The 54,011-nt window shown below is 69.8% G+C and carries 70 protein-coding genes and 1 pseudogene (1 of these 71 running past the window's edge); 68 read left to right on the plus strand and 3 right to left on the minus strand.

Annotation, left to right across the window (positions count from 1 at the left end; genetic code table 11):
• From HZF19_RS00005 to HZF19_RS00270, 54 genes are all read left to right on the plus strand, one after another.
• The coding region (locus HZF19_RS00005) for an EF-Tu C-terminal domain-related protein (protein WP_208026961.1) at positions 1–109 on the plus strand (109 nt) is incomplete at its 5' end.
• 28 nt (positions 110–137) lie between these two features.
• Positions 138–458, plus strand: coding sequence for a 30S ribosomal protein S10 (rpsJ, locus tag HZF19_RS00010; protein WP_208026670.1), 321 nt, complete (start codon positions 138–140; stop codon positions 456–458).
• A gap of 254 nt (positions 459–712) precedes the next feature.
• The gene (rplC, locus tag HZF19_RS00015) at positions 713–1,366 is read left to right on the plus strand and encodes a 50S ribosomal protein L3 (protein WP_208026671.1); all 654 of its coding nucleotides are present in this window, start codon (positions 713–715) and stop codon (positions 1,364–1,366) included.
• Entirely contained in the window at positions 1,366–1,986 is a 621-nt protein-coding gene (gene rplD, locus HZF19_RS00020; RefSeq protein ID WP_208026672.1) for a 50S ribosomal protein L4, read from the plus strand. The genes rplC and rplD overlap by 1 nt, the downstream gene beginning before the upstream one ends.
• Positions 1,987–1,988: 2 nt before the next feature.
• Complete coding sequence (locus HZF19_RS00025) at positions 1,989–2,297, plus strand: hypothetical protein (RefSeq protein WP_208026673.1); 309 nt, start codon at positions 1,989–1,991, stop codon at positions 2,295–2,297.
• Positions 2,294–2,584, plus strand: a complete 291-nt coding sequence (gene rplW / locus HZF19_RS00030; protein ID WP_208026674.1) for a 50S ribosomal protein L23 — start codon at positions 2,294–2,296, stop codon at positions 2,582–2,584. The genes HZF19_RS00025 and rplW overlap by 4 nt, the downstream gene beginning before the upstream one ends.
• Before the next feature lie 5 nt (positions 2,585–2,589).
• Complete coding sequence (gene rplB, locus HZF19_RS00035; RefSeq protein WP_208026675.1) at positions 2,590–3,426, plus strand: 50S ribosomal protein L2; 837 nt, start codon at positions 2,590–2,592, stop codon at positions 3,424–3,426.
• Between the two features lie 12 nt (positions 3,427–3,438).
• Positions 3,439–3,717 (plus strand): 30S ribosomal protein S19, encoded by a 279-nt coding sequence (rpsS, locus tag HZF19_RS00040; protein WP_208026676.1) that lies wholly within the window; start codon positions 3,439–3,441, stop codon positions 3,715–3,717.
• Positions 3,717–4,385, plus strand: a complete 669-nt coding sequence (gene rplV, locus HZF19_RS17330) for a 50S ribosomal protein L22 (RefSeq protein ID WP_208026677.1) — start codon at positions 3,717–3,719, stop codon at positions 4,383–4,385. Before rpsS ends, rplV begins: the two co-directional genes overlap by 1 nt.
• Positions 4,385–5,302 carry a 30S ribosomal protein S3 gene (gene rpsC / locus HZF19_RS00050; protein WP_208026678.1) on the plus strand — a complete coding sequence of 306 codons (918 nt, stop codon included), beginning with the start codon at positions 4,385–4,387 and terminating at the stop codon, positions 5,300–5,302. Before rplV ends, rpsC begins: the two co-directional genes overlap by 1 nt.
• 2 nt (positions 5,303–5,304) lie before the next feature.
• A complete protein-coding gene (gene rplP / locus HZF19_RS00055; RefSeq protein WP_208026679.1) occupies positions 5,305–5,721 on the plus strand; it encodes a 50S ribosomal protein L16 in 417 nt (138 codons plus the stop codon).
• A complete protein-coding gene (gene rpmC, locus HZF19_RS00060) occupies positions 5,721–5,957 on the plus strand; it encodes a 50S ribosomal protein L29 (RefSeq protein ID WP_208026680.1) in 237 nt (78 codons plus the stop codon). The genes rplP and rpmC overlap by 1 nt, the downstream gene beginning before the upstream one ends.
• A complete protein-coding gene (rpsQ, locus tag HZF19_RS00065; protein ID WP_208026681.1) occupies positions 5,957–6,238 on the plus strand; it encodes a 30S ribosomal protein S17 in 282 nt (93 codons plus the stop codon). Before rpmC ends, rpsQ begins: the two co-directional genes overlap by 1 nt.
• Positions 6,235–6,603 (plus strand): 50S ribosomal protein L14, encoded by a 369-nt coding sequence (rplN, locus tag HZF19_RS00070; RefSeq protein ID WP_208026682.1) that lies wholly within the window; start codon positions 6,235–6,237, stop codon positions 6,601–6,603. The genes rpsQ and rplN overlap by 4 nt, the downstream gene beginning before the upstream one ends.
• On the plus strand, positions 6,603–6,911 hold the full coding sequence (gene rplX, locus HZF19_RS00075) for a 50S ribosomal protein L24 (RefSeq protein ID WP_208026683.1): 309 nt from the start codon (positions 6,603–6,605) through the stop codon (positions 6,909–6,911). Before rplN ends, rplX begins: the two co-directional genes overlap by 1 nt.
• Positions 6,911–7,483 carry a 50S ribosomal protein L5 gene (gene rplE / locus HZF19_RS00080; RefSeq protein ID WP_372443420.1) on the plus strand — a complete coding sequence of 191 codons (573 nt, stop codon included), beginning with the start codon at positions 6,911–6,913 and terminating at the stop codon, positions 7,481–7,483. The genes rplX and rplE overlap by 1 nt, the downstream gene beginning before the upstream one ends.
• Positions 7,484–7,486: 3 nt before the next feature.
• Entirely contained in the window at positions 7,487–7,672 is a 186-nt protein-coding gene (locus HZF19_RS00085) for a type Z 30S ribosomal protein S14 (protein WP_208026684.1), read from the plus strand.
• 16 nt (positions 7,673–7,688) lie between these two features.
• Positions 7,689–8,093, plus strand: coding sequence for a 30S ribosomal protein S8 (rpsH, locus tag HZF19_RS00090; protein WP_208026685.1), 405 nt, complete (start codon positions 7,689–7,691; stop codon positions 8,091–8,093).
• Positions 8,094–8,100: 7 nt separating this feature from the next.
• Positions 8,101–8,640 (plus strand): 50S ribosomal protein L6, encoded by a 540-nt coding sequence (rplF, locus tag HZF19_RS00095; RefSeq protein WP_208026686.1) that lies wholly within the window; start codon positions 8,101–8,103, stop codon positions 8,638–8,640.
• Entirely contained in the window at positions 8,640–9,005 is a 366-nt protein-coding gene (gene rplR, locus HZF19_RS00100; protein ID WP_208026687.1) for a 50S ribosomal protein L18, read from the plus strand. The genes rplF and rplR overlap by 1 nt, the downstream gene beginning before the upstream one ends.
• Entirely contained in the window at positions 9,005–9,586 is a 582-nt protein-coding gene (gene rpsE, locus HZF19_RS00105; RefSeq protein ID WP_208026688.1) for a 30S ribosomal protein S5, read from the plus strand. The genes rplR and rpsE overlap by 1 nt, the downstream gene beginning before the upstream one ends.
• Positions 9,586–9,786 carry a 50S ribosomal protein L30 gene (gene rpmD, locus HZF19_RS00110; protein ID WP_208026689.1) on the plus strand — a complete coding sequence of 67 codons (201 nt, stop codon included), beginning with the start codon at positions 9,586–9,588 and terminating at the stop codon, positions 9,784–9,786. The genes rpsE and rpmD overlap by 1 nt, the downstream gene beginning before the upstream one ends.
• Positions 9,783–10,271, plus strand: a complete 489-nt coding sequence (gene rplO / locus HZF19_RS00115; protein ID WP_208026690.1) for a 50S ribosomal protein L15 — start codon at positions 9,783–9,785, stop codon at positions 10,269–10,271. Before rpmD ends, rplO begins: the two co-directional genes overlap by 4 nt.
• 36 nt (positions 10,272–10,307) lie before the next feature.
• Positions 10,308–11,630 carry a preprotein translocase subunit SecY gene (gene secY / locus HZF19_RS00120; protein ID WP_208026691.1) on the plus strand — a complete coding sequence of 441 codons (1,323 nt, stop codon included), beginning with the start codon at positions 10,308–10,310 and terminating at the stop codon, positions 11,628–11,630.
• A gap of 2 nt (positions 11,631–11,632) precedes the next feature.
• Positions 11,633–12,280 carry an adenylate kinase gene (locus HZF19_RS00125; protein ID WP_208026692.1) on the plus strand — a complete coding sequence of 216 codons (648 nt, stop codon included), beginning with the start codon at positions 11,633–11,635 and terminating at the stop codon, positions 12,278–12,280.
• Positions 12,281–12,295: 15 nt separating this feature from the next.
• Complete coding sequence (gene map, locus HZF19_RS00130) at positions 12,296–13,042, plus strand: type I methionyl aminopeptidase (protein ID WP_208026693.1); 747 nt, start codon at positions 12,296–12,298, stop codon at positions 13,040–13,042.
• Positions 13,043–13,176: 134 nt separating this feature from the next.
• Positions 13,177–13,401 carry a translation initiation factor IF-1 gene (infA, locus tag HZF19_RS00135; RefSeq protein ID WP_208026963.1) on the plus strand — a complete coding sequence of 75 codons (225 nt, stop codon included), beginning with the start codon at positions 13,177–13,179 and terminating at the stop codon, positions 13,399–13,401.
• A gap of 112 nt (positions 13,402–13,513) precedes the next feature.
• Positions 13,514–13,627, plus strand: coding sequence for a 50S ribosomal protein L36 (rpmJ, locus tag HZF19_RS00140; RefSeq protein WP_208026694.1), 114 nt, complete (start codon positions 13,514–13,516; stop codon positions 13,625–13,627).
• Between the two features lie 3 nt (positions 13,628–13,630).
• On the plus strand, positions 13,631–14,008 hold the full coding sequence (rpsM, locus tag HZF19_RS00145; protein ID WP_208026695.1) for a 30S ribosomal protein S13: 378 nt from the start codon (positions 13,631–13,633) through the stop codon (positions 14,006–14,008).
• Positions 14,009–14,022: 14 nt separating this feature from the next.
• Entirely contained in the window at positions 14,023–14,421 is a 399-nt protein-coding gene (gene rpsK, locus HZF19_RS00150) for a 30S ribosomal protein S11 (RefSeq protein WP_208026696.1), read from the plus strand.
• Between the two features lies 1 nt (position 14,422).
• Positions 14,423–15,040, plus strand: a complete 618-nt coding sequence (rpsD, locus tag HZF19_RS00155; RefSeq protein WP_208026697.1) for a 30S ribosomal protein S4 — start codon at positions 14,423–14,425, stop codon at positions 15,038–15,040.
• A 57-nt stretch (positions 15,041–15,097) separates the two neighbouring features.
• On the plus strand, positions 15,098–16,027 hold the full coding sequence (locus HZF19_RS00160) for a DNA-directed RNA polymerase subunit alpha (protein ID WP_235979047.1): 930 nt from the start codon (positions 15,098–15,100) through the stop codon (positions 16,025–16,027).
• A 16-nt stretch (positions 16,028–16,043) separates the two neighbouring features.
• A complete protein-coding gene (gene rplQ / locus HZF19_RS00165) occupies positions 16,044–16,397 on the plus strand; it encodes a 50S ribosomal protein L17 (protein WP_208026699.1) in 354 nt (117 codons plus the stop codon).
• 56 nt (positions 16,398–16,453) lie between these two features.
• Entirely contained in the window at positions 16,454–17,293 is an 840-nt protein-coding gene (gene truA / locus HZF19_RS00170) for a tRNA pseudouridine(38-40) synthase TruA (RefSeq protein ID WP_208026700.1), read from the plus strand.
• Between the two features lie 64 nt (positions 17,294–17,357).
• A complete protein-coding gene (locus HZF19_RS00175) occupies positions 17,358–17,798 on the plus strand; it encodes an encapsulin-associated ferritin-like protein (protein ID WP_235979048.1) in 441 nt (146 codons plus the stop codon).
• A gap of 7 nt (positions 17,799–17,805) precedes the next feature.
• A complete protein-coding gene (locus HZF19_RS00180; RefSeq protein ID WP_208026701.1) occupies positions 17,806–18,615 on the plus strand; it encodes a family 1 encapsulin nanocompartment shell protein in 810 nt (269 codons plus the stop codon).
• Between the two features lie 143 nt (positions 18,616–18,758).
• On the plus strand, positions 18,759–19,205 hold the full coding sequence (rplM, locus tag HZF19_RS00185) for a 50S ribosomal protein L13 (protein WP_208026702.1): 447 nt from the start codon (positions 18,759–18,761) through the stop codon (positions 19,203–19,205).
• A 26-nt stretch (positions 19,206–19,231) separates the two neighbouring features.
• The gene (gene rpsI, locus HZF19_RS00190) at positions 19,232–19,624 is read left to right on the plus strand and encodes a 30S ribosomal protein S9 (RefSeq protein ID WP_208026703.1); all 393 of its coding nucleotides are present in this window, start codon (positions 19,232–19,234) and stop codon (positions 19,622–19,624) included.
• A 9-nt stretch (positions 19,625–19,633) separates the two neighbouring features.
• Complete coding sequence (gene glmM, locus HZF19_RS00195; RefSeq protein ID WP_208026704.1) at positions 19,634–20,983, plus strand: phosphoglucosamine mutase; 1,350 nt, start codon at positions 19,634–19,636, stop codon at positions 20,981–20,983.
• Positions 20,984–20,995: 12 nt separating this feature from the next.
• The gene (locus HZF19_RS00200; protein WP_235979049.1) at positions 20,996–24,451 is read left to right on the plus strand and encodes an SIS domain-containing protein; all 3,456 of its coding nucleotides are present in this window, start codon (positions 20,996–20,998) and stop codon (positions 24,449–24,451) included.
• 19 nt (positions 24,452–24,470) lie between these two features.
• A complete protein-coding gene (locus HZF19_RS00205; protein WP_307781103.1) occupies positions 24,471–24,857 on the plus strand; it encodes a holo-ACP synthase in 387 nt (128 codons plus the stop codon).
• On the plus strand, positions 24,854–26,203 hold the full coding sequence (locus tag HZF19_RS00210; protein ID WP_208026705.1) for an NAD(P)H-hydrate dehydratase: 1,350 nt from the start codon (positions 24,854–24,856) through the stop codon (positions 26,201–26,203). Before HZF19_RS00205 ends, HZF19_RS00210 begins: the two co-directional genes overlap by 4 nt.
• 28 nt (positions 26,204–26,231) lie before the next feature.
• Complete coding sequence (locus HZF19_RS00215; protein WP_208026706.1) at positions 26,232–26,723, plus strand: CBS domain-containing protein; 492 nt, start codon at positions 26,232–26,234, stop codon at positions 26,721–26,723.
• Between the two features lie 4 nt (positions 26,724–26,727).
• Positions 26,728–27,864, plus strand: coding sequence for an alanine racemase (alr, locus tag HZF19_RS00220; RefSeq protein ID WP_208026707.1), 1,137 nt, complete (start codon positions 26,728–26,730; stop codon positions 27,862–27,864).
• Between the two features lie 34 nt (positions 27,865–27,898).
• A complete protein-coding gene (locus tag HZF19_RS00225; RefSeq protein WP_208026708.1) occupies positions 27,899–28,747 on the plus strand; it encodes a P1 family peptidase in 849 nt (282 codons plus the stop codon).
• Positions 28,748–28,783: 36 nt separating this feature from the next.
• The gene (locus tag HZF19_RS00230) at positions 28,784–29,362 is read left to right on the plus strand and encodes a uracil-DNA glycosylase (RefSeq protein ID WP_208026709.1); all 579 of its coding nucleotides are present in this window, start codon (positions 28,784–28,786) and stop codon (positions 29,360–29,362) included.
• The gene (gene tsaE, locus HZF19_RS00235; RefSeq protein ID WP_208026710.1) at positions 29,359–29,874 is read left to right on the plus strand and encodes a tRNA (adenosine(37)-N6)-threonylcarbamoyltransferase complex ATPase subunit type 1 TsaE; all 516 of its coding nucleotides are present in this window, start codon (positions 29,359–29,361) and stop codon (positions 29,872–29,874) included. Before HZF19_RS00230 ends, tsaE begins: the two co-directional genes overlap by 4 nt.
• Entirely contained in the window at positions 29,868–30,563 is a 696-nt protein-coding gene (tsaB, locus tag HZF19_RS00240; RefSeq protein WP_208026711.1) for a tRNA (adenosine(37)-N6)-threonylcarbamoyltransferase complex dimerization subunit type 1 TsaB, read from the plus strand. Before tsaE ends, tsaB begins: the two co-directional genes overlap by 7 nt.
• A 4-nt stretch (positions 30,564–30,567) precedes the next feature.
• Complete coding sequence (gene rimI, locus HZF19_RS00245) at positions 30,568–31,134, plus strand: ribosomal protein S18-alanine N-acetyltransferase (protein WP_208026712.1); 567 nt, start codon at positions 30,568–30,570, stop codon at positions 31,132–31,134.
• Positions 31,128–32,156 carry a tRNA (adenosine(37)-N6)-threonylcarbamoyltransferase complex transferase subunit TsaD gene (tsaD, locus tag HZF19_RS00250; RefSeq protein ID WP_208026713.1) on the plus strand — a complete coding sequence of 343 codons (1,029 nt, stop codon included), beginning with the start codon at positions 31,128–31,130 and terminating at the stop codon, positions 32,154–32,156. The genes rimI and tsaD overlap by 7 nt, the downstream gene beginning before the upstream one ends.
• 378 nt (positions 32,157–32,534) lie before the next feature.
• Positions 32,535–34,625: a zinc-dependent metalloprotease family protein gene (locus tag HZF19_RS16135; protein WP_208026714.1), complete on the plus strand. Its 2,091-nt coding sequence runs from the start codon at positions 32,535–32,537 to the stop codon at positions 34,623–34,625.
• Complete coding sequence (locus HZF19_RS00260) at positions 34,622–35,368, plus strand: hypothetical protein (RefSeq protein ID WP_208026715.1); 747 nt, start codon at positions 34,622–34,624, stop codon at positions 35,366–35,368. Before HZF19_RS16135 ends, HZF19_RS00260 begins: the two co-directional genes overlap by 4 nt.
• A gap of 218 nt (positions 35,369–35,586) precedes the next feature.
• Entirely contained in the window at positions 35,587–37,188 is a 1,602-nt protein-coding gene (locus HZF19_RS00265; protein WP_208026716.1) for a succinic semialdehyde dehydrogenase, read from the plus strand.
• A 33-nt stretch (positions 37,189–37,221) separates the two neighbouring features.
• Positions 37,222–37,749, plus strand: coding sequence for a VOC family protein (locus HZF19_RS00270; protein WP_208026717.1), 528 nt, complete (start codon positions 37,222–37,224; stop codon positions 37,747–37,749).
• Between the two features lie 20 nt (positions 37,750–37,769).
• Here the strand turns inward: HZF19_RS00270 and HZF19_RS17335 are convergent.
• Positions 37,770–38,069, minus strand: a pseudogene (locus HZF19_RS17335) (hypothetical protein); the annotation flags it as partial.
• A gap of 47 nt (positions 38,070–38,116) precedes the next feature.
• Between HZF19_RS17335 and groES the strand changes: the two are divergent.
• Together groES and groL are read left to right on the plus strand one after the other, a co-directional pair.
• Positions 38,117–38,410 (plus strand): co-chaperone GroES, encoded by a 294-nt coding sequence (gene groES / locus HZF19_RS00275; protein WP_208026718.1) that lies wholly within the window; start codon positions 38,117–38,119, stop codon positions 38,408–38,410.
• Between the two features lie 10 nt (positions 38,411–38,420).
• Positions 38,421–40,058 (plus strand): chaperonin GroEL, encoded by a 1,638-nt coding sequence (gene groL / locus HZF19_RS00280; protein WP_208026719.1) that lies wholly within the window; start codon positions 38,421–38,423, stop codon positions 40,056–40,058.
• A gap of 99 nt (positions 40,059–40,157) precedes the next feature.
• Here groL and HZF19_RS17000 read toward each other — a convergent pair whose 3' ends face one another.
• On the minus strand, positions 40,158–40,934 hold the full coding sequence (locus HZF19_RS17000) for a potassium channel family protein (RefSeq protein WP_208026720.1): 777 nt from the start codon (positions 40,932–40,934) through the stop codon (positions 40,158–40,160).
• Between the two features lie 35 nt (positions 40,935–40,969).
• On the opposite strand from HZF19_RS17000, the gene HZF19_RS00290 reads away from it, so the two are divergent.
• The 9 genes from HZF19_RS00290 (at position 40,970) to HZF19_RS00330 (ending at position 50,965) form a co-directional block, all read left to right on the plus strand.
• Positions 40,970–41,128, plus strand: a complete 159-nt coding sequence (locus HZF19_RS00290) for a hypothetical protein (RefSeq protein ID WP_208026721.1) — start codon at positions 40,970–40,972, stop codon at positions 41,126–41,128.
• A gap of 100 nt (positions 41,129–41,228) precedes the next feature.
• Positions 41,229–41,822 carry an NUDIX hydrolase gene (locus tag HZF19_RS00295; RefSeq protein WP_208026722.1) on the plus strand — a complete coding sequence of 198 codons (594 nt, stop codon included), beginning with the start codon at positions 41,229–41,231 and terminating at the stop codon, positions 41,820–41,822.
• A gap of 160 nt (positions 41,823–41,982) precedes the next feature.
• Positions 41,983–42,948: an alpha/beta fold hydrolase gene (locus HZF19_RS00300; RefSeq protein ID WP_208026723.1), complete on the plus strand. Its 966-nt coding sequence runs from the start codon at positions 41,983–41,985 to the stop codon at positions 42,946–42,948.
• A 9-nt stretch (positions 42,949–42,957) separates the two neighbouring features.
• On the plus strand, positions 42,958–43,353 hold the full coding sequence (locus tag HZF19_RS00305; protein WP_208026724.1) for a hypothetical protein: 396 nt from the start codon (positions 42,958–42,960) through the stop codon (positions 43,351–43,353).
• 87 nt (positions 43,354–43,440) lie between these two features.
• Complete coding sequence (locus HZF19_RS00310; RefSeq protein ID WP_208026725.1) at positions 43,441–44,604, plus strand: GuaB3 family IMP dehydrogenase-related protein; 1,164 nt, start codon at positions 43,441–43,443, stop codon at positions 44,602–44,604.
• Positions 44,605–44,614: 10 nt separating this feature from the next.
• Positions 44,615–46,156, plus strand: a complete 1,542-nt coding sequence (guaA, locus tag HZF19_RS00315) for a glutamine-hydrolyzing GMP synthase (protein WP_208026726.1) — start codon at positions 44,615–44,617, stop codon at positions 46,154–46,156.
• Between the two features lie 53 nt (positions 46,157–46,209).
• Entirely contained in the window at positions 46,210–47,004 is a 795-nt protein-coding gene (locus tag HZF19_RS00320; RefSeq protein WP_208026727.1) for a dienelactone hydrolase family protein, read from the plus strand.
• Between the two features lie 79 nt (positions 47,005–47,083).
• Positions 47,084–49,378 carry a DNA helicase PcrA gene (gene pcrA / locus HZF19_RS00325; RefSeq protein WP_208026728.1) on the plus strand — a complete coding sequence of 765 codons (2,295 nt, stop codon included), beginning with the start codon at positions 47,084–47,086 and terminating at the stop codon, positions 49,376–49,378.
• A 60-nt stretch (positions 49,379–49,438) separates the two neighbouring features.
• Positions 49,439–50,965, plus strand: a complete 1,527-nt coding sequence (locus HZF19_RS00330) for a class I adenylate-forming enzyme family protein (protein ID WP_208026729.1) — start codon at positions 49,439–49,441, stop codon at positions 50,963–50,965.
• A 12-nt stretch (positions 50,966–50,977) separates the two neighbouring features.
• Here HZF19_RS00330 and HZF19_RS00335 read toward each other — a convergent pair whose 3' ends face one another.
• Entirely contained in the window at positions 50,978–51,472 is a 495-nt protein-coding gene (locus HZF19_RS00335) for a hypothetical protein (RefSeq protein ID WP_208026730.1), read from the minus strand.
• A gap of 27 nt (positions 51,473–51,499) precedes the next feature.
• Here HZF19_RS00335 and HZF19_RS00340 point away from each other — a divergent pair, with 27 nt between their 5' ends.
• The 3 genes from HZF19_RS00340 to sucD all read left to right on the plus strand — a co-directional run.
• Positions 51,500–51,907 carry a cobalamin B12-binding domain-containing protein gene (locus tag HZF19_RS00340; RefSeq protein WP_208026731.1) on the plus strand — a complete coding sequence of 136 codons (408 nt, stop codon included), beginning with the start codon at positions 51,500–51,502 and terminating at the stop codon, positions 51,905–51,907.
• Between the two features lie 148 nt (positions 51,908–52,055).
• Complete coding sequence (gene sucC, locus HZF19_RS00345) at positions 52,056–53,204, plus strand: ADP-forming succinate--CoA ligase subunit beta (protein WP_208026732.1); 1,149 nt, start codon at positions 52,056–52,058, stop codon at positions 53,202–53,204.
• Positions 53,201–54,011: the 5' portion of a succinate--CoA ligase subunit alpha gene (gene sucD, locus HZF19_RS00350; protein ID WP_208026733.1), read on the plus strand. It continues 83 nt past the right edge of the window; only the first 811 of its 894 coding nucleotides appear in the window; it begins with the start codon at positions 53,201–53,203; its stop codon lies off the right edge, out of view. Before sucC ends, sucD begins: the two co-directional genes overlap by 4 nt.

Raw genomic sequence — 54,011 nt, forward strand, 5'->3', positions numbered from 1 at the left:
GCGGGTGGAGTTGATTCATCCGATCGCGATGGAGGAGGGCTTGCGTTTCGCGATCCGTGAGGGTGGTCGCACGGTGGGCGCGGGTCGGGTCACGAAGATCATCAAGTAGCGAACACGGAAGCGAGCCGGTAGCCGCGATGGCCGACAAGCAGAAGATCCGAATCAGGCTGAAGGCCTACGACCACGAGATCATCGACCAGTCGACGAAGAAGATCGTCGAGACGGTCGTGCGCACCAACGCGACCGTGCGGGGGCCGGTTCCGCTTCCCACCGAGAAGCACCGCTACACGGTGATCCGCAGCCCGCACAAGGACAAGGACAGCCGCGAGCACTTCGAGATGCGGATCCACAAGCGCCTCCTCGACATCCTCGACCCCTCACCCAAGACGGTCGATTCGCTCCAACGGCTCGACCTGCCGGCGGGCGTCGACATCGAGATCAAGATCCAGCAGGCCTAGGACTCGTCGGCCCGTTCTCCGATCCGGGCCTGCCCCCGCAGGCCGGCTTGGACCGGCCGAGCGGCCGGCGCTATCCTGGCAGCTCCGTGTGCCGGGCCCGTTCCCGTGCACGTTCCGGTCCGTCGTTCGAACTGACGTCTGTGACGGCCCGTCCCGGCCCGGGGCGGGTACCCCACAGCACAACCGAACCAGGCGCTCCGCCGGGGTCTCCCCGAGCGGAGCGTTCGCGTGAGCAGAGAAAGATCGTTGCCGCCATGGCGAACAAGGCAGTTGTCGGCGAGAAGGTCGGCATGACACAGGTGTGGGACGACGACAACCGCGTCGTGCCCGTCACCGTGCTGCGGGTCACGCCGCTGCGGGTGGTGCAGGTCAAGACTCCCGAGCGGGACGGGTACAGCGCGCTCCAGGTGACCTTCGGCGAGCGGGACCCGCGCAAGCTCAACCGGCCCGAGCGCGGTCACTTCGACAAGGCGGGGGTCAGCCCCGGCCGGGCACTCGTCGAGCTGCGGCTCGATGACGTGAGCGGCTACGAGGTCGGCCAGGAGATCGCCGTCGACGTCCTCGAGGCCGGCGAGCTGGTGGACGTCACCGCCGTGAGCAGGGGCAAGGGCTTCGCGGGGGTGATGAAGCGGCACGGCTTCGCCGGCCAGAAGGCCTCGCACGGTGCCCACCGGATCCATCGCGCCCCCGGCTCGATCGGGGCCTGTGCCACCCCGGCGCGCGTCTTCCGGGGGACCCGCATGGCCGGTCGGATGGGTGGCCGCAAGACCACCACCTTGAACCTCCGGGTGGTCGAGGCCGATGCGGAGCGTGGGCTGCTGCTGGTTCGGGGGGCGGTGCCCGGGCCGAAGGGTGGGACGGTGATCGTGCGGGACGCCGTCAAGTCGACCGCGAAGGGCGGTGCGTGATGCCCACGCTGAAGGTCAGGACACAGATCGGTGCCGAGGCCGGATCGGTCGAGCTGGCCGAGGAGGTGTTCGGCATCGAGCCCAACGTGCCGGTGATGCACCAGGTGGTCACGGCGCAGCTCGCCGCCCGTCGAGCCGGCACCCAGAGCACCAAGACCCGGGCCGAGGTCCGGGGTGGTGGAGCGAAGCCCTGGAAGCAGAAGGGCACCGGGCGGGCACGGCAGGGTTCGATCCGCGCTCCCCAGTGGAAGGGCGGCGGGGTGGCCCTCGGCCCGAAGCCCCGCACGTACGCACAGCGCACACCGAAGAAGATGATCCGCCTCGCGCTCCGCTCCGCCCTGTCCGATCGCGCCGCCGACGGCAAGGTGATCGTGGTCGACGAGTGGGCCTTCGAGGTGCCCCGCACCCGCGAGGCTGCCGATGCGCTGCGAGCCCTGGGCCTCGACGGCCGGGTGCTGGTCGTTCTCGGTGACACCGACCGCGACGTCCTGGCGGCGAAGAGCTTCCGGAACCTGCCCCACGTGCAGGTCATCGAGGCCCGTGAGCTGAACGCGTACGACGTGCTTGCGAACGACTACGTCGTGTTCACCCGTGCCACCCTCCCGGGAGGGGATGGATGAACATGGCGACCGACTTGCCGAGCCGCCCCACGCCTGATCCCGAGGACCGCTCGGAGCTGCTCGACCCGACGGAGCGGGTGAAGAGCGTGAGCGACAAGACCGATCCGCGCTTCAAGGCAGCGCTCGATCGAGCCGAGCGGGAGGAGCGGTTGCGGGCGAAGGCGGCCAGGACCGAGAGCGGCGCGGCCGGTGGGAGCGAACCGCAGGGTGCAGTCGGCGGGACATCGCCGGCTCCGGAGGAGTCCGGGATGCCAGGCAAGGGCACGTTCTCGTTCAACCAGACCGCGGGTGAGACGGAGGATCAGAAGTGAAAGACCCGCGCGACGTGATCATCGAGCCGATCGTCAGCGAGAAGTCCTACGCGCTGCTGGAGCGGAACGTCTACACGTTCCGGGTGCACCCGGAGGCGAGCAAGCCGGAGATCTCCGACGCCGTGGAGGCGATCTTCGATGTACGAGTGGTCAAGGTGAACACGCTGAACCGTCGTGGCAAGCGCAAGCGCAACCGGCGCAGCTGGACCTTCGGCAAGCGATCCGACACGAAGCGGGCTTTCGTCACTCTCGCCGAGGGTGACCGCATCGACCTGTTCGAGGGTTAGGGGACATGGCACTTCGCAAGCGCAAGCCGACCAGCCCGGGCCGCCGGTTCCAGACGGTCTCCGACTTCTCCGACATCACGAAGAAGAAGCCGGAGCGCACCTTGCTCGCGCCCAAGACCAAGACTGGCGGGCGGAACAGCTACGGGCGCAAGACCGCCCGCCATCGCGGCGGCGGTCACAAGCAGCGGTACCGCATCGTCGACTTCCGGCGCACCAAGGACGGGGTGCCGGCGAAGGTGGCGGCGATCGAGTACGACCCCAACCGGAACTGCCGCATCCTGCTTCTCCACTACTACGACGGTGAGAAGGCCTACATCCTCGCCCCGAAGGACGTGACCGTGGGCGACGTGCTCCAGAGCGGGCAGGGGTCGGAGATCCGTCCGGGCAATGCGCTGCCGTTGCGCTACATCCCGGTGGGTACCACCGTGCACAACGTCGAGCTCAAGCCCGGTGGTGGTGGGCGGATGGCCCGCAGCGCCGGCACCAGCGTGCAGCTCGTGGCCAAGGAGGGCGAGCACGCCACCCTGCGCCTGCCGAGCACCGAGATGCGCCGCGTGCCGATCGATTGCCGGGCGACGGTCGGGGAGGTCGGCAATGCCGAGGCGGAGCTCGTCAAGGTGGGCAAGGCCGGCCGGAATCGGTGGAAGGGGGTCCGCCCCCAGACCCGAGGCGTAGCCATGAACCCGGTTGACCACCCGCACGGCGGTGGCGAGGGCAAGACCTCCGGCGGCCGGCACCCGGTCTCGCCATGGGGCAAGCCAGAGGGTCGCACCCGAAACAAGAACAAGCCGTCGCAGAAGCTCATCGTCCGTCGCCGCCGTACCCGCGGGTCGCGGCGGTAAGGGGAGTCCGTCATGCCTCGCAGCCTCAAGAAGGGCCCGTTCGTCGACGACCACCTGCTGAAGAAGGTCGATGATCTCAACGAGAAGGGCGAGAAGCGCGTCATCAAGACGTGGTCGCGCCGCTCGACGATCATCCCCGAGATGGTGGGCCACACCATCGCGGTGCACGACGGGCGTAAGCACGTTCCCGTGTACATCACCGAGTCGATGGTCGGTCACAAGCTCGGCGAGTTCGCCCCGACCCGGACGTTCAAGTACCACGCCGGCCAAGAGAAGAAGGGGCGCCGCTGATGGCCTTCGGCGTCAAGACGAACGAACGACCGGGTGTGCGCGCCCAGGCTCGCTACATCCGGGTCTCGCCGTACAAGGCTCGCCAGGTGCTCGACCTCATCCGCGGCCAGCACGTCGGCCGGGCCCTCGAGATCCTCGAGTTCTCCGAGCGCGACGCGGCGAGGCTGATCCTCAAGACCCTGGAGTCGGCGATCGCCAACGCGGAGCACAACAATGGCATCCCGGCCGACGAGCTGTACGTGTCCGCGTGCTTCGCCGACGAGGGGCCGACCCTCAAGCGCTTCCGCCCCCGGGCCCGCGGACGGGCCGGTCGCATCCGCAAGCGCACATCCCACATCACGGTCATCGTGAGCCGCCTCTCCGCGGAGGAGCTCCAGGCGTTGCGCGAGCGCGAGGCGACGAGCGGGCGGGCGCGTGGCAACCGGGCTGCAGCCGAGGCGCGCCGCGAGCGGGTGGCGCGCAGCCGCCAGGCCAAGGCCGACAAGCGCGCCGCGGAGGAAGAGCACGACCATGATCACGACGAGCACGAGCACGCCCAGGAGGTCGCTCCGCCCCCCGAAGTGGAGGGGGCCGAGGTCGGCGCCGAGGTGACGGCCGCGCACGAGGCGGAGCCGACCGGCGAGGAGGCCGTTGAGGTAGCCGAGGGGAACGGGAAGGAAGAGGACTGATGGGCCAGAAGGTCAACCCATACGGGTTCCGCCTCGGCATCACCACCGACTGGAAGTCGCGCTGGTTCGCCGACCGCGGTGACTACGCGGGGTTCGTCATCGAGGACTGGAAGATCCGCGACTACCTCATGACGCAGCTCCCGCACGCCGCGATCAGCCGCATCGAGGTGGAGCGCACCCGTGACCGGCTCCGGGTCGACGTCCACACTGCTCGACCGGGCATCGTGATCGGGCGCCGTGGAGCGGAGGCCGATCGACTCCGGGCCGGTTTGGCGAAGATCACCGGCAACAACAAGATCCAGCTCAACATCCAGGAGATCAAGCAGCCCGAGCTCGACGCCGCGCTGATCGCCCAGGGTGTCGCCGATCAGCTGGCCGGGCGCGTCGCGTTCCGCCGGGCGATGAAGCGCGCGGTGCAGAACGCGCAGAAGGCCGGAGCGCTCGGCATCAGGGTCCAGTGCTCGGGACGGCTCGGCGGATCGGAGATGGCCCGCACGGAGTGGTACCGGGAGGGCCGTGTGCCGCTCCACACGCTGCGGGCCGACATCGACTACGGGTTCCGCGAGGCCAAGACCACCTACGGCCGCATCGGGGTCAAGGTCTGGATCTACAAGGGCGACATCCTCCCCTACCGCAGCGTCCTGGAGGACAAGATCACCCGCGAGGCGGCGATGGCCGTCGGCGAGACGTCCGGGCAGGCCCGCCCGCGCAAGGTCGTGTCCTCGTCGGCCGCCGCCCGGCGCAAGCCGGCCGGCGAGGCTCCCTTCCCGGAGGAGGTCGAGGCCGAGGAAGCTGCGCCGCTCATCAAGGAGGCCGACCCCGAGCTGGAGCGGCTCCTCGCCGAGGAGGAGGAGATCGAGCGCTCGGTGCGCGAGCACCACGAGACCCCACACTTCCGCCCCGGGGACGGTGATTGATCATGTTGATGCCGAGGAAGGTCAAGCACCGCAAGCACCAGCGGGGCCGGCTCAAGGGCCAGGCCAAGGGTGGCACCACCATCACCTTCGGCGACTACGGCATCCAGGCCCTGGAGCCGGGCTGGATCACCGCTCGCCAGATCGAGGCTGCTCGTATCGCGATGACGCGTCACGTCCGCCGAGGCGGCAAGGTCTGGATCAACGTCTTCCCTGACAAGCCCATCACGCAGAAGCCTGCGGAGACCCGTATGGGGTCGGGCAAGGGGAACCCCGAGAAGTGGGTGGCTGTGGTCAAGCCCGGCCGGGTGCTCTTCGAGCTTTCCTACAGCGATCCGCAGATCGCCCGGGCCGCGATCGAACGGGCGATCCAGAAGCTGCCCATCAAGGCTCGATTCATCGCACGGGAGGAGGCGCTCTGATGGCCGATGCCCGAGCCACTGCCCTACGGGACCTCAACGACGGCGAGCTGCTCGAACGCCTGGCCGAGACGAAGCAGGAGCTGTTCAACCTCCGCTTCCAGCACGTCACGGGCCAGCTCGAGAACCACGCCCGCCTGGGACAGGTGAAGAAGGACGTGGCCAGGATCATGACCGAACTGCGGGCACGGGAGATCGCCGCCGCAGAGGCGCTGGCGCGACACGAGGAGAAGGCCTGATGGTCGACACCGGGACGCAATCGACGACGCGGCCCAATCCGCGCAAGGTCCGCGAGGGACTGGTCGTCTCGAACAAGATGGACAAGACGGTGGTCGTCGAGGTCGTCGATCGCAAGCGTCATCCCCGCTATCCCAAGACGGTGCAACGCACCTCCCGCCTGTACGTCCACGACGAGGCGAACGACCTCAACGTCGGCGACCGGGTCCGGGTGGCGGAGACCCGTCCGCTCTCCAAGCTCAAGCGCTGGCGCCTGGTCGAGGTACTGGAGCGGGCCCGATGATCCAGCAGGAATCCCGACTGCGCGTCGCCGACAACAGCGGGGCCAAGGAAGTGCTCTGCATCAAGGTGCTCGGCGGCTCCAAGCGCCGCTACGCGTCCATCGGCGACGTCTTCGTGGCCACGGTCAAGGACGCCATCCCCGGCGCGGCGGTGAAGAAGGGCGACGTCGTCAAGTGCGTCGTCGTCCGGGTCAAGAAGGAGAAGCGGCGCCCCGACGGCTCGTACATCCGCTTCGACGAGAACGCCGCCGTGCTCATCAACGACCAGATGCAGCCTCGGGGCACCCGCATCTTCGGGCCGGTGGGTCGGGAGCTGCGGGACAAGAAGTTCATGCGCATCGTCTCGCTCGCGCCGGAGGTCCTGTGATGAAGATCCGCAAGGGCGATCGGGTGGTCGTGCTGCAGGGCAAGGACCGCGGCAAGGAGGGCACGGTGACGTTCGCCTTCCCCGCCGAGGACCGGGTGATCGTCGACGGGGTCAACGTCGCGAAGAAGCACCAGAAGCCCACGCGTGCCATCCAGCAGGGCGGGATCATCGACAAGGAGATGCCCATTCACGTGTCGAGCGTGGCGATCCTCTGCGCGGCCTGTGGCAAGCCGACCCGCGTGGGCTACCGCTTCGAAGGCGACGGTACGAAGGTCCGGATCTGCCGCAAGTGCGGAGGTGATCTCTGATGAGCACGGTGGTCACGGAGATGCCGCGCTACAAGCGTCGTTACAACGAGGAGCTGCGGCCGAGACTCAAGGAGCAGCTCGGTCTCCGGAACATCATGGAGGTCCCGCGCCTCGAGAAGATCGTCCTCAACATGGGCGTCGGCAAGGCGTTGCAGCAACAGTCGCTTATCGAGGGCGCCGTACGCGACCTCGAGGTCATCACCGGTCAGAAGCCGGTGGTCACGAAGGCCAAGAAGTCGATCGCCGGCTTCAAGCTGCGTGAGGGCAATGCCATCGGGGTCAAGGTCACCTTGCGCGGCGACCGGATGTGGGAGTTCTTCGACCGCCTGGTCAGCATCGCGGTGCCCCGCATCCGCGACTTCCGGGGCTTGCCGCGCACCTCCTTCGACGGTCACGGCAACTACACCTTCGGCGTGACCGAGCAGTTGATCTTCCCCGAGATCGATTACGACACCGTCGATACGACCAGGGGCATGGACATCACGATCGTCACCACCGCCCGTACCGATGCCGAGGGTCGCGCTCTGCTCGAGGCGCTCGGCTTCCCGTTCAAGCGTGAAGGGCAGCAGTAAGCCATGGCGAAGAAGGCACTGATCGAGAAGGCGAAGCGCACCCCCAAGTTCAAGGTGCGCGCCTACACACGTTGCCAGCGGTGCGGACGGCCGCATTCGGTGTACCGGAAGTTCAAGCTGTGTCGTGTGTGCCTTCGTGAGCTCGCCCACCAAGGCGAGATCCCGGGCCTCAAGAAGGCGAGCTGGTGAGGGGAGGTATGGCGCGATGACGATGACCGACCCGATCGCCGACATGCTCACCCGCATCCGCAATGCGAACGTGGCGATGCACGACGAGGTTCGCATGCCGTCCTCGAAGCTGAAGGAGGCGCTGGCCGCGGTCCTCGAGAAGGAGGGCTACATCAGCGGCTACCGGATCGACAGCAACCCGGACCGGCCGGGCAGCACGCTGACGGTGTTCATGAAGTACTCACCCGAGCGCGAGCGGGTGATCTCCGGGGTGCGCCGGGTGTCCAAGCCGGGGCTGCGGGTCTACACCAAAGCCGACAAGATCCCCCGGGTGCTCGGGGGGCTCGGTGTGGCCGTCCTGTCCACGAGTCAGGGCCTGATGACCGACCGTGAGGCGCGCAAGCGCCGCATGGGCGGCGAGGTCCTCTGCTACGTCTGGTAGGCGAGAGATGTCACGAGTCGGACGTTCCCCCATCCCACTGCCGAACGGTGTCGATGTCGTCATCGAGGGTGGGCACATCACCGTGAAGGGGCCGAAGGGCACACTCGAGCGCGACCTGCCACCCACGATCACGGTTCGCCAGGACGACGGCCAGCTCATCGTGGAGCGGCCCGACGACGAGCGGCAGAACCGTGCGCTGCACGGTCTCACCCGTTCGCTGGTGAACAACATGGTCGTGGGCGTGACCGATGGGTTCCGCAAGGACCTCGACATCGTCGGGGTCGGCTACCGGGCCACGGCGAAGGGGCCGACGACGCTCGAGCTCGCGCTCGGCTTCAGTCATCCCGTCAGCGTCGAGGCCCCCGACGGAGTCACCTTCGAGGTGCCGACGCCGACCCATGTGGTGGTACACGGCATCGACAAGGAGACGGTCGGCCAGGTGGCTGCGAACATCCGCGCCATCCGCAAGCCCGAGCCCTACAAGGGCAAGGGCGTCAAGTACCGCGACGAGCGCATCTTGCGCAAGGCCGGAAAGGCTGCGAAGTGATGAGCACGAGCGCCAAGCAGAAGCGCGAAGCGCGCATCCGTCGTCACCGCCGGGTGCGCAAGCAGGTGCGGGGAACCGCGGCCCGGCCGCGCCTCGCCGTGTTCCGCTCGAACCGCCACATCAGCGCCCAGGTGATCGACGATGTCGCCGGGCGCACGCTCGCGGCTGCGTCGACGCTCGAGCCCGAGCTGCGCGGCGCCGGCACCGGGAACAAGGTGGCTGCGGCGGCCGTCGGCCGGCTGGTGGCCGAGCGAGCCAAGGCCGCCGGGGTCGACAAGGTGGTCTTCGATCGAGGCGGGTTCCTCTACCACGGGCGCGTCGCCGCCGTCGCGGATGCCGCTCGAGAAGCCGGACTGGAGTTCTGATGGCCCTCAACACCCCCGCGTACAACGATGCCGAGGCGCCGCCGCTGCGCGAGTCCCGAGTCATCAACATCAACCGGGTCGCCAAGGTGGTCAAGGGCGGCCGCCGGTTCTCGTTCACCGCGCTGGTCGTGGTGGGCGACGGCGCCGGTCGCGTCGGCCTGGGTTACGGCAAGGCCAAGGAGGTGCCTCTGGCGATCCAGAAGGGCACCGAGGAGGCCCGCAAGAACCTCTTCGCCGTCCCGCTGGCGGGCACGACGATCACCCATCCCGTGATCGGCGAGATGGGCGCCGGGCGGGTGCTCATCCAGCCGGCTGCTCCCGGTACCGGGGTGATCGCCGGTGGGGCCGCCCGCGCCATCCTGGAGGAAGCCGGCATCCACGACGTGCTCTGCAAGTCCCTCGGCTCGTCGAACCACATCAACGTGGCTCGGGCGACGATCGCCGGTCTCCGGGCACTCAAGCGCCCCGACGAGATCGCTCGCCTCCGGGGGCTGAGCCCCGAGGAGTTCGTCCCCGCGGGCCTGCTGAACGCGTACAAGGAGACCCAGCGGGGTCCCCACGTGCCTGACGAGGTGTCGTGATGGCGCTCAAGGTCACCCAGGTCAAGTCGTCGATCGGCACCAAGCCCAAGCACCGCGGCACCCTGCGCGCGCTGGGCCTCGGTCGCATCGGCAAGAGCCACGTCCTCCCGGACCGGCCCGAGATCCGGGGGATGATCGCCCGGGTCCCCCATCTGGTGCAGGTCGAGGAGGTCGCCGAGACCGCAGGAGATGCAACGTGAAGATCCACGACCTCAAGCCCGCACCGGGCTCCAACCGGCGCCGCAAGCGGGTCGGCCGGGGCATCGCCGGCAAGGGCGGCAAGACCGCGGGCCGCGGGACGAAGGGCCAGGGGGCCCGCGACACGATCCCCGTCGGCTTCGAAGGCGGTCAGCTGCCGCTGCACATGCGGGTGCCCAAGCTGAAGGGCTTCAAGAACCCGTTCCGGGTCGAGTACCAGGCCGTCAACCTCGACACCATCGAGGAGTCGGGCCTGGACCAGGTCGATCCTGACGTGCTGCACGAGCGGGGCCTGATCCACAAGGGCGCGCTGGTGAAGGTCCTCGGCCGGGGCCAGCTCAACCGGGCTGTCCAGGTGAAGGCGCACGCCTTCTCCAGATCGGCGGAAGCGGCCATCACCGGGGCAGGAGGTAGCGTTGAGCGCATCCCGCTGCCGTGGGGCGACCGCCGCCCGCCGGCGAAGGGCAACCACCTCACGAACCGCTAGGGGCTGGCCGGTCGCCGGTTCCGGGAGAACGACATCGTGCTCGCCAACCTGAAGAACCTGTTCAAGGTCGAGGATCTGCGCAACAAGATCCTCTTCACCTTGCTCATGATCCTCCTCTACCGCATCGGCGCCTACCTGCCGGTGCCGGGGATCGACGTCAGCGCCATGCGGACCTTGCGGCAGCAAGCCGAGGAGGGTGGCGTGCTGTCGTTCCTGCAGCTCTTCTCGGGCGGCGCGCTGACCCAGATGTCGCTGTTCGCGCTCGGCATCATGCCTTACATCACCGCCTCGATCATCATGCAGATCCTGGCGGTGGTGATCCCGAAGCTCGAGCAGTGGCAGAACCAGGGCGCGGTCGGGCAACGGAAGATCACGCAATGGACCCGCTACGTGACCATGGGCATCGCCGCCATGCAGGCCACCGGGTTCAGCTACCTTTTCCACAACGGCGGTGGGGGTTTCGGTCGGGTACAGAACACCACCGGTCTCGACCTCATCCCCGACTTCGGTCCGCCGCGGGTGATGCTCATCGTGCTCACCCTGACCGCGGGCACTGCGCTGTTGATGTGGATGGGTGAGCTCATCACCCAGCGGGGGATCGGCAACGGCATGTCGTTGCTCATCTTCGCCTCGGTGGTCTCGACGCTGCCCTCCCAGGGTGGGCAGATCAAGGCCAACGGCGGCTGGGGTGCACTGGTGGTCACGATCGCCGCCTTCATGGTGCTCCTGGTAGCCATCGTGTTCGTCGAGCAGGGACAGCGCCGCATCCCGGTGCAGTTCGCCAAGCGGGTCGTCGGTCGCCGCATGTACGGCGGTCAGAGCACCTACATCCCGCTGAAGGTCAACCAGTCAGGCGTCATCCCCATCATCTTCGCCAGCTCCGTGCTCTACCTCCCGCAGCTCATCGCGGGGCTGCTGCCCTCCGAACAGGGGAGCTGGGGTCAGACCGTGCAGCAGTTCATCAGCGACCACCTGGTGAAGCCCAACGCCCCGCTGCACGTGCTGATCTTCGGCCTGCTGATCATCGGCTTCGCGTACTTCTACACCGCCATCACCTTCGACCCTGTGAAGCAGGCCGACACGTTGCGCAAGCAGGGTGGGTTCATCCCCGGCATCCGGCCCGGCCCCCAGACCGAGCGGTACTTGGCCAAGATCCTGTCGCGCATCACCCTGCCGGGTGCCCTGTTCATCGCAGCGGTGGCGCTCGTGCCGTCGTTGCTGCTCACCTCCTTCCTGCCCGGCAGCACGGTGTCGTTCTCGGGCATCTCGATCCTCATAGCGGTGGGCGTGGCGCTGGAGACCATGAAGCAGATCGACAGCCAGCTCATGATGCGCAACTACGAAGGCTTCCTGAAATAGTGGTGCGCCTCGTCGTCTTCGGCCGACAGGGGGCCGGGAAGGGCACGCAGTCGGCTCGCCTCGCAGCGCACTTCGACGCGCCGCACATCTCCACCGGTGACATGCTGCGCGAAGCCGCAGCCGCCGGCACGCCCATCGGGCTCGAGGCCAAGGGCTACATGGATGCCGGCCGGCTGCTCCCCGACGAGGTGATGCTCGGGGTGGTCGAGGAGCGCCTGGCGCAGCCGGACGTTCTCGAGCACGGCTTCCTCCTCGACGGCTTCCCCCGCACGCTCGGCCAGGCCGAGGCGCTCCTCGGCATCACCGAGGTGGACGTGGCGGTCAACCTCGAGGTGCCGGAAGAGGTCGTGATCGAACGCATCTCGAGCCGCCGGGTGTGCAAGGGATGTGGCCGCATCTACTCCGTCGCCGAGCCGCCGTCGACGAACTGGACCTGCGACACCTGCGGTGGGGAGGTGGTGCAGCGACCCGATGACACCTCCGACGCGGTCGCCGCCCGGCTCGCCACCTATCAGGCGGAGACCATCCCGGCCGTGCACTGGTTCGACACCAAGGGGCTCCTGGTCACCGTCGACGGGGTCGGCACCCCTGATGAAGTGGCCGAGCGGCTGATCGCGGCGGTCGAGGCCCGGCTCGCCGAGCGCCGCTGAGCCGGAGCGGAAGGGGTGCGGCGCTCAGCGAGCGAGATCGCGATCATGCGCAAGGCGGGCCGGGTGGTGGCGGAGATGCATGCCTGCATCCGGGAGGCCATCAAGCCGGGGGTGACCACTCGCCGGCTCGACGAGATCGCCCGGGAGGTGATCGAGCGGCGTGGGGCCAGGTCGAACTTCCTCGGCTACGGATATCCCCCGTTCCCGGGGGTCATCTGCGCGTCGGTGAACGACACCGTGGTCCACGGCATCCCGGGCGACCAGCGGCTCCGGGAGGGCGACATCGTCTCGATCGACTGCGGGGCGGTCGTGCAGGGCTGGCACGGCGACGCGGCGTTCACCACCGGGGTGGGGGCGATCAGTCAGGAGGCCCAGCGACTGATCGACGTCACGGAGGAGTCGCTGCGCGCCGGCATCGAGCAGATGATGGACGGCAACCGTATCGGCGACATCGGCCACGCAGTGCAAACCGTGGTGGAGCGGGCCGGCTTCTCGGTGGTGCGCGACTACGTCGGCCATGCCATCGGCACGGCCATGCACGAAAAGCCCGAGGTGCCCAACTACGGCAGGAGGGGCACCGGGCCGAAGCTCCGGGTGGGCAACGTCTTCGCCGTGGAGCCCATGGTCACCGCCGGCAGGCCCGAGACGAAGCTGGCCCGGGACGGGTGGACGGTGACCACCGCCGACGGATCGCTCGCCGCCCACGCCGAGCACACCATCGCCATCACCGATCATGGCCCGGAGATCCTCACCCTGCCTTGAAGGCTCCCGCGCCCGCGGCCGGGCCCACGGCGAGCGGAGTTGGAGGTGCTGGGGCCCTGACGCTAGGGTTTTCGTTCGGCTCTGAGGCGCCTTCGCGCGCTCCGACCATCCACCGCCCTGCAGGAGGACCCACACTGGCCAAGCCCAAGGAAGACGCGATCGTCCTCGAAGGGACGGTTGTCGAGCCGCTCCCCAACGCCATGTTCCGGGTGGAGCTCGACAATGGCCACACGGTGCTGGCCCACATCTCCGGGAAGATGCGCATGCACTACATCCGGATCCTTCCCGGCGATCGCGTCCAGGTGGAGCTGACCCCCTACGACCTCACCCGCGGGCGCATCACCTACCGCTACAAGTGACCGCCGACCCACCGACCAGCCGACAAGTGAGAGTCCGGACAGAGGCCCGGACCCGCCGGGGGATGTCCGACCCGGTGAACCTGAGCCACCGAAACGAGGAATCAGGCGAGAGATGAAAGTGCGACCGAGCGTCAAGAAGATCTGCGAGAAGTGCAAGGTGATCCGCCGTCACGGGCGGGTGCAGGTCATCTGCGAGAACCCGCGCCACAAGCAGCGGCAGGGCTGAGCGATGGCCCGGATCGCAGGCGTCGACATCCCCCGCGAAAAACGGCTCGAGGTCTCGCTGACCTACATCTACGGCATCGGCCGGCGTACCTCGCAGCAGATCTGCGAGGCCACTGGCATCAGCCCCGACACCCGGGTCCACAACCTCACCGACGAGGAGGTGGCCCGCATCCGTACCTTCATCGACCAGAACGTCAAGGTGGAGGGCGACCTGCGCCGCGAGGTCGATCAGGACATCAAGCGCAAGATGGAGATCGGCTGCTACCAGGGCCTCCGGCATCGCCGAGGCCTGCCGGTGCGAGGCCAGCGCACCCAGACCAACGCCCGTACTCGGAAGGGGCCGAAGAAGACCGTCGCCGGCAAGAAGAAGGCCAAGAAGTAGGCAGGGGAGGAACCATGGCCAAGCCAAGCTCGGGCGGGCGCCGCCCCCGCCGCAAGGAACGCAAGAACGTCGCCTACGGGGTGGCGCACATCAAGAGCTCGTTCAACAACACGATCGTCAGCATCACCGATCAGGAAGGCAACGTCCTGGCGTGGGCCAGCGCTGGCAACGTGGGCTTCAAGGGCTCCCGCAAGAGCACCCCGTACGCCGCGCAGATGGCGGCCGAGGCCTGTGCCCGCCGGGCGATGGAGCACGGCGTGCGCAAGGTCGACGTGCTGGTGAAGGGTCCGGGGTCGGGCCGCGAAACCGCCATCCGGTCCATCCAGAACGCGGGCATCGAGGTCACCGGCATCAAGGATGTGACGCCGGTGCCGCACAACGGTTGCCGTCCCCCGAAGCGGCGGAGGGTCTGACGTGGCGCGCTACACCGGTCCGAAGGCACGGGTCTCCCGCCGCCTGGGCACCAACATCTGGGGCACCAAGGGTGAGACGGTCGCGCTCGAGAAGCGCCCGTACCCTCCGGGCGAGCACGGGAGGACCCGCCGCCGGGGCAACGTGTCGGAGTACCTCCTCCAGCTCCAGGAGAAGCAGAAGGCCCGCTTCACCTACGGCCTCTCGGAGAAGCAGTTCCGCAACCTCTACGAGGAAGCCAACCGCAAGGAAGGCGTCACCGGCGAGAACATGCTCCGCTTCCTCGAGCTGCGCCTCGACAACGTCGTCTACCGCGCCGGCTGGGCGGCGACCCGCCCCCAGGCCCGCCAGTTCGTCGGTCACGGGCACGTCTCGGTCAACGGCAAGCGGGTGACGATCCCGAGCTACCGGGTCCGCAAGGGCGACCTCATCACGCTGCGCGACAAGGCCCGTCAGATGGTGGTCGTGCAGTGGAACCGCGACGTGCTCGATCGCACCCCTCCGGCCTGGTTGGAGTCGAGCGACGACGGGTTCGCGGTCACGGTGCTCGACCTGCCCCGCCGGGAGCAGATCGACGTCCCGGTGCGCGAGCAGCTCATCGTCGAGCTCTATTCGAAGTAGGCCCCGGCCGAGTCCACATCGCCACCACAGAGGTAGAGGTAGAAGCACATGCTGGTCATGCAGCGTCCCAAGGTCGAAGCGCTCGGTGAGCCGGAAGGCAACCGTCAGCTCTTCGCCATCGGCCCCCTCGAGCCGGGCTTCGGCCACACCATCGGCAACTCGCTCCGTCGTACGCTGCTGTCGTCGATCCCCGGCGCGGCGGTGACCCAGGTCCGCTTCGACGACGCGCTCCACGAGTTCGACACCATCAAGGGCGTCACGGAAGATGTCACGGACATCATCCTCAACCTGAAGGACCTGGTCCTGCGGGTGTTCTCCGACGAACCGGTCACGCTGCGCCTCGACGTGCGCGGCCCGGCCGACGTCACCGCCGCGGACATCACGCCGAACGCAGACGTGGAGATCCTCAACCCCGAGCTGCCCATCGCCACGATCAACGAGAACGGGCGGCTGGCCATCGACATCACCGTCGAGAAGGGCGTGGGGTACGTGTCGGCCGAGCGGAACAAGACCTCGAACACCATCGGTGTGATCCCGGTCGATTCCATCTTCTCGCCGGTGCGGCGGGTGACGTTCGCGGTCGAGCCCACCCGGGTGGAGCAATCCACCGAGTACGACCGGCTGGTGCTCGACATCGAGACTGACGGGTCCATCACTCCCCGCGACGCGCTGGCCTCTGCGGGTGCCACCCTGCAGTCCCTGGTCCAGCTCGTGGCGGAGATGAGCGAGGAGCCCCAAGGTCTCGAGCTCGGTGAGGTCGGCGTGACCGCCGCCGGTTCGCCCGACCTCGAGCTGCCCATCGAGGACCTCGACCTCTCCGAGCGGCCCCGCAACTGCCTCAAGCGAGCGCAGGTCAACACCATCGGCGAGCTGCTGGAGAAGACCGAGGACGACCTGCTCGCCATCACGAACTTCGGCCAGAAGTCGCTCGACGAGGTGATCCAGAAGCTCGACGAGCGGGGCCTGTCGCTCAAGCACCGGGACTGACGGGAACGGAACTGCGATGCCAGCCACGCCACGCAAGTCACGCCGCTTCGGCGGTGACGCCGCGCACCAGAAGGCCATGATGGCCAACCTGGCCGCGTCGCTGTTCGCCGCGGAGGCGATCGTCACCACCGAGGCCAAGGCCAAGGCCCTCCGCCCGATCGCGGAGAAGCTCATCACCAAGGCCAAGAAGGGTGGTCTGCACAATCACCGCCAGGTGGTGGCGTTCCTGCGCGACAAGGAGATGGCGTCGAAGCTGTTCGATGACATCGCCCCGCGCTACACGGAGCGCCCCGGCGGCTACACCCGGATCCTCAAGCTCGGTCCACGCCACGGTGACAACGCGCCGATGGCGCGCATCGAGCTGGTCTGACGACCCGGGGGCCATCCCTGCCTGCCGATCGGTCCTCGGGGCGGGAGCGGCAGGACATGACCCTCTTCGACGACGACCTCGGCACGGGGGTCGAGCACCAACCTGGCGATGACGACCCGGATCTGGTGCGCGTGCGGCTCGTCGTGGCCTACGACGGGTCGCCCTACCACGGGTTCGCCGCCAATCCCGGCGTAGCAACCGTGGCGGGCACCCTGCAACGCACCATCGAGCGGGTCCTGCGGCATCCGGTCGAACTGACGGGCGCGGGTCGCACGGATCGGGGCGTGCACGCCTGGGGGCAGGTCGTCTCCTTCGACGCTCCGGCCGCGGGTCTCGACCTGGGGGCCCTGCAACGGTCGATCAACAAGCTCTGCGGTGGCACCATCGTGGTTCGGGAGGCCGCGGTGGCGCCGCCCGACTTCGACGCCCGGTTCTCGGCTCGCTCGCGCACGTACCGCTACACGATCGTGAACCGTCCGGTGCCCGATCCCTTCCTCGCCGCCACCTCCTGGTGGGTCGATCAGCCCCTCGATGTCGCCGCGATGCGGCTCGGTTGCGACCCGCTGATCGGCGAGCACGACTTCAGCTCGTTCTGCCGGCGGCCGAAGGACCGGATGATCGGCACCGAGGACGACGGCGATCCTGGCCCGTCGCTCGTCCGCCGGGTCATCGACGCGCGCTGGGACGACGAGGGCGACGGCGTCCTGCGGTTCACCATCGAGGCCACCGCGTTCTGTCACCAGATGGTGCGCAGCATCGTCGGCACCCTCGTCGACGTGGGGTTGGGTCGGAAGCGTGCCGGGGAGGTCGCAGGCATCCTCAGGGGGCGCGACCGTTCGCTCGCCGGCCCGGTCGCGCCGCCGCAGGGCCTGTGTCTCTGGAGGGTCACGTACTGACTCATCCTGGGTAGGCTCGAGCGAGGTTGCTCGCTGGTCATCCCGGCCGAGCACCGTCCGTGCGATGGCGAGAGAGAGGCGAGCGAGCCACATGTCGAGCGAGGGATATCACGAGCCCGTCGAGCTGCTCGACGAGGACGTGCGCGATCGTCACCGGGCGATCGTGTCGATCATGGAGGAGCTCGAGGCGGTCGACTGGTACGACCAGCGGGTGCGGGCCACGAGCGACGAGTCGCTGGCGGCAGTGCTCGGGCACAACCGGGACGAGGAGAAGGAGCACGCGGCGATGACCCTCGAGTGGCTGCGCCGTCACGACCCGGTCCTCGACCGTCATCTCCGCACCTACCTGTTCACCGAAGGATCGATCACCGAGCGCGAGCAGCAGGCCGAGCACGGCCAGAGCGGCGAGCACGGCGAGAGCGGTGGGCAGGCCGCGAGCCCTGGGCCTGGCGGAGGACCGCCTCCTGACGGCAGCCTCGGCATCGGAAGCCTGAAAGGGGAGTGAGCGTTCGATGAACCACCTGTTGCGTGAGGTCGCGCCGATCTCCGAGCGGGCGTGGGAGGAGATCGACCGGGAGGCGGCGACCACCCTCAAGCACTTCCTCGCCGGTCGACGGCTGCTCGATTTCGAGGGACCGAAGGGCTGGGACCACATAGGGGAACCGACCGGGCGGGTCGATGCCCTCGGCAGCCTCCAAGGCGGTGCGGTCAGCGCGGGCGCCCGGCGATCCCAGCCGATGCTGGAGCTGCGCACGACCTTCGAGGTTTCGCGTCGCGAGCTCGAAGCGATCGATCGGGGCTCGTGCGACGCGGACCTCGATAGCGTGCGCGAGGCCGCGAAACGGGCCGCGCTCGCCGAGGACGAGCTGGTCTTCCACGGCTTCCCGGCAGGAGGTGTCCAGGGCCTGGTGGGGGCCACACCGCTGGAGCCGGTGCCGATCACCACCGATTACGAGCGGTATCCGCGCTACGTCGCCCAGGCCATGGCCCGACTGCAGGACGTGGGCGTCGATGGGCCGTTCGCCATTGCGCTTGGCCCCCGCTGCTACACGGGGGTCATCGAGGAGTCGGAGATGGGGGGCTACCCCGTCCTCGAGCACCTGCGCCTGATCCTGGGTGGGCCCGTGGTGCGTGCCCAGGCGGTCGACGGTGCTGTCGTGATGAGCATCCGCGGTGGGGACTTCAAGATCGTCACCGGTCAGGACTTCTCGATCGGCTACCTGTCCCACGACCGGGACACGGTGTCGCTCTACCTGGAGGAGACGATCACGGTGCAGATCTGTCTACCCGAGGCGGCGGTGCACCTCCGCTACCCGGACTGAGGTCGCCGGGCCTCCGGCACCCGAGTTGCTCGGCGTCGGCCGCCCTCCTATCGTTGTAGGTCGCCTCGGGAGCACCTGCGGTGCGCGAGGCAGACGAGTCCGTCCCGACGATCCTGTCGTTCCAGACCAGAAGGTGCCGGCGCGTGCGCACGTACTCCCCGAAAGCCAGCGAGATCGAGCGGTCTTGGCACGTCATCGACGCGGAGGGCCTGGTCCTCGGACGGGTCGCCAGCGAGGTGGCACGGATCCTCCGGGGCAAGCACAAGCCCACCTTCGCCCCGCACCTCGACACCGGTGATCACGTAATCGTCGTGAACGCGGACAAGGTCGTGCTGACCTCCAACAAGGCCGACAAGGTGCTCGTCCACCGGCACTCGGGCTACCCGGGTGGGCTGCGGTCGCAGAGCTACGGCGAGCTGCTCGCCAAGCGCCCGGAGGAAGCGGTACGACGAGCGGTGCGCGGCATGCTCCCGAAGACTCGCCTCGGCCGCCAGATGCTTCGCAAGCTCAAGGTCTATGCCGGCCCCACCCATCCGCACGCCGCGCAGCAGCCCCGGCCTCTCGCTCTCGAGCACGCACGGGCTCGCTGAACCAGTTAGCAACGGAGTCGACGAGCATGCCCAAACCACTCATCCAGTCGACCGGCCGGCGCAAGCGAGCGGTTGCCCGCGTGCGGGTGCGTACGGGGTCGGGGCAGATCACGGTCAACGACCGGCCGGTCACCGAGTTCTTCCCCTCGGAGACCCACCGGATGATCCTGTCCGAGCCGCTCCGGCTGACCAACACCGCCGAGGTCTACGACGTCGACGCGACCATCACCGGCGGAGGAGTGTCGGGGCAGGCGGGCGCGCTGCGTCTCGGCATCGCTCGGGCGCTCGCCGGGCTCGATCCTGATCTGCGCACCGAGCTGAAGCGTGCCGGCTTCCTCACTCGCGATGCCCGCGAGAAGGAGAGCAAGAAGTACGGCCTCAAGAAGGCTCGCAAGGCACCGCAGTACTCCAAGCGCTGACCTGCGGGCATGACCCTGCGCTTCGGGACCGATGGCGTTCGGGGCCATGCCGACGAGCTGAACGACGATCTCGTTCGGGCCCTCGGGCGTGCGGCCGGCCGGGTGCTGGCGGGCGAGCTTCGCGGTGCCACCGACCGTCGTTTCGTGATCGGGCGCGACCCGCGGATCTCCGGTTCGCGCATCGAGCAGGCGCTCGTGGAAGGGCTCGCCGCCGAGGCGGTCGGGGTGGAGCTGGTCGGCATCGCACCCACGCCTGCGGTGGCCTGGATCGCAGCCGCGCGCCTGGTACCCGCGGCGATGATCTCCGCCTCCCACAACCCGTACCACGACAACGGGGTCAAGTTCTTCGCTGCTGGCGGACTCAAGCTCAGTGACGCCGAGGAAGAGCTCCTCGAAGGAGAGCTCGACCGCATCCTCGCCAGCTCACCTGAGCCCGCCAGGGGACAGGCACCGCCGCTTCGCGAGGGTACGGAGGATCTCGAGCGCTACGAGCTGACCCTTGTGAACGCGCTGGAAGGTCGGACCCTCGAGGGGCTGTCGGTGGTCCTCGACTGCGCGAACGGCGCCGCCTCCGGGCTCGCACCGCGGGTGTTCGAGCGGCTCGGCGCTTCGGTGACGGTGATCCACGCACGACCCGACGGGCGCAACATCAACGCGGGGTGTGGATCGACCCATCCGGAGGACCTCCGCAAGGCCGTGATCGCCGCCGGCGCCGACGCCGGGCTGGCCTTCGACGGCGATGCCGATCGGGTTCTGGCGGTCGATGAGCTGGGGGAGCTGGTCGACGGTGACCACCTCATCGCCCTGTGCGCCATCGACCTGCGTGAGCGGGGGCGGCTCCGCCACGACACGGTCGTGGTCACCGTGATGTCGAACCTGGGCTTGCGCCTCGCCATGCGCGAGCACGGCATCGAGGTGGTCGAGACCCAGGTCGGTGACCGTTACGTGCTGGAGGCGCTCGAGGCCGGGGGCTTCGCGCTCGGCGGCGAGCAGTCGGGCCACGTCATCTTCCGCGATCTGGCCACCACCGGTGACGGGATCCTGACCGGTGTCCACCTGCTCGACGTGGTCGCGCGTGCCCGCCGGCCGCTCTCGAGCCTGGCGGCGGAGGTCATGACCACCCTGCCGCAGGTCCTGCGCAACGTGCGGGTGGCCCGGCGCGACCCGGCGATCATCGAGGCGGTCGCCGACGAGGTCGCCGCCGTCGAGGCGGCACTGGGTGAACGTGGGCGGGTGCTGGTCCGGCCGAGCGGTACCGAGCCGCTGGTACGGGTGATGGTGGAGGCCGACGACCGAGGCGTGGCAGAGGAGGCCGCGCGGCGCCTCGTCGCCGCGGTCGAGCGGACGGCCCGGACGTAGACTGGCGCCTCTATGTGCGGGATCATCGCCGTCGTCCGCCGCGTCGGCGAGCGGACGCCCCCTTCCGCTGCCGAGCTGACCGAGCTGCTCGATCCGGTCCCCGCCATCCTCGACGACGTCGTTCGGGGCGGGCCGGCGGGCTCGCTCGACGAGGCCGCCGAGCGGATGCAGGCGGCTGACCGCATGCTGCGGGGCGTGCCCGGCGTGATGGCGCTGATCCGGGATCGGAACCTGCTCGGTCACCTCGACCTCATGATGTCGGGGGTCAGCGCCCAGATCGGCAGGATCGAAGCGGCGCTCGACGAGGGCCGGGCCGTAGGCCGCTCACCAGCGGAGGTCGACGCCGCGAGTGCGGCGCTGATTCGCCTGAAGGACGCGTGCTGGGCCGTGGAGCGGGATCGGCTCCGTACGGCGCGAGCCGTCGACGACCTTGCCGGCCCGGACGCGGGGCTGGCCGCGTTGGCGGTGTACACGTCGATCCAGCAGGCACTCTCCGCGCTGGATCGCCTCGAGGTCCGTGGTCGTGACTCGGCCGGGGTGCACGTGCTGGTCCGTGGTCATGGGCTCGACCTGTCGTCGCCCGCGGTACGGGCCGCCATCGAGCAGCGGGCTGCCGACCCGCTGTTCGCCGCCGGTGCGGTCCGGGTCTCCGGCGAGCTTCTGGGCTTCGTCTACAAGGCCGCGGCCGAGATTGGCGAGCTCGGCGACAACACCCGTGCCCTGCGCCAGTCGCTACGGGCCGATGACCTGCTTCGCCGGGCCCTCGACTCGCCCACTGCCGAGGCGGTGGTGATGGGGCACACGCGGTGGGCGAGCGTCGGCATCATCTCCCAGCCCAACGCGCATCCCCTCAGCTCCGACGAGGTCGATGGCGAGAGCGGCCCGTACGTGACGGGTGTGCTGAACGGTGACGTCGACAACTTCGCCGACCTCAAGGCGGCTGACGGGCTGCGTATCGCGCCGGAGATCACCACCGATGCGAAGGTGATCCCCACACTGGTCTCCCGCCAGCTGGCCCGCCAGGTCGACCTGGTGGAGGCGTTCCGCTCCACCGTCAACCGTCTCGAGGGATCGGTCGCCATCGCAGCCCAGGCAGCGATCGCTCCGCGCGATCTCCTGCTGGCGTTGCGGGGCAGCGGCCAGGCCCTCTACGTCGGGCTGGCCGAGGACGCCTTCATCGTGGCGAGCGAGCCGTACGGGGTGGTGGAAGAGACCGACACGTACCTCCGGATGGACGGGGAGAGCCCGGCCGACCCCGGCAACCCGGCGTCGCGCGGACAGGTCATCCGGCTCCGGGGCGCGCTCGCGGGGGCACTGGAGGGCATCGAGCGCTGGTCCTACGACGGCACGCCTCTGCCGGTGGATCCCGCGGAGCTGTCGGTGGCCCAGATCACCACCCGGGACATCGACCGGGGTGCCTTCCCGCACTACCTGCTGAAGGAGATCTCCGAGTCCCCGTCGTCGTTCCGCAAGACCTTGCGAGGCAAGCTCGTCGAGACCCACCCGGACGGCGGCGAGCCCGGCCTCGGGGTGCGGCTGAGCGACGACGCGCTGCCCGCCGACATCCGCCGCAAGCTCCGTGACCGGGTGATCCGGCGGGTGCTGGTCGTCGGGCAGGGAACCGCCGCGGGTGCGGGCCACAGCCTCGCGGCTGCGCTCGCCGTCGTGGCTCCCGATGCACCGCTGCAGGTCGCGCCGCTGCTGGCCACCGAGCTGTCGGGCTTCGACCTGCGCAACGACATGTCCGACACGCTGGTCGTGGCCATCAGCCAGTCGGGCACCACCACGGACACGAACCGCACGGTCGACCTGGTGCGGGCTCGTGGCGCGTCGGTGATCGCCATCGTCAACCGGCGCAACAGCGACCTCACCGACAAGGCCGACGGGGTGCTCTACACCTCCGACGGTCGCGACGTCGAGATGAGCGTGGCGTCGACCAAGGCCTTCTACTCCCAGATCGCGGCCTGCTTCCTCCTGGCCGTCGCCATCGCCGACGAGCTCGGCCTTCCCCCGCAACCCGACCGTCAGGAGCTGCTCCGGGCGCTGCGCGCCCTGCCCGAAGCCATGGAGCGCACGCTCGAGCTACGTCCGGCGATCGCTCTCGCCGCGCAGCAGCTCGCTCCCAGCCGGAGGTACTGGGCCATCGTCGGCAACGGCGTGAACCGCATCGCCGCGTACGAGGTGCGGATCAAGCTCTCCGAGCTCTGCTACAAGTCGATCGCCTGTGACGCCACCGAGGACAAGAAGCACATCGACCTCTCCTCCGAGCCGCTGATCGTCGTGTGCGCCGCCGGCCTCAATGGCTCCACCGCGGATGACGTGGCCAAGGAAGTCGCCATCTTCCGGGCCCACAAGGCGGCGCCGGTGGTGATCGCCAGCGAAGGCGACGAGCGCTTCGGTGCCGCGTTGCACGCGATCCTCGTGCCGCAGACCCATCCCGGCCTGGCGTTCGTGCTATCGGCCATGGCCGGGCACCTGTTCGGCTACGAGGCCGCCCTGGCGATCGACGCGCAAGCGAGGCCGCTGCGGGAGGCCCGAGCCGTGATCGAGACGACCCTCTCCTCCGCGGGAACCGATCCGGCCAGCCTGCTCGAGTCCATCGCCCCCGCGCTCGAGCCGCTAGCCGGGCGTTTCTACGACGGGCTGCGGGCCGGGGACTACGACGGCCACCTCGAGGCCAGCACCGGGGTACGGCTCGCCTCGCTGCTGCGGTTCGCGCTCGGCACGGTCCCCCTGGAGGCCTACCAGGCCGAGTACGGGAAGGTGGGCACGCCGAGCGTGGTCATCGAGGACCTGCTCGCCGCGTTGACCCGGGCGATCGACGAGCTCACCCGCCCGATCGATGCCATCAAGCATCAGGCGAAGACGGTGACCGTGGGCATCAGCCGATCCGATGAGACCCTGTTGCAGGTGCCGCTCGTGCGAAGCGTCCTGAACGCCGGTGCGCCACGCGACCGGCTCAGCTACAGCAACCTGCGCACGCTGGCGGCGCTGGAGCCGCTGGTCGACGAGGTGCTCGGCTACACCCGCTACTCGATCAGCGGTCGGGTCGACGACGGCGACGACGCGGCGACCATCGTGGTCGTCGATCGGGGCGGGCTCGGGCGCGAGCTGCGCAGCCGCACCGACGACAACCCCGCCCTGCGGGGCACCAAGCGCCGGGTGGCCACCGAGCGCATGGTGCTGCTGGCCCGCGGCCGTAGCGACGGCCGCACGGTCGTGATCGTGCCGGAGGTCAAGGACAACCAACCGACCGGCCTGACGCTCCTGCACGTCCGGCTGGTGGAGTCGCTCCCGTTGCCCACGCTCCGAGCCGTGCTGCAGGGCTACCGCGGTCGGTACCAGGCCCTGCGCGACGCCGTCACGGAGACGGAGCCGACCTTCCGTGACGACATGCTGACCGACATCCCGCTGGTCGAGCTCATGACCGACCCCGTGTACGACCTGGCCGAGCGCTGGCGGTCGTGACCTCGCGGAGCAGGGCCACGTGTCCGTGATCGGCATCGGCACTGACCTGGTCGAGCTCGATCGGTTCCGGGCGACGCTCGAACGCACGCCGTCGATCGTCGACCGGCTCTTCACCCCCGGCGAGCAGGCGTACGCGCTGCGCCGCGGCGATCCGGTGGAGCGGTTCGCGGTGCGCTTCGCGGCCAAGGAGGCCGTGCTCAAGGCGATGGGTCTCGGCATCGGCGGGATGGCCTTCCGGGACATCGAGGTACTGCGAGCCGAGTCGGGGAAACCCTCGTTGCTCCTGCACGGGCAGGCCGCCGAGCTGGCCGCGGGCCGGGGCGTGGAGCGCTGGCTGTTGACCCTCACCCACACCGACCACCTGGCCCAGGCCATCGTGATGGCGCTGGGGGAGGGATCGCCGTGATCCCCGTCGTCACCCCCGAGGAGATGGCCGCCATCGACCGGGAGGCGCCCGAGCCGGTGGAGGTGCTCATCGGTCGGGCCGGCTGGGCGGTGGCCCGCGCCGCCCTCGAGCTGCTCGGCGGCACCTACGGCCGCCGGGTGGTGGTCCTGGCGGGCACGGGCAACAACGGCAACGACGGCCGGGAGGCCGCTCGCCTGCTCCGGGCCCGGGGGGTGCGGGTCTCGGTCCTCGACGCCCTCACGGCCCCGACGCACCTTCCCGCCTGTGACCTGGTGATCGACGCCGCGTTCGGCACCGGCTTCCGGGGCGCCTACCGGGCGCCTGCCGTGGTGCCCGGGCAGCAGGTGCTGGCGGTCGACATTCCCTCGGGGGTCTCCGGTCTGACCGGGGAAGCCTCCGAGCGGGTGTTGCGTGCCGATCGCACCGTTACCTTCGCGGCCCTCAAGCCCGGACTGGTGCTCGAGCCCGGGGCTTCCTACGCAGGAGCGGTCGAGCTGGCGGACATCGGGCTCGACACGTCCTCGGCGTCGGCGCAGCTGGTGGAATCAGCAGACCTCGCGTCGTGGGTGCCTCGGCGCGACCCGAGCACCCACAAGTGGCGATCGGCGGTGTGCGTGATCGGTGGGAGCCCGGGGATGGAAGGAGCCGCCGCCCTGGCCGCGAGCGCCGCGTTGCGAGCCGGTGCGGGCTACGTACGGTGGGCTTCCCCTGGTGGGGTCCCGGCGGCGAAGCCCCTCGAGGTCGTGGGCGCCGAGCTGCCCGCCCGAGGGTGGTCGTCGGTGGTGCTGGCCGATCACCGCCGGTTCCGGGCGCTGGTGCTCGGCAACGGGCTGGGGTTGGACGACGGGCACCGTGACGACGTACGGGCCGTGGTGGCCCAGCGGGACGTACCCGTGGTCGTGGACGCCGACGCGATCACCCTGCTCGGCTCGTCGGCCGCCGAGGCGGCCGGCCCCTCGACGGTGTTCACCCCCCACGATGGTGAGTTCGCCCGCCTGGACGGCGCACCTCCTGGTCCCGACCGCATCGGCTCCGCCCGGGCACTCGCGGCGCGCCTGGGCGCGGTGGTCCTGCTCAAGGGGCCGGCGACGATCGTGGCCGCGCCGGACGGTCGGGTGCTGCTCAGCGCCACCGGCGACGCCCGCCTCGCCACCCTCGGCACGGGCGACGTGCTCGCCGGGGTGATCGGCGCGCTGTGCGCCACGGGGCTCGATCCGTTCCGCGCCGCGGCCGCGGCCGCATTCATCCACGGTGAGGCCGGAGACCTAGGCTGGCGGCGAGGTCTCGTGGCCAGCGACCTCGTCGAGCACCTGCCGGAGGTGCTCGGGCGGTACGCCGCCGACTGAGCGATCCGATCGAGCCAGGAGGAGTCGCATGCTGCGCGACATGCCCGTGCGCGAGGTGATGACCACCGACGTCGTCTCCTTCACCCCCGACGAGAACGTGCAGGACGCGATGGGGCGGCTGGTCGGTCGTGGCGTGGATGCCGGCCCCGTGGTGGACGGTGTCGGGCATGTCGTGGGCATGCTGTCGACGGGTGATCTCATCGTGGAGGAGGCTCGACTCCACTTCCCCACGATCGTCAACTTCCTCGGCGTGAACGTCACCATGCCGTTCAGCGAGCGCAAGCTCGACGAGTCGATCGAGAAGGCGCTCGGGGCGACGGTGGGTGAGGTGATGACCGCGAAGCCGATCACCTGCAAACCCGATGACACCATCGAGGATGCCGCGACCCTGATGCACGACCACGACGTGTCCCGCTTGCCGGTGGTCGACGACGAAGGTGCGCTGGTCGGCATCATCGCCAGAGGTGACATCGTCCGGGCAGTCGTGGCCGGCATCGGCGATCGCGACCGCTCCTCCTGACCCGATGCGAGCCACCCGCGCCGAGATCGACCTAGGTGCGATCGCGCACAACGTCACCGTGCTCGCCGAGCTCGCCGCACCGGCGCAGCTCTGCGCGGTGGTGAAGGCCGACGGCTACGGGCACGGCGCGATCGCCGTCAGCGAGGCAGCACTCGGCGCCGGCGCCTCGTGGCTGGGGGTGGCGCTCGTGGAGGAGGGAGCGGTGCTGCGCAAAGCGGGGATCGACGTGCCGATCCTGCTCCTCTCACAGCCCCGCGCCGCCGATCTCGAAGCCGCGGTGCGGTACGAGCTGCGCACGACCGTGTACACCCGTGAGGGCATCGAAGGGTTGGCCTCGGCGGCGGAGCGGCTCGGGGTCCGGGCCGTGACCCATCTCAAGGTCGACACCGGCATGAACCGGGTGGGAGCGTCGCCGGCGGACGTGGTCGGGTTGGTCAAGGAGATCGCCCGTCACCCGATGCTCGAGCTGGAAGCGGTGTGGACCCACTGCGCCGTCGCCGACGAGCCCGGGCACCCTTTCACCGACGAACAACTCGACCGCTTCGAGGGGGTGGTCGCCGAGCTCGAGGCCTCGGGTCTGCGCCCGCGGATGCTGCACGCCGCGAACTCGGCGGCGACCATCGATCGCCCACGAGCCCGGTTCGACCTGGTTCGCACCGGCATCGCCGTCTACGGCATCGCCCCGTCGGCTGCGTTGGCCGGGAAGCTTGATCTGCGCCCCGCGATGTCGTTGGTCTCCGAGGTGTCGATGGTGAAGCGGGTGCGGGCCGGTGAGGGCGTGTCCTACGGCCTCACCCATCGCTTCACCCGGGACACCAACGTCGCCACCGTGCCCATCGGCTACGCGGACGGTGTCCCCCGCCGCCTCGGGTCCGTCGGCGGATGGGTGCTGATCGGTGGTCGGCGCCGCCCGATCGTGGGGGTGGTGACGATGGACCAGCTCATGGTGGACTGCGGTGACGACCACGTGGTGGTCGGCGACGAGGTGGTGCTGATCGGTGAGCAGGGTGGCGAGCGCGTCACCGCCGAGGACTGGGCTGGGCCCCTCGACACGATCGCCTACGAGATCGTCTGCGGCATCGGCCCACGGGTCCAGCGGCACTACCGGGGGCTGGCGTGCCCGGCATCGGGCGGGCGTTGAGCGGACCGCTCGGCGCGGCTCCTAGCGTGGGGCCGTGATCACGGACGTGGAGGGCGTCGAGGTCGGGCACTGGACCGACCCGGTGGCCCGCACCGGCTGCACGGTCGTGCTCTTCCCGCCGGGTACCGTCGCGTCGGGTGAGGTGCGCGGCGGCGCTCCCGCCACCCGCGAGTTCGCCCTGCTGGAACCGGAGCGGCTGGTGGATCGGATCGACGCCGTGGTGCTGTCGGGCGGTTCGGCCTTCGGGCTGGCAGCCGCCGACGGCGTCATGCGCTGGCTGGAGGCCCGCGGTCGTGGCTTCCCCACCGGCGGGGGGCCGGTGCCGATCGTGGTCGGCCTGTCGCTGTTCGACCTGCTCGTCGGCGACCCTTCCGTGCGTCCCGGCCCGGAGGAGGGGTACGCGGCGTGCGAGCAGGCGAGGTCGGGGACGATCGAGGTGGGTGCGGTCGGCGCGGGCACCGGCGCGACGATGGGCACGTGGCGGGGGCGGGACCACGCAAGGCCCGGAGGACTGGTCACGGCCACGGTGCGAGAGGGTGAGGTCGTCGTCTCGGCCTTGATCGCGGTCAACGCGTTCGGCGAGGCCGACGACGGGATGCTGAGCACCCGACTCGACCACCGATTCGCCGACGTCGGCGAAGGCAGCTTCGGGAACACGGTGATCGGCGTCGTGGCCACCAACGCCGCCCTCGACAAGCACGCATGCTCCGTCGTCGCGGGCGGTGCTCAGGACGGGATTGCCCGAGCCGTGTTCCCGCCCCACACCCTGGTCGACGGCGATGCCGTGGTCGTGGCCGCGACCGGGGCGGTCGCAGCTTCGACCGAGCTCATCCGCACCCTGGCGGTCCTCGCGGTAGAGCGCGCCATCCGCACGCTGGCCTGACTCGGGATCGCCGAAGCAGCAGTAGCCTGATCGGCCGTGCCCACCGCCTTCGAAACCCTCCGCTACGAGGCGCTGTCGTGCACGGCGTGCAAGCTGGCGGGGCTCGGGCGGACGCAGGTGGTCTTCGGGATGGGCGACCCCGAGGCGCCGTTGATGTTCGTGGGCGAGGGGCCGGGCGCCGAGGAGGATCGGCAGGGGCTCCCGTTCGTCGGTCGGTCGGGGAAGCTGCTCGATCAGCTCCTGGAGGAGGAGCTCGGCGTCACCCGCGATCGGGTCTACATCGCGAACGTGGTGAAGTGCCGCCCACCCGGCAACCGCGACCCCCAACCGGACGAGATCGCCGCCTGCCGGCCGTACCTCGAGCGCCAGATCGACCTGATCCGGCCCCAGGTCGTCGTCACCCTGGGCAAGTTCGCCGCCCAGCTCCTGCTCGGCACCACCGAAGGGGTCACCAGGCTGCGGGGCCGCTCCTTCCCCTTCCGTGACGGTGTGCTGATCCCGACCTTGCATCCGGCCTACGCGCTACGGGGTGGGGGAGCCCCCCTCGCCCAGATGCGTGCCGACCTGGTCCGGGCGAAGCAAGCGCTCGCCGAGCGCGGGACCGTGCTCTCGTGATCGTCGCCGCCACCCACAGCCCCGAGGAGACCAAGGCGCTGGCGGCGTCTGTCGCCGAGCTGACCCGAGCCGGCGACCTCATCCTCCTCGCCGGTGACCTCGGAGCCGGCAAGACGGCGTTCGCACAGGGCTTCGGGCGGGCGCTCGGCGTGGAGGAGAGCATCACCAGCCCCACCTTCACCCTTCACCGCCGCTACCGGGGGCGCCTGCCGCTCGACCACCTCGACGTGTACCGGCTCGAGCAGCTCGCCGAGGTCCTCGACATCGGCCTGCCCGAGCTCCTCGACGAGGGGGGTGTGATCCTCGTGGAATGGGGCGACGCCATCATCCCGGCCTTGCCGGCGGACTACCTGCAGATCCGCATCCGCTTCGGCGAGGGTGATGACGACCGGGTCTTCGAGCTGACCCCGGTCGGGGCGCGGTGGTCGGGCCGCAGCCGCGCCCTCGCTGCCGCCGTGCGCCGGTGGGTGCTCGAGGGCGACTCGGGCGGCGAGGGGGCGGCGCCGTGCTGATCCTGGGCATCGACACCGCCACCCCGCAGGTGAGCGTGGCGGTCGGGGGACACGAGGGGGTGTTGGCGTCCACCCAGTCGGCGCGGGGCCGCCAGCACACCGAGATCCTCGCACCCTCGATCGAGTTCACCTGCCGGCAAGCGCGCATCGAGCTCGCCGAGGTGAGCGTGGTCGCCGTCGACCTGGGTCCCGGCCTGTTCACCGGCTTGCGGGTGGGCATCGCTGCGGCCAAGGCCATGGCTCATGCCCTGCGGGTGCCGATGATCGGGGTCACGAGCCTGGACCTGGTGGCCTTCCCCGTTCGGTTCACCCCCCGCCTCATCGTCGCCACGATCGATGCCCGGCGGGGTGAGCTGTTCCACGCGTTCTACCGGCAGGTCCCCGGCGGGATGCAGCGCCTCACCGACTACCAGGTCGGCACGGCCGACGACCTTGCCTCGGAGATCATGGCCAGCGGTGAAGAGTGCCTGCTCGTGGGCGACGGGGCGTTGCGGTACCGCGAAGTGTTCGAGGGGATGGCCCGGGTCGAGCTGGTCGACGAGGGGCTGGCGTACCCGTCGGCGACGTCGCTGGTGCAACTCGCACACCCGAGGGCTCTGCGTGAGGACTTCGTGCAGCCCTGGGAACTGGCGCCGCTGTACCTGCGCAAGCCCGATGCCGAGGCGAACTGGTCCACGAGGAACGGGTGAGCGGGTGAGCGTGCCGGAAGCGAACGGTGCTGATCCCGCGGCGCTCGAGGTGCGGATCATGCCCATGCGGCGCCGCCACCTGCGGTCGGTGTTGCGGATCGAGAACCAGGTGGCGCACCGAGGCTGGTCGCTCGGGTTGTTCATGAGTGAGCTGGCGGCCCGCGATTGTCGCATCTACCTGGTCGCCAAGGTCGGGCCGGAGGTGGTTGGCTACGCAGGCGCGCTGCTCGCCGGTGACGATGCCCACGTGACCACGATCTCGGTGGATCCCCGTTGGCAGGGCCGCCGGATCGCCACCCGGATGCTGCTCGTGCTGGCCCGCAAGGCCATCGAGCGGGGCGCGCAGGCCCTGACGTTGGAGGTGCGGGCGTCGAACGAGCCGGCGATCCAGCTGTACCGGCGCTTCGGCTTCGTGCCCGCGGGAATCCGGGCCAACTACTACAGCGACCTCGGGGAGGACGCGCTGGTCATGTGGGCGAGTGACGTGCGGTCTGCCGACTACGCGCAGCGGCTGGCGGCGATCGAGGCCGGCCTGCCCACCGGGACCGAGATCGAGGAGGTCGGATGGTGAGCGAGTATGCGGATCGCGAGGGCCTACGCATCCTCGGAATCGAGACCTCCTGTGACGACACCGCGGCAGCGGTCGTGGTCGACGCCCGAGAGGTCCTCTCGTCGGTGGTGTCGAGCCAGGTCGACCTGCACGCCCGTTTCGGAGGCGTGGTGCCCGAGATCGCCAGCCGGGCCCACGTGGAGCTGCTGGTCCCCGTCATCGCCGGCGCGCTGGTCGAGGCGGGCATCACCGATGACCACCTCGATGCGGTGGGAGCGACGGTAGGCCCGGGTCTCATCGGTTCGCTGCTGGTCGGGGTGAGCGCCGCCAAGGCCCTCGCGCTGGTGTGGGGCGTGCCGTTCGTGGCCGTGAACCATCTCGAGGCCCACCTGTACGCCGCGCTGCTCGAGGAGCCGGAGCTCGAGCTGCCGGTGGTGGTCCTGCTGGTGTCGGGCGGGCACACGATGCTGGTGCTGATGGAGGATCACGGCCGCTACCGGGTGCTCGGTTCCACCATCGACGATGCGGCCGGAGAGGCGTTCGACAAGGTCGCCCGGTTCCTGGGGTTGGGCTACCCCGGGGGCCCGGCGATCGATCACCTGGCCATGCAGGGCGCGCCCGATGCGATCGCCTTCCCCCGTGCGATGCGGGACGAGGGCTACGATTTCTCCTTCAGCGGGCTCAAGACCGCGGTGGTCAACCACGTCCGCAAGCACCCCGAGGTGAGCACCGCGGACGTGGCCGCCTCCTTTCAGGAGGCGGTGGTCGACGTGCTGGTCGCCAAGGCTCGCCGAGCGGCCCGGGAGGTGGGGGCCAGAGGGCTGGCCCTGGCCGGCGGCGTGGCCGCGAACTCGCAGTTGCGCGAGCGTGTGCTCGACGCCTGCGAGGAGGAGGGGCTGCACGCGTTCCTGCCCAGCCACTCGATGTGCACCGACAACGCGGCGATGGTGGCGGCCGCCGCGTGGTGGCGGCTGCGTTCCGAAGGGCCGTCCCCGCTCGACGTCGGTGCCGACCCGAACCTGCGGCTCCCCGACGTCTCCTGAACGAGCTGGGGGCGAGGATCGTCTTCGATGGTCGCGGCGTGTTGGCGGCGGTGCCGACCTGAGCGGGGATGTGCTGGGTGGTGGTGCGGCGCGGGCGGAGGTTGCCTCTGGAGCCGACCGGTGCCACGACGCCGTTGTCGGCGAGGCGCTGGAAGTAGCGCACCGAGAAGTATCGGGCGGACTCAAAACACTTCGGGTGTCGCGATCGTTTGCGGTTGGTGCCTGGTGATCGTATGGCGCGCAGCGACAGGGAGGTCGGGTGATGGTCAGGTTCGGGCGGATGGTGGTCCGGGTTGCTGTGGCGGTGCTGCTGCTCGGGCCGCCGGCGGTGTCGGCGGGTCAGACGGTTGCCCCCCCGTAGGGGCTGAGCGCCTGCTGGTGGCGGTGGGCCCGGACAGCACCGGGGTGGCTCGCCGGGAGTGGGGTGAGCCGGTGGTGCGGGCGAGGCCGATCCGTGACACTGCCGTGGGGTTCCGCCGGTCCCTGCTGGGTGGCGACGCGGAGGTGCGGTCGGCGCTGGGGGCGGGTGTTCCCGGTGAGCGGGTGGCGGTGCGTGGGCGCGCCGTGTCGCTGGAGTTGTTCGACGGGCAGGTGGTGGATCTGGTGCCGGTGGAGGTGACGGTCGACATGCCGCACCCGGTCACCGAGGCGTCGGTTCCGGGGGTCAGCTGGATCGGTCCGGGCGAGCTGGACGGCGCGGTCGTGACGGCCGGGTTCTATGCGAGCGATCGGGCGGTGTTCGGTGGGATCACCTGGGCCGGTCACCATCTCCAGGTGCGTCAGGCCGGCGATGGTGGGCACGTGCTGCTCGAGGTGCGCCAGGTCGATGACGTGCACGGACACGGGCCCGGCACCCATGACGAGGATCCGGTGGTGCCTGGCGAGGATCCGGGTGGGTTCGACGATGCGCCGCCCGCTGGCCTGGATGGGGTGGAGGCCGGCGGTGCGGTGCAGCGCGGTCGGGCCGGGACCGCGACCACCGCGTTGGCCGGGGGACGGCCGCCGATGGCGACGCTGGCGGGGCTCGACGGGGCCAGCGACCCGCCGGTGATCGACATCCTGGTGCTGTACGCCAACGGCTCACCATCGAACATCCTCGAGGTGATCGGCTACCAGGCGACCATGATGAACGCGGCGCTGGCGAACAGCGGCATGGGCACCCGGGTCAACATCACCGCCCGCGAGTACATCAACTACAACCAGCTTGCGACCCTAGGCGGTGACCGAGACAAGCTGAAGCAGGGGTTGGGGGGTTCCGGTTCGCTGAAGTCTGCCAAGTCTCTCCGGGACTTCTTCCGAGCCGACGTCGTCAGCCTTGTCGTGCCTAACAATGATGCAAACGGCGCGTTGGGAATCGCATACGTTCCCCAACGAAAGCCCGCGCCGCTGGATCAGTGGGCGCTGAACGTCTGGACCGTGCAAGGCACGGTTCAGCACTACTCGTTGGCGCACGAGGTCGGTCACAACCTGGGGGCGGGTCACTCCCCGGACGACGGCAACTCCGAGGAGCATCTGGGTGCGTACTCGTACAGCCGGGGCCATCGGGTGGCCGGAGGGGGCAGCACGGTGATGGTGGCGACACCCGGGTACTGCGGCCTACCACCGAACGACTGCCCGCTGCAGCTCCAGTACTCGAACCCGGGCATCGGGTTCCTCAACCGCCCGTGGGTTCCGTCGGGGAGCTCGTCGGCGAACAACGCCTTGACGATCGACCAGTTGAACCCCGTCAGCGCCAACTATCGGCGGGCGGGGCCGTACAACGGTCTGTGGTCGGTGAGCGACGACCTCGACAACCAGGTCGAGATCTCGCTCACCTGGGGCGGGGCGTCCTCGGACATCGGCATCGTGGGCGACTGGAACGGCGATGGCATCGACACCCCGGCGGTGTTCCGCCAAGCGACCGGCCAGTGGTTCGTCTCCAACTACTGGAACGGCTACCAGGACGTCGGCAACTTCACCTGGGGTGGTGGCCCGGGTGACATCCCGTTGGCGGGCGACTGGGACGGCGACGGTGTGGACACGATCGGCATCTACCGGCTGGTCGACGGCCTGGGCCAGTGGCACCGCAACGACCACCTCGATGGCACGACCGAGGCCATCAGCTACTTCGGCGGGACCGGCGACCGCCCGTTCGTACACGACTACGACGGCAACGGCACGGACCGCCCCGGGGTGTTCCGACCCTGGCTGACCCAGACCAACTGGCACCTGGCCAACACCTGGGGCAGCTCGGCGAACGTCTACTGCAGCTTCGGTGGTGGCGTCACCGATCTGCCGGTCGTCGGCCGCTGGCCGGGAGCGTCAGCGGACCGGATCGGCATCTACCGGGAAGGCACCTGGCACCTGCGCAACGGATGCAGCACCGGCACCGTCACCTACGTGACCGGGTTCGGCACGGCACTCGACCGCAACCCGTTCGTGGGCCGATTCACCAGCGGTTCCATTGACACCCCCGGGAGGTTCCTGTGAACACGACCTTGCGAACGGTCACGGCCACCGCCGTACTGGTAGCGGCGATTGCGCTCGCCGGGGCCGCGCCGGCCCAGGCAGGTGGCACGATCTCGGATGTCACGTTGAGCACCCTGTCGGGCCCACCCGGCACCGCGATCATCATCGAGAGCACCTGCGTGTTCGAAGGACACCCGGTTCCCCAGGTGCGTGCGTTCCTTCAAGACGCCGGCGAAGGTGGGGCTGCAGAGGCACCCAGCGGGCCCTCGGGACTCTCCCGGTACCAGTTGGTGGTCCCAATCGACACGGCGCCTGGTGACAAGCTGCTGCGCGTCCACTGCGCTCAGACCGAGGAGTTCACGTTCACGGTCACCGATGAGCCGCCGGTGACCTCACCTCCGCCGTTGCTGGCCTTCTCGATCGGCCCGACATCTGGTCCGCCGGACACCGAGGTGGTCGTGTCGATCGACTGTCGCGACGTGGACGGTGCGCCGGCGACCCGAGCGGAGGTCGAGTTCCGCACGTTCGAGGCCCCGCCGCTCGTCGTGGAGACGGCACTGGACGCCGCCGGTACGGCAAGGCCCGTCATCGTCGTCCCGGACGTACGACGGCCATTCAGTCATGAGATTGCCGTCAATTGCTACTCAGGGAATGTGGGTGTCGCGACGGGTTTCACGTCGTTCGAGGTGACCGAACCGGCGCCGACCACGACCACCACATCGCAACCGCGGCCCGCTACCACCTCCCCGAGGTTCACCGGATAAGCAGCGGCGCACGCGCAGTCGCGGGGCCATCCGCGCCGAACTGTTCGTCGAAACCACCGGAGAACGGCGGAATCGGTGAACGGTTCAGTGCGCGCCGGGCGGGTTCTCGGGCGGCACCGTGGCGACGGTGACCGGCGGGCACAGCCAGCGACGGCCGCGGGTCCACCCCGCTGCCGGTCCTACCATGAGCCGGCGCACGACCGAGCGGAGGCAACGCGATGACCGTCACGACCCGACCGACGCCCCCACGCACCGGCCCCCTCGGCCTCCCTCCCGGCCTGACCCCGGGGCTCGTCGGCGAGCTCACCCGGCTCGTGCCAGCCTCCGGGGACGCCCCGGGGGTGGTCACCCGTGCCCCCTTCGACGGCACGGTGCTCGCCGAGCTGCCCCAGTGCGGTCCCGACGACGTGCGCGCCGCCGCCGAGCGCGCCCGCCAGGCCCAGCGACGCTGGGCGGCCACGCCGGTGAGACAGCGGGCGGCGGTCGCCCTGCGCCTGCACGACCTGGTCCTGGCCGAGCAGCGCCGGATCATGGACCTGATCCAGGCCGAGAACGGCAAGGCCCGCCGGGACGCCTACCTCGAGGTGGCCGACATCGCCGTCACCTGCCGCTACTACGCGCGCCGTGCCCCCGCCCTGTTGCGCCCCCGGCGCCGCCGCGGGCTCGTCCCCGGCCTCACCGTCGCCCACGAGCACCACCACCCCAAGGGCGTGGTGACCGTGATCTCGCCGTGGAACTACCCGTTCAGCCTCGGGGTGGGCGACACCGTGCCAGCCCTGCTGGCGGGCAACGCCGTGCTCCAGAAGGCCGACAACCAGACCGCGCTCACCGCCCTCTACGGCCTGCAACTGGCCCACGAGGCCGGCCTGCCCGAGGACCTGTGGCAGATCGTGCTCGGACGCGGTGGCGTGATCGGCGACGCCCTGCTCGACGAGGCCGACTTCCTGATGTTCACCGGCTCGACCGAGAGCGGCCGCGTGGTCGCCGCCGCTGCGGGGCGGCGACTCATCGACTGCTCCCTGGAGCTCGGCGGCAAGAACGCCATGCTGGTGCTCGACGACGCCGACCTGGACCGGGCGGTGGAGGGCGGCGTGCGGGCCTGCTTCTCGTCGAGTGGGCAGCTGTGCATCTCCGCCGAGCGCCTCTACGTGGCCGACCGGATCTACGACCGCTTCGTACCCCGCTTCGTCGAGGCCGTGCGCTCCCTGCCGATGGGTGCGGCCTACGACTTCCGCTACCGGATGGGCTCGCTCACCAACGCCGAGCAGCTCGAGGCGACCCGGCGCCACGTGGACGACGCCGTGGCGGCCGGTGCCACCGTGCTCACCGGCGGTCGGCATCGTTCCGACCTCGGCCCGTACTTCTTCGAGCCCACGGTGCTCACCGACGTGACCCCGCCGATGGCCTGCTTCGCCGAGGAGACCTTCGGTCCGGTGGTGTCGATCTACCGGGTCGCCGACGACGACGAGGCCGTGGCCCGCGCCAACGACAGCCGCTACGGGCTCAACGCCAGCGTGTGGACCCGGTCCGCCCGGCGGGGCACGGCGGTGGCCACCCGCCTGCGCGCCGGCACCGTCAACGTCAACGAGGCATACGCCGCCGCCTGGGGCAGCGTCGACGCCCCGATGGGCGGGATGGGCGACTCCGGTCTCGGGCGGCGTCACGGCGCGCACGGCCTGCTCAAGTACACCGAGGCCCAGACCGTTGCCCGCCAGCGGCTCGCGAACCTGGCTCCGCCGGTGGCGGCCCTCGGCGACGAGGGCTACGCAGCGGTGCTCACCGCGTCGCTGCGGGCGCTCAAGCGGATCGGCTGGCGATAGGGGTGGCAGCCCTCCCGGCTGGTAGACAGGGGGATGCGCGATGACGACGCACCAGTGACGGTCGACGACAAGCTGGTGACGTGCCTGTGGTTCGATCATGGGCAAGCGCGCCGAGCCGCGGAGTTCTACGCCTCGACGTTCCCGCACAGCCACGTCGACGGCATCCGGTCAGCCCCGACCGACTACCCCGGTGGCTCGGCGGGTGACGAGCTCCTCGTGGAGTTCACCGTGCTGGGCCGACGTTTCGTCGGTCTCAACGGCGGCCCACAGTTCCGACCGAACGAGGCGGTCAGCTTCATGGTCGTGACCGAGGATCAGGCCGAGACCGACCGCTACTGGGACGCCCTCGTCGCCGAAGGAGGTCGGGAGAGCGAGTGCGGGTGGTGTTCCGATCAGTGGGGGTTCGCCTGGCAGATCACCCCGAGGGCACTGCTCGACGGGCTTGCCGATCCGGACCCGCTCGTCGCCGAGCGGGTGATGCGGGCGATGATGACGATGAGCCGGATCGACGTCGCGACGATCGAGGAGGCGAGACGGGGAAGCCACGCCCCTGGCGGGTGACGGGCGGTAGGCCCGCCGTCGACGGCGATGACGTGAGCAATCACGTAGGCGGTCTCCGAGCTCAGCAGCACCACCACCACCGCCTCGACTTCCTCGGCCGTGCCGACCCGCTCGAGCGGTACCCGGGAACCGACGGTCTCGGCGACGGTGGGTCGGTGAAGTGGGCACCGAGGCCCTCGCCGGCGGTCGCCCCCGGGCAGACGCAATTGACCCGGACACCCTCCGGGCCGTACTGCACGACTGTTAGCCGGTTCCGGGGGTTGTGCTCGCCGACCTCGGCTGCCTACGATTAGCACTCGAACCCGTAGAGTGCTAAGCACTCCAGCGAAGAGAGTGCCAACCGGATTCGCCGAATGGAGGCGTGCACATGAACCTTCAGCCCCTCGAAGACCGCATCGTCGTGAAGCCGGGTGAGTCCGAGGAGACCACCGCCAGCGGCCTGGTCATCCCCGACACCGCCAAGGAGAAGCCCCAGCAGGGGGAGGTGCTGGCGGTGGGCCCCGGTCGCCGCTCGGAGCAGACCGGCGAGATCATCCCGCTCGACGTGAAGGTGGGCGACACGGTCGTCTACAGCAAGTACGGCGGTACCGAGATCACCCTCGACGGTGAGGACCTCCTGATCCTCAACGCCCGCGACGTGCTCGCCGTCGTCACCAAGTAGGAGCTGACCGATGCCCAAGATCCTGAAGTTCGACGAGGATGCCCGCCGCAGCCTCGAGGAGGGTGTGAATCGCCTCGCCGACGCGGTGAAGGTGACCCTCGGCCCCAGGGGCCGCAACGTGGTGCTCGACAAGAAGTTCGGGGCACCGACGATCACCAACGACGGGGTGTCGATCGCCCGGGAGATCGAGCTGGACGACCCGTTCGAGAACATGGGCGCCCAGCTGGTCAAGGAGGTCGCCACCAAGACCAACGACATCGCCGGCGACGGGACCACCACCGCCACCGTGCTGGCCCAGGCCCTCGTGCGTGAGGGGCTGCGCAACGTGGCCGCCGGCGCGAGCCCACTCAGCCTCAAGCGGGGCATGGACAAGGCGGTCGAGGCTGCGGTCGAGGCGTTGCGCGACCAGGCCAAGGACGTCGAGGACAAGTCGGAGATCGCTCAGGTGGCCTCGATCTCCGCTGCCGATCCCGCCATCGGTGAGGTCATCGCCGATGCCATCGACAAGGTTGGCAAGGACGGGGTGGTCACGGTCGAGGAGTCGAACACCTTCGGCATGGAGCTCGACTTCGTCGAGGGCATGCAGTTCGACAAGGGCTACCTGTCGCCGTACTTCGTGACCGACCCCGAGCGCCAGGAGGCCGTGCTCGACGAGCCGTACATCCTGTTCGTCAACGGCAAGATCAGCTCGGTGCAGGACCTGCTCCCCGTGCTGGAGAAGGTCATGCAGACCGGCAAGCCGCTGCTGGTGGTGGCCGAGGACGTCGAGGGTGAGGCACTGGCCACCCTCGTGGTCAACAAGATCCGCGGCACCTTCAACTCGGTGGCCGTGAAGGCCCCGGGCTTCGGCGAGCGCCGCAAGGCGATGCTGGCCGACATGGCGATCCTCACCGGTGGCCAGGTCATCTCCGAGGAGGTGGGCCTCAAGCTCGAGAACACCACCCTCGACCTGCTCGGCCGGGCTCGCAAGGTGGTGGTCACCAAGGACGACACCACCATCGTCGAGGGTGCCGGCACCGAGGAGGACGTCAAGGGCCGCATCGCCCAGATCAAGCGCGAGATCGACGAGACCGACTCCGACTGGGACCGCGAGAAGCTCCAGGAGCGCCTCGCCAAGCTCTCCGGTGGCGTGGCCGTCATCAAGGTCGGCGCGGCCACCGAGGTGGAGCTCAAGGAGAAGAAGCACCGCATCGAAGATGCGCTGTCGGCCACCCGGGCGGCCATCGAGGAAGGTGTGGTCGCCGGCGGTGGCACCGCGCTGCTGCGGAGCCGGGCGGCGGTCACCAAGCTCGCCGAGTCGCTCGAGGGCGACGAGGCGACCGGTGCCCGCATCATCCACCGGGCGCTCGAGGCCCCGGCGCGGCTGATCGCCGACAACGCCGGCTTCGAGGGTGCGGTGATCGTCCAGCAGACCGAGGCCGAATCCGGCACCACGGGTTTCAACGCGGCCACTGGCGAGTTCGTCGACCTGCTCAAGGCGGGGGTGATCGACCCGGCGAAGGTGACCCGGGCCGCCCTGCAGAACGCGGCCTCGATCGCCGGTCTGCTGCTCACCACCGAGACCCTCGTGGCCGACAAGCCCGAGGAGCCGAACCCGGCGGCGGCCGCCGGCATGGGTGGCATGGGCGGCATGGGCGGCATGATGTGAGGCGCTGAGCCCATTCCTGGTGCTCGACGTGGCCGGCCCAGCGGGCCGGCCACGTCGCGTCCGGCGCGCCGGTGCGGGCCCGTGGGTGCTCCGGGCGGATCAGTCCTCGGGGAGGCGCCTGCGTTCCTGGCCCAGGTTCGACACCACCCGGGCCACCATGGTCACCAGGAACACCTGGCCGGCGACGGCTTCGAAGATCACCGCGGCCCGCCCGAGGGCGGTCGCCGCCGTGAGATCACCGAAGCCGGTGGTGGTCAGGGTCACGAAGCTGAAGTACTGGAAGTTCCCGAGGTTCGGATCGCGGATCTGAGCGAAGAACGCGCCCGCTTCGACCGCGTCGAGGCAGCGGTAGAAGGCGCTGAAGAACAGCCCGATGATCAGGTAGGCGGACAGCGCGGCGGCCAGGGTGTTGAGGCTGACGGTGCGATGCTGCAACGCCCGAGCGAGGATGGCCGGGAGGGTGAGGATGAGCAGGAGCGCGAACGACAGCGACGAGATGACGACCAGGAGGGAGCGGTCGTCGTAGCTGCCGTGGTGCATGATGCTGGCCACGATGGCGGCGACGGTGCCGACCACCGACAGGGTGAACACGACCCGTCGAGTGCGTCGGGAGGCGTTGCTCCGCCAGAACGACAGGAACACGATGGCCAGCGTCATTGGGAGGGTGACGAAGCCGAAGAGCAAGGGACTCCACGCCCCGAGTGGGAACGACACCATGACCCCGAGCGCGAGCAGCAGGATCGGCAGGTAGCTGTCGGGGCTGCGCATATCGTGCTCGATGGTGTGGCGGAGGTGGTGAGGGTCGGGGGCCGCGGCGCCAGCGCGCTCGTCGGGTATCGCCCCGGTCGTGGTTCCCGGTACCACCTCGTCGGCCACCTGCGGCAGCGTAGGGGCTCGGTACGATGCCGGACATGGATGAGCGACCGCCTCCCGATCCCGAGAAGCTGCTGGCGTGGTGGATGGAATGGGAGCGAGGGGAGACGCCGCCTGGCCGGGTCATGGCCAACCTCAAGACCGGTGGGCTCCCGGACCTGCTGCGCCAGTTGGTGGACGCCACCCCCCCGTCGTGACCCGCCACCGGGTTCGATGAGCGATCGGGGCGGGGCACAGCTCATCCCCAGGCCGGCGTCGAGCCGCCTCGGCGGTCCCCCGCCGTGGCACGCCCTTCCGGTGGAGGCAAGGCACCTGACTCTCGAGGGGATCCGGGCCTCGCTGGCCGCGGGGGGTCCCCCTCGCCCGTCGCTACTGGAAGGCACCGGGGTGCGGGCCTCTGCGGTGCTCGCTCCCCTCTACGAGCTCGACGGCGAGGTGCACGTGGTGCTCACCCGGCGTGCCCAGCACCTCCGCTCGCACCGGGGCGAGGTCAGCTTCCCCGGTGGCGGGCAGGAGCCGGGTGAAGACCTGCTCGACACGGCGCTGCGGGAGGCGTGCGAGGAGACGGGGCTCGACCGTTCGGCGGTGGAGATCATCTGTGAGCTCGACCACCTCCAGACGGTCACCAGCCGCTCGTTCATCGTGCCCTTCGTCGGCGTGCTCCCCGGCAGGCCGACGCTGGAGCCGAACCCCGCCGAGGTGGAGCTGATCCTCCACGTGCCGCTCGACGAGCTGCTCCTCGACGGGGTGTACCGGGAGGAGCGCTGGGGTCTCCCGCCGCTCGACCGGCCCATCTACTTCTTCGAGATCGTGGGCGACACCATCTGGGGAGCCACCGCCCACATGCTGCGCAACCTGCTGGCGCTGGCCACGGGCACCCGCTGGCGTTGATCGGACGCCAGCGCCTGCCCCCTCGAACCGGCTCACCTCACCCCCCCCGAACTGGCAGGTCGAACGCGTGCTCGAGCATGCAGAGCCGCGGCCAGTTGGGCGGGTGGGCGGCGGGAGAGGAAGGTGGGACGGCGGGCGGTGGGACGGCGGGGTGAGTACGGTGAGCGCGGTGCCGCTGAACACGCTTGCGCCGGGCGATCTGGACAACCGCCGGTTCCCCGTGCACACCTACACCGGTCGTGGGTTCCGGCAGGCGTACGTCCGGGAGGGCGAGGGCGGGGTGCCGCTGCTGCTCGTGCACGGCTGGCCCGAGACCAAGCGGATCTGGTGGCGGGTCGTCGGGCCGCTGGCTGCGGCTGGCTTCGAGGTCGTCGTCCCCGATCTGCGGGGCTTCGGCGACTCCGAGGATGGGCCGGATCGCTTCGGCGACGTCGCCGCCCACTCGAGGGATCTCCACGCTCTCCTGACCGACGGCCTGGGGCACGACCAGGTGGTGCTCGCGGGTGGCGACCTCGGCGGGGCCGTCATCCAGGACCTGGCGCTGCGCTGGCCCGAGCTCGCGGACCGGCTCGTGCTGTTCAACGCGCCCGTGCCCGGCATCGGCCGGCACGCTGGGCGACCGGTCGGTGGCAGCGCGCACGACTACTTCGTCCGCCAAGGCACCGACGCGGACGGGCTTGCGGCCGAGCTGGCCACACCCGACCAGCGGCGGCGCTACATCGCCACCTTCTACACCTCCCGCTTCTGGGCTCATGAGGGAGCTTTCGGACCGGACGCGGTCGACTTCCACACCGAGCCGTTCGCCGACGCGCGGGTGCTGCGGGCGAGCTTCCGGGCCTACGAGTCCTTCTTCGACCCGGCCGCGCGCAGTGAGGAGTCGGTACTCGCACCCAACCCCGACTTGCGGGCCCTCATCCTGTACGGCCCTTCCGATCACGTCATCCCGAACGGGTTCGATCTCGACGCCGCCGAGGCGTTCCCGGACCACGTCGGGCCGTTCCTCTTGCGCGAGTGCGGCCACTTCGTGCCCTGGGAGGCGCCGCACGCCTTCGCCAGCGCCGTCATCGCGTTCTGCGGGGACATCCTGGCCGGCTGGCCGGGACGCTCGAACCGGTCCAGCGACTAGCGTGCCGTCATGCCGAAGCTGATCTTCGAGGCCGACACCCAGCAGGAGCTGGTCGCGCAGGTCAAGCGCTGGCTCGCCTCGCTCGAGGCCGGTGACGACGGCACGATCTCCGTCAGCCAGGCCATCACCCAGGGCGCCGAGCTGACCAAGGACGCGCTGCGGATCATCGCCGCAGCCGCGCCGAAGCCGGTGGCCCAGAACGAGCTGGTGAAGTCGCTCACCGCGATGGGCTACAAGGCAACCGATGCGACCTCCCGGGCCCTCGTGGAGGGGCTGGACACGATGGAGGCGCTCAGCGGCGGCAGCGTGCTCCGCCAGGTCAGCGAGAAGGGTCGCAGCGCCGTGTACCAGATGAACGTGGCGGTGGCGAAGCAGGTGCTCAAGACGCTCACCGGGGGTTCCTGAGGCTCGGGGTAGACTGGTCGTTTCAGCGGGCTGGAGGCGCAGGGCCCGGGCATCGGAGCCCGGCGACGGAACTGAAGGGGCTGCCAAGTGGCTGAGGTCGAGATCGGCATCGGCAAGTCAGGTCGGCGGGCGTACGGGTTCGACGACATCGCGATCGTGCCCAGCCGGCGAACCCGCGATCCCGAGGACGTCGACATCAGCTGGGAGATCGACGCGTTCACCTTCGACCTGCCGCTCATGGCCTCCGCCATGGATGGGGTGGTGAGCCCCGCCACGGCGATCGAGATCGGTCGGCTCGGAGGCGTGGGGGTGCTCAACCTCGAGGGCCTGTGGACCCGCTACGAGGATCCCGAACCCTACTTGGAGGAGATCGCCTCGCTACCGGCCGAGAAGGCCACCCGGCGGATGCAGGAGATCTACGCCGCGCCGATCCGCCACGAGCTGATCGGTGAGCGCATCCGCCAGATCAAAGACGCCGGGGTGGTGTCGTGCGCGTCGGTCACTCCCCAGCGCACCGAGGCGTTCGCCAAGTACCTCATCGAGGCGGAGCTCGACCTGCTGGTCATCCAGGGCACGGTGGTCTCCGCCGAGCACGTCTCCAAGACCCAAGAGCCGCTCAACCTGAAGAAGTTCGTGCGCGAGCTCGACATGCCGGTGATCGTCGGCGGCTGCGCCAGCTACCAGGCCGCGCTCCACCTGATGCGCACCGGCGCGGCGGGGATCCTGGTCGGTGTCGGTCCCGGCCACGCGTGCACGACCCGCGGGGTGTTGGGCATCGGCGTCCCTCAGGCCACCGCCATCGCGGACGCCCGGGCGGCGAGGATGCGCCACCTCGACGAGACGGGCGTGTACGTGCACGTGATCGCCGACGGAGGCATGGCCACCGGTGGTGACATCGCCAAGGCCATCGTCTGCGGGGCCGACGCCGTGATGATCGGCTCGCCGCTCGCCGCTGCCGAGGAGGCACCAGGGCGGGGCTACCACTGGGGCATGGCCACCTTCCATCCCACCCTTCCTCGTGGTGCCCGGGTGAAGACCGAGATCAGAGGCACGCTGAAGGAGATCCTGGTCGGTCCCGCGCACGAGAACGACGGCCGGATGAACCTCTTCGGCGGGCTCCGTACCTCGATGGCCACCTGCGGGTACGAGTCGGTCAAGGAGTTCCAGAAGGCCGAGGTGATGGTGGCCCCGGCGCTGCAGACCGAGGGCAAGTCGCTGCAGCGAGCCCAGCACGTGGGCATGGGCCACTGATGGACACCAGGTGAGCGAGCAGCACTTCGACACCGTCCTCGTCGTCGACTTCGGCGCCCAGTACGCACAGCTCATCGCCCGCCGGGTGCGCGAAGCGCACGTCTACAGCGAGATCGTCCCCCACACCATCTCGGCGCAGGAGCTCGCTGCCCGCCAGCCCGCAGGCGTGATCTTCAGCGGCGGGCCGAAGTCGGTCCACGTCGAGGGTGCCCCGCGGATCGACCCGGCGGTCTACGACCTCGGCGTGCCGATCCTCGGCATCTGCTATGGCGCTCAGCTCATCGCGCTGCAGCTCGGCGGCGAGGTGGCCGACACCGGTCGGGGGGAATACGGCAAGACCGACCTCGAGGTGCTCAACGAGGGCGTGCTGTTCGGCGGCCAGCCGGCGCGCCAGCAGGTCTGGATGAGCCACTTCGACTCGATCACCCAGGCGCCGCCCGGCTTCGAGACCACGGCCATGACCGCCGCGGTGCCTGCCGCAGCGTTCGAGGACGCCGACCGCGGGGTCTATGGCGTGCAGTTCCACCCGGAGGTGGTCCACACCCCGCACGGGCAGGACATCCTCAAGCATTTCCTCTACGACGCCTGCGACGCCCTGCCCACGTGGACCATGTCCTCGATCATCGAGACCTCCGTGGAGGCGATCCGCGAGCAGGTCGGCTCGGGGCGGGCCATCTGCGGGCTGTCGGGAGGGGTGGACTCGGCCGTGGCGGCCGCGCTGGTCCACAAGGCCATCGGGCATCAGCTCACCTGCGTGTTCGTCGACACCGGGCTGATGCGCCAAGGCGAGGGCGACCAGGTCGTGGAGACCTTCCAGCGCCACCAGGGCATGGAGCTGATCCACGTGCGGGCTGCCGACCGCTTCTTCGAGCGGCTGGCCGGGGTGACCGACCCGGAGGAGAAGCGCAAGGCCATCGGCGAGTTGTTCATCCGGGTGTTCGAGGACGCGTCGGGGGGCATCGAGGACGCCCGCTTCCTGGTACAGGGCACGCTGTACCCGGACGTCATCGAGTCCGGTACCAGCGAGGCCGCCCGGATCAAGAGCCACCACAACGTCGGTGGCCTCCCCGAGGACATGGAGTTCGAGCTGGTCGAGCCGCTGCGCAACCTGTTCAAGGACGAGGTTCGCCGGGTCGGCGAGGAGCTGGGCTTGCCGGAGGAGATCGTCTGGCGCCAGCCATTCCCCGGTCCCGGGCTGGGGGTGCGCATCATCGGTGAGGTCACTCCGGAGAAGGTCGCCATCCTCCAGCAGGCCGACGCGATCGTCCGGGAGGAGATCCGCAAGGCCGACCTCGAACGGGACATCTGGCAGGCCTTCGCGGTGCTGCCCGACATCCGCAGTGTCGGCGTGATGGGCGATGAGCGCACCTACGCCCACCCGATCATCATCCGGGCCGTCACCAGCGAGGATGCCATGACCGCCGACTGGGCCCGGCTCCCCTACGACCTGCTCGAGCGGCTCTCCAGCCGGATCATCAACGAGGTGCCCGGCGTGAACCGGGTGGCCTACGACATCACGTCGAAGCCACCGGGCACCATCGAGTGGGAGTGAGTCCGACGCTGCCGTTCGGCGCGCCGCCCGGATCACCTCGCTAGCGTGCGGCGATGCCCGATCCCCTGCAGGACTTCACGCGAACGACGTTCTCCCACGCCGGCAAGACCCGATACGTGTACCGCCAGGGGGAGGGGCCGGCGGTCATCGTGATGGCCGAGATGCCGGGCATCACCCCGAAGGTCGCCGCCTTCGCCCGCCGGGTGGCGGCGATCGGCTGCACGGTGATGATGCCGCAGCTCTTCGGCGTCCCGGGGGCCGATCCGAGCCCGGCCACCTACGCGCGGGCCATCGTGCCGGGGTGCATCTCCCGGGAGTTCCGGGCCTTCGCCACCCGGGCCCGTACACCCGTGAGCGACTGGTTGCGAGCTCTCGCTCACCACGCGTACGCCGAGTGCGGCGGCCCCGGGGTGGGTGCGGTGGGCATGTGCTTCACCGGGGGGTTCGCGCTGGGGATGATGGCCGGTGCGGAGGTGATCGCCCCGGTGCTGAGCCAGCCGTCCCTGCCGATCGCGTTCACCAGGAAGGGACGAGCGGCCCTCGGCGTGTCGGACGGGGAGCTGGAGGCGGTGAAGGCGCGGGTCGCGGCGGGCACCCCGGTGCTGGGTCTGCGGTTCTCGTGCGACAAGCTCGCGCCGCGGGAGCGTTTCGAGACGCTCCGGCGGGAGCTGGGCGACGGCTTCGTGGGGGTCGAGATCGACTCCTCCCCCGGCAACCCCTGGGGCATCCCGAAGCATGCGCACTCGGTGCTCACGGAGCACCTGGTCGACGAGCCCGGCCATCCCACCCGCGACGCCCTCGAACAGGTGCTGGACCTGTTCCGGCGCCAGCTCCTCGGCCACGGCTGAGGTGCGTCGGCGAGTGGCGACCCACAAGGCCGCGAGCGCCCCCGACCCTGTCAGCAGGCGCCGGTAGGGTGGTCGGGGCATGGCCGACATCGTCCCCGCCGACACCACCCCTGCCGAAGACGAGCCCCGTGGTCCGAGCCGCCCCGATCTGCTGGAGGGGCTCAACCCGGTGCAGCGCGAGGCGGTCACGCACGGCGACGGGCCGCTGCTGGTCATCGCCGGGGCGGGGTCGGGCAAGACCCGGGTGCTCACCCACCGCATCGCGCACCTGATCCGCGACCGGGGGGTCTCCCCGTTCGAGATCCTGGCCATCACCTTCACCAACAAGGCCGCTGACGAGATGCGCCAGCGGGTCGGCAGCCTCGTCGGCCCCGTGGCGGAGAAGATGTGGGTGTCGACCTTCCACTCCGCCTGTGTGCGGATCCTGCGCCGCGAAGCCGGCCTCATCGGGTTCCCGTCGTCGTTCACCATCTACGACCAGGCGGACTCGGTGCGCCTGGTGGGCTACGTGATCCGTGACCTGGGGCTCGACACGAAGCGGTTCCCGCCCCGGTCGGTCCAGGCGACGATCAGTGCGGCCAAGAACGACGGCATCGACGTCGACGAGTACGCGGAGCAGGCCCGGGTGATCTTCGAACGCAAGATCGCCGACATCTACCGCGAGTACCAGAGCCGGCTGCAGCGGGCCGGGGCCATGGATTTCGACGACCTGCTCGGTGCCACGGCTCGGCTGTTCCGGGAGCACCCGGACGTGCTCGATCACTACCGTCGCCGGTTCTCCCACGTGCTCGTCGACGAGTACCAGGACACCAACCGGGTGCAGAACGAGCTGGTACTGCAGCTCGCGGCCGAACACCGCAATGTCTTCGTGGTCGGCGACTCGGATCAGTCCATCTACCGGTGGCGAGGAGCCGACATCCGCAACATCCTGGCGTTCGAGGACGCCTTCCCGGATGCCACGGTGATCGTGCTCGAGCAGAACTACCGCTCGACCCAGACCATCCTCGACGCGGCGAACGCGATCATCGCCAACAACTTCGGGCGCAAACCGAAGGAGCTGTGGACCGAAGCCGGCTCCGGGGAGCCCATCGTGCGCTACCACGCCGATGACGAGACCGATGAGGCGCAGTGGATCGCCCACCAGATGGCCCATCTCCACGACGGTGGCCAGTACCGCTGGGGTGACCTAGCGGTCTTCTACCGCACGAACGCGCAGAGCCGGGTCGTCGAGGAGCACCTCATGCGGGTCGGCATCCCCTACAAGGTGGTGGGCGGCACGCGGTTCTACGATCGCAGGGAGGTCAAGGACGCGCTGGCGTACCTGCGGGCGGCGGTGAACCCACTCGACGAGGTCAGCATCAAGCGGGTGCTGAACACCCCGAAGCGAGGGGTGGGCGAGAGCACGGTGGCCCGCCTCGACGTGTGGGCGAACGCCCGGGGGTTGCCGTTCATCGACGCGCTCCGCCGGGCCGCCGATGCCGGGGTCAGCGGACGAGCGGGCAGGGGCATCGAGGCCTTCCTGGCGCTCGTCGACGACCTCGCCGAGATGGTCCCCCAGGGTCCCGGGCCACTCCTGGAGGCGGCGGTCACCCGTTCCGGTTACGTCGCGGAGCTGGAGGCCGAGCATTCCATCGAGGCCGAGGGCCGGTTGGAGAACCTGGCTGAGCTGGTGGGCGCGGCACGGGAGTTCGAGTCGGTCGACGAGTTCCTCGAGCAGATCAGCCTGGTGGCCGACACCGACGAGCTCGACGACGACGACTCGTCGGTGGTGCTCATGACCCTGCACTCGGCCAAGGGGCTCGAGTACCCGGTCGTGTTCCTCATCGGGCTGGAAGACGGCGTGTTCCCGCATCTGCGCTCGATCGGTGAGCCCGACCAGCTCGAGGAGGAGCGCCGGCTCTGCTACGTGGGCATCACCCGGGCGATGGAGCGCCTCTACCTCACCCACGCCTGGAGCCGCACGCTCTACGGGGGCACCCAGTACAACCCACCGAGCCGGTTCCTCGACGAGATCCCGGAGGCACTCGTCCAGCAGGTGCAGGGGCGTCGGCGGCCGTCGCGGCGCTACGCAGGCGACTCGTACGGTGCGCCCGGCGGTGCCTGGCGCGGGGCGGGTGGCGCGGGCGGGGCACGGTCGTGGGGCGAGCACCGGGAGCGGGTGGTCGACGCCGCCCTGGCTCCGAGGGGTCCCCAGCCGAGCGGCGCCGACGCTCTCGGGCTGCGGGTGGGGGACGATGTTCGGCACGCCAAGTTCGGCGAGGGGGTGATCATCGGGCTCGAGGGCAGCGGCGACAAGGCCGAGGCCGTCGTGCACTTCCGGGAGGCGGGGGAGCGGCGCCTGCTGCTCGCCTGGGCACCGCTCGAGAAGCTCTGAGGTGGAGCCGGGCGATCCGGTCGTCGCCCCGACTGGCGCCGCGAGGGCCCGTCGGTGATCATGCCCGAAGGGCTGGGGCCGGAGGTCGGCATGAAGATGTTCAAACGGGCACGGCTCGTGATCCGGCGTGACGAGACGCTCGGCACGATCATGAGCTCGTTGGCCGAGCTGCACGGCGACCGCCGCCTGGTGGAGGAGGCCGACGGCGGCCTCCGGGTCACCTACCGGCAGGCGGCCAAGCGTGTGGACCGGTGGGCAGGCGGGGTGGCGGGGCGCATCGACGTCGGGGACCGGGTGGTGCTGGCCACCTCCAACAGCTACGAGACGTTCCTGCTCTGTCTGGCCGTGGCCCGGGCAGGAGGCATCCCGGTCCCGGTCAACCACAAGATGCGCCCCGAGGAGGTCGCCCACGTCGTACGGGACTCGGGCGCGTCGCTGATCCTGCACGGTGCCGGTGAGGTCGACGGTGCCGCCCCGCTGGGGGATGCGGTGCCCGTCGATCCCGGCGAGGTGGCGGCGCTCTTCTACACCTCGGGAACCACCGGTACCCCCAAGGGGGCGGAGATCACCCACCGGGCGCTCATCGGCACGGTGGTGGCGGCGGCCGCCTGGCCGGCATGGCTCCGCCGGGACGAGGCGGTCTTCAGCCTGCCGATCGCCCACATCATGGGCTTCATCGTGCTCCTGGCCTACGCCTGCGCGGGCATCCCCACGTACAGCATCCCCCACTTCCGTCCCGACGAGGTCCTCGACGCCATCGAGACCCGGCGGGCGACGTTGTTCATCGGCGTGCCGGCGATGTACCGGATGATGCTCGAAGCAGGTGCCGAGGAGCGCGATCTCAGCTCGGTGCGACTGTGGGGCTCGGGCGCCGACGTGATGCCATCCGATCTGGCCCGCACGTTCAAGCGGCTGGGAGCGAGCGCGACCATCCCGTTCGTCGGTCCGGTCGGTGAGGCGATCTTCGCTGAGGGCTACGGCATGGTGGAGACCGCGGGGGGCGTGGCGGCCAAGGTGTCGCCTCCGCTGCTCGACGTCGGCCTCGGCGAGTCCGTGGGGTTCGCCCTGCCCGGCTACCAGATGCGAGTGGTGGACGACGACGGACACGACGTGGGACCGGGCGGGGTGGGCGAGCTGTGGGTGCGGGGCCCGGGGGTCATCCGTGGGTACTGGAGCGCGCCGGAGGCCAGCGCAGCGGTCGTCACCGACGATGGCTGGCTGCGAACCGGTGACCTGGCCCGCAGAGGCCCGTTCGGCACCGTGCTGTTCGTCGGCCGCAAGAAGGACGTGATCAAACACGGCGGCTTCTCGGTGTACGCGCTGGAGGTGCAGAAGGCCCTCGAGGCGCACCCGTCCGTCCTGGAGGCGGCGGTGATGGGGTTGCCCGACGAGAAGCTCGGGGAGATCCCGGTCGCCGCGGTGCGACTCGAGCCCGGTGTCACCCTGGACTCGCTCGACCTCGGCGCGTGGCTCGGGGAGCGGTTGGCCGACTACAAGGTGCCGAAGCGTTTCGTCGCAGTGGAGCAGCTGCCTCGCACCGGTACGAACAAGGTGCACAAGCGCGAGCTGCTGGAGCTGTTCGCCTGACGGTGTGCCCGCCTACGGCGCGGTGTCATCTCCCGTCTCCGGGGCGCGGTTGAGGTCGATGACCAGCTTGCCGGCGTCGTCGACGACCACCGGGTAATGACGCAGGCCCTCACCGTCCGCAGGCACCGTCGACCCGTCACAGGGGTCCTCGAAGAGCCCTCGCGCCGCGTCCCAGCGCAGCGTGCACTCGCGGGTGGCGTCGATCTCGCGGGCGTCGAAGGCCAGCCACCCGTCCTGGGCGTCGTCGCCGAGGTGCTGCAGGTAGATGTCGCGCTGGCCACTCGCCGGGTCGGGCAGCAGGATCGGACCTTCTCGGGCGATCGAGGCGGCACGTTGCTCGGCTGATCCGGCGTCGAAGGTCCGCGATCCGAGCTGGACCTCCACCTTGCCGGACTCGGTTCCCCGCTGGAGCGCGAAGACGAACGCGAGGAGCAGGCCCAAGCCCACGAGGGCGATCAACACGCCGCCCACGGCCATGGCCACGCTCCGCCCATCCGACTGCTTCACCGGGCTCACCCTCCTAGTATCCCGTGCGTGAAGCGCCGGTTCCGAGTCGTCGTGGCCAAGCCCGGCCTCGACGGGCACGACCGGGGGATCAAGGTCATCGCCCGCGCGCTCCGTGACGCGGGATTCGAGGTGATCTACACGGGCCTGTTCCAGACCCCGGAGCAGATCGCCGAGGCCGTTCGTCAGGAGGATGCCGACGCAGTCGGGTTGTCGGTGCTCTCGGGTGCGCACATGACGTTGTTCCCTCGGGTGCTCGAGGAGCTCGCCGCCCGCGGGCTCGACGACGTTTTGGTGTTCGGCGGCGGCATCGTGCCCCCCGACGACGTCGCCGCGCTCAAGGCGCAGGGCGTGGCGGAGGTCTTCACTCCTGGTGCCCCGCTGGACCGGATCACCACCTGGCTGGAGGCCGCCCTCGACGAGCGCGAGCGCGGCTGACCAGCTCCTCGCGTTCTGGCCGGTCGAACGCGTGCTCTGGTGTGCAATTCCGCTGCCGGTTCGGGGGCGGGCGCGCCTTGCGCTGGTGCTGATGCGGCGTCAGAGCCGGTTGGGCCGCTTGTCTGCAACCTGACTAGGTTGTCGGGCCGTGGACCTTCTCGAATTCCAGGGCAAGCAGTTCTTCGCCGGCTTCGGCATCCCGGTGTCCGAGGGGCGTGCGGTCGATTCCGTCGAGGGTGCGGTGGCCGCTGCCGAAGCCGTGGGCTACCCGGTGGTCGTCAAGGCCCAGGTGCACGTCGGGGGTCGGGGCAAGGCGGGTGGGGTGAAGCTCGCCAGCAGCGAGGACGAGGTGCGCACGCACGCGCAGAACATCCTCGGCATGGACATCAAGGGGCACATCGTCCGGATCCTGTGGATCGAGCACGCGTCCGACATCGCCGAGGAGTACTACGCCAGCTTCACCCTCGACCGCTCGGCCAAGAAGCACCTGGGCATGCTCTCCGCCCAAGGCGGCGTCGAGATCGAGGCTGTGGCGGCGAAGGACCCCGACGCCATCGCCAAGGTGTGGATCGACCCCGTGGAGGGCCTGGACGAGCCCACCTGCCGGGCCTGGGTCAAACAGGCACGGTTGAACCCCGCGGCCGAGGACGGCGCCGTCGACATCCTCCTCAAGCTCTACCGGGCCTACACCGAGGGTGACGCGGACCTGGTCGAGATCAACCCGCTCATCCTGAAGCCCGACGGTTCGGTCCACGCCCTGGACGCCAAGGTGACGCTCGACAACAACGCCGCGTTCCGCCACCAGTGGGGGGACTACGAGCTGACCCAGGTCCGCGACGAGCGGGAGCAGGCCGCTCACGACAAGGGGCTGCAGTACGTCGGCCTCGACGGCTACGTCGGCATCATCGCCAACGGCGCCGGCCTGGCCATGAGCACGCTCGACGTGGTGAACCAGGTGGGTGGCGAGCCGGCGAACTTCCTCGACATCGGCGGGGGTGCCAACGCCGACGTGATGGCCGGAGCGCTCGAGATCATCAACAACGATCCACGCGTCAAGTCCATCTTCATCAACATCTTCGGTGGGATCACCCGGGGCGAGGAGGTGGCCAACGGCATCGTGGAGGCCCTGTCGCGGGTCGACATCACCGCGCCGATCGTGATCCGCCTCGACGGCACCAACGCCGACCAGGGTCGCCAGATCCTCGAACCGCACCTGTCCGACAAGCTGCAGATGCAGCCCACGATGCTGGAGGCGGCGCGCACCGCCGTCGCGCTGGCCGGAGGTACACCCTCGTGAGCATCTTCGTCGACGAGAACACCAAGGTCGTCTACCAAGGCCTCACCGGTAGCCAGGGTCGCTACTACGGCCTGCTCAATCGCGACTACGGCACGCAGGTGGTCGCGGGGACGAACCCGAAGAAGGCCGGCACCGATGTCGAAGGCATCCCCATCTTCGCCTCGGTGGCGGATGCGGTAGCCGAGACGGGAGCCAACGCGTCGTGCATCTTCATCCCCGCGCCAGGGGTCCGCGATGCGGTGATCGAAGCCGCCGAGGGCGGAGTGGAGTTCATCGTCTGCATCACCGAGGGCGTGCCCGCGCACGACGAAGCGTGGTTCTACAACAAGCTCAAGCGCGACTTCCCGAACGTCGCCCTGCTCGGTCCCAACTGCCCAGGCATCATCAGCCCGGGGAAGTGCAACATCGGCATCACCGCAGGGCACATCGCCAAGCCGGGCGGGCCGGTGGGCATCGTCAGCCGGTCGGGCACGCTCACCTACCAGGCCCTCTACGAGCTGAAGCTGCAGGACATCGGGGTCACGACCTGTGTGGGCATCGGTGGTGACCCCGTACCCGGCACCAGCTTCATCGACTGTCTCGAGCGCTTCGAGGCCGACCCCGACACCAAAGCGGTGATGATGATCGGCGAGATCGGCGGGTCGGCCGAGGAGGAAGCCGCCGAGTTCATCCGGGCCAAGATGACCAAGCCGGTCGTGTCCTACATCGCGGGCGTCACCGCGCCACCCGGGAAGAAGATGGGCCACGCCGGGGCCATCGTGTCGGGTGGCAAGGGCACCGCTCAGGCGAAGATCGAGGCGCTGGAGG

This window comes from Rhabdothermincola sediminis (genome assembly GCF_014805525.1).
GTDB classification, from domain to species: domain Bacteria; phylum Actinomycetota; class Acidimicrobiia; order Acidimicrobiales; family Acidimicrobilacustridaceae; genus Rhabdothermincola; species Rhabdothermincola sediminis.

Bases quoted from the DNA above. Each gene is read 5' to 3' on its own strand.
- rpsJ (WP_208026670.1), top strand. From the start codon at position 138: ATGGCCGACAAGCAGAAGATCCGAATCAGGCTGAAGGCCTACGACCAC.
- rplC (WP_208026671.1), top strand. From the start codon at position 713: ATGGCGAACAAGGCAGTTGTCGGCGAGAAGGTCGGCATGACACAGGTG.
- rplD (WP_208026672.1), top strand. From the start codon at position 1,366: ATGCCCACGCTGAAGGTCAGGACACAGATCGGTGCCGAGGCCGGATCG.
- HZF19_RS00025 (WP_208026673.1), top strand. From the start codon at position 1,989: ATGGCGACCGACTTGCCGAGCCGCCCCACGCCTGATCCCGAGGACCGC.
- rplB (WP_208026675.1), top strand. From the start codon at position 2,590: ATGGCACTTCGCAAGCGCAAGCCGACCAGCCCGGGCCGCCGGTTCCAG.
- rpsS (WP_208026676.1), top strand. From the start codon at position 3,439: ATGCCTCGCAGCCTCAAGAAGGGCCCGTTCGTCGACGACCACCTGCTG.
- rplV (WP_208026677.1), top strand. From the start codon at position 3,717: ATGGCCTTCGGCGTCAAGACGAACGAACGACCGGGTGTGCGCGCCCAG.
- rpsC (WP_208026678.1), top strand. From the start codon at position 4,385: ATGGGCCAGAAGGTCAACCCATACGGGTTCCGCCTCGGCATCACCACC.
- rplP (WP_208026679.1), top strand. From the start codon at position 5,305: ATGTTGATGCCGAGGAAGGTCAAGCACCGCAAGCACCAGCGGGGCCGG.
- rpmC (WP_208026680.1), top strand. From the start codon at position 5,721: ATGGCCGATGCCCGAGCCACTGCCCTACGGGACCTCAACGACGGCGAG.
- rpsQ (WP_208026681.1), top strand. From the start codon at position 5,957: ATGGTCGACACCGGGACGCAATCGACGACGCGGCCCAATCCGCGCAAG.
- rplN (WP_208026682.1), top strand. From the start codon at position 6,235: ATGATCCAGCAGGAATCCCGACTGCGCGTCGCCGACAACAGCGGGGCC.
- rplX (WP_208026683.1), top strand. From the start codon at position 6,603: ATGAAGATCCGCAAGGGCGATCGGGTGGTCGTGCTGCAGGGCAAGGAC.
- rplE (WP_372443420.1), top strand. From the start codon at position 6,911: ATGAGCACGGTGGTCACGGAGATGCCGCGCTACAAGCGTCGTTACAAC.
- HZF19_RS00085 (WP_208026684.1), top strand. From the start codon at position 7,487: ATGGCGAAGAAGGCACTGATCGAGAAGGCGAAGCGCACCCCCAAGTTC.
- rpsH (WP_208026685.1), top strand. From the start codon at position 7,689: ATGACGATGACCGACCCGATCGCCGACATGCTCACCCGCATCCGCAAT.
- rplF (WP_208026686.1), top strand. From the start codon at position 8,101: ATGTCACGAGTCGGACGTTCCCCCATCCCACTGCCGAACGGTGTCGAT.
- rplR (WP_208026687.1), top strand. From the start codon at position 8,640: ATGAGCACGAGCGCCAAGCAGAAGCGCGAAGCGCGCATCCGTCGTCAC.
- rpsE (WP_208026688.1), top strand. From the start codon at position 9,005: ATGGCCCTCAACACCCCCGCGTACAACGATGCCGAGGCGCCGCCGCTG.
- rpmD (WP_208026689.1), top strand. From the start codon at position 9,586: ATGGCGCTCAAGGTCACCCAGGTCAAGTCGTCGATCGGCACCAAGCCC.
- rpmJ (WP_208026694.1), top strand. From the start codon at position 13,514: ATGAAAGTGCGACCGAGCGTCAAGAAGATCTGCGAGAAGTGCAAGGTG.
- rpsM (WP_208026695.1), top strand. From the start codon at position 13,631: ATGGCCCGGATCGCAGGCGTCGACATCCCCCGCGAAAAACGGCTCGAG.
- rpsK (WP_208026696.1), top strand. From the start codon at position 14,023: ATGGCCAAGCCAAGCTCGGGCGGGCGCCGCCCCCGCCGCAAGGAACGC.
- HZF19_RS00160 (WP_235979047.1), top strand. From the start codon at position 15,098: ATGCAGCGTCCCAAGGTCGAAGCGCTCGGTGAGCCGGAAGGCAACCGT.
- rplQ (WP_208026699.1), top strand. From the start codon at position 16,044: ATGCCAGCCACGCCACGCAAGTCACGCCGCTTCGGCGGTGACGCCGCG.
- truA (WP_208026700.1), top strand. From the start codon at position 16,454: ATGACCCTCTTCGACGACGACCTCGGCACGGGGGTCGAGCACCAACCT.
- HZF19_RS00175 (WP_235979048.1), top strand. From the start codon at position 17,358: ATGGCGAGAGAGAGGCGAGCGAGCCACATGTCGAGCGAGGGATATCAC.
- HZF19_RS00180 (WP_208026701.1), top strand. From the start codon at position 17,806: ATGAACCACCTGTTGCGTGAGGTCGCGCCGATCTCCGAGCGGGCGTGG.
- rpsI (WP_208026703.1), top strand. From the start codon at position 19,232: ATGCCCAAACCACTCATCCAGTCGACCGGCCGGCGCAAGCGAGCGGTT.
- glmM (WP_208026704.1), top strand. From the start codon at position 19,634: ATGACCCTGCGCTTCGGGACCGATGGCGTTCGGGGCCATGCCGACGAG.
- HZF19_RS00200 (WP_235979049.1), top strand. From the start codon at position 20,996: ATGTGCGGGATCATCGCCGTCGTCCGCCGCGTCGGCGAGCGGACGCCC.
- HZF19_RS00215 (WP_208026706.1), top strand. From the start codon at position 26,232: ATGCTGCGCGACATGCCCGTGCGCGAGGTGATGACCACCGACGTCGTC.
- alr (WP_208026707.1), top strand. From the start codon at position 26,728: ATGCGAGCCACCCGCGCCGAGATCGACCTAGGTGCGATCGCGCACAAC.
- tsaD (WP_208026713.1), top strand. From the start codon at position 31,128: ATGGTGAGCGAGTATGCGGATCGCGAGGGCCTACGCATCCTCGGAATC.
- HZF19_RS00265 (WP_208026716.1), top strand. From the start codon at position 35,587: ATGACCGTCACGACCCGACCGACGCCCCCACGCACCGGCCCCCTCGGC.
- HZF19_RS00270 (WP_208026717.1), top strand. From the start codon at position 37,222: ATGCGCGATGACGACGCACCAGTGACGGTCGACGACAAGCTGGTGACG.
- groES (WP_208026718.1), top strand. From the start codon at position 38,117: ATGAACCTTCAGCCCCTCGAAGACCGCATCGTCGTGAAGCCGGGTGAG.
- groL (WP_208026719.1), top strand. From the start codon at position 38,421: ATGCCCAAGATCCTGAAGTTCGACGAGGATGCCCGCCGCAGCCTCGAG.
- HZF19_RS00290 (WP_208026721.1), top strand. From the start codon at position 40,970: ATGGATGAGCGACCGCCTCCCGATCCCGAGAAGCTGCTGGCGTGGTGG.
- HZF19_RS00305 (WP_208026724.1), top strand. From the start codon at position 42,958: ATGCCGAAGCTGATCTTCGAGGCCGACACCCAGCAGGAGCTGGTCGCG.
- HZF19_RS00320 (WP_208026727.1), top strand. From the start codon at position 46,210: ATGCCCGATCCCCTGCAGGACTTCACGCGAACGACGTTCTCCCACGCC.
- pcrA (WP_208026728.1), top strand. From the start codon at position 47,084: ATGGCCGACATCGTCCCCGCCGACACCACCCCTGCCGAAGACGAGCCC.
- HZF19_RS00330 (WP_208026729.1), top strand. From the start codon at position 49,439: ATGCCCGAAGGGCTGGGGCCGGAGGTCGGCATGAAGATGTTCAAACGG.